This is a genomic window from Bradyrhizobium sp. BRP56 (assembly GCF_020194035.1).
GTDB lineage: Bacteria > Pseudomonadota > Alphaproteobacteria > Rhizobiales > Xanthobacteraceae > Bradyrhizobium > Bradyrhizobium australafricanum.
Genome location: NZ_JADYVV010000071.1, coordinates 1 through 50,996 on the forward strand (window position 1 = coordinate 1; position 50,996 = coordinate 50,996).

A 50,996-nucleotide genomic window follows, 5' to 3' on the forward strand; every position below is an offset into this window, starting at 1 on the left:
CGGACCGAGCTGCCATTGGCCGATAGGCAGGCAATCTCGCATCGGTCGTCCAGAGAGAGCTGCTTGTAAGTCCGCCCCATGGCAACACCTCCTCAAGGAAGTGTTGCACTTCGTTTGTGAACTCAGGGGAACCCATTACCCCCAATAGGCCGACATCTCGCGAGATTGGGCCAAACCATGAGCGCTGCAAGCAGCTACTACGTCTACATCCTCGCAAGCCGGCATCACGGCACGATCTATATCGGCGTTACGAACGATATTCGCCCGCGGCTCGAACTGCATCGTTCGGGCCGAGGCTCCAAGTTTGTGTACAAATATCAGGTCTTCCGCCTCGTCCATGTCGAGGAATTCGCCACGCCGCAAGAAGCGATCGCACGCGAGAAGCAACTGAAGTTCTGGAAGCGCGATTGGAAGATCAAGCTGATCGAAGCGGAAAATCCGGATTGGAACGACCTGTCGGGCCTCATCTGACTATTGGGGTAATGGGTCCTGGCTTTCGCCAGGACGACGATATGGCGCGAGCGAGCATCATCGCTCGCTCACGCATATGCTGCCCGCAAAGCAATTCGGGCCGCTGACCAGGTCAGCGGCCCGTTGAAAATGGCTTCGGAATGAAATGCGTCGGAGCTGAAAAATGTGCCCGCCCCACGGGCGACAGCTGTGTTTGTAAAGGCTCCGTTAAGGCTTGGAAATCCGTATCACCACGGTGTCCCGATTGAGCGTGAAAGCGCGTTGCGCGGCCGCTCAATTCGCTGCCGAGAGCAGCTTGTCGCCGCAGGCATTTGCGTAGAACTTGCCGCCGCATTGCCGCTTGATGGCGGTACAGCGCGCGGCGGGCGATGCGTTCTGCGCCACGCTGAAGCCGCAACTCAGGCCGTCGGCGCTGCGGCCCGGTCTGCCCGCTGCATCGGCTGCGCTGGTCGCCGTGATGCACACCACGAGCAACGCCGCGGCCGCGATCTCGATCAAGAGTCTCATCACGCATCCTCCGGTCAATTGTCGCGAAATCCCGGCTTCTGCAGCGCCATCGTAGCACCCATGACGGCTGGTCCGGAAGGTTCCCGAAGCGGCCCGGTCCTTGCATAAAATCACGGCAGCGCTGTGTATGGCATCGTCCCTGACGGTTTCGATTGCCATGCAAGGCGGGTATCATTGCGCCGGAGCGTGATCGGAAGGCCGCGGAACCGGGATTTCCGGGGGAACCATGCTCGACCAATGAGATGAGGACATGATGCGGGTCATCGCGTCGTGTTCCGGTTTGAACGGCAGGGATTGGGCGCGTTGCAGGAACAGACAAACTACCCGGCATTGAACCAGCCGATCGACGAGCTGGCGCTGACCGAGATCAAGAGCGCGATCCTGGCCAAGCTCCGGCTTGCGATCGGCAAGGACGCCACCGTTGCGACCCGACGCGACTGGTACAAGGCCGCGGCGCTGACGCTGCGCGACCGCATCGTGCACCACTGGCTGACGGCCGAGAAGCAGAGCTACGACGCCGGCGCCAAGCGCGTCTATTATCTCTCGCTCGAGTTCCTGATCGGGCGCCTGTTCACCGACGCGCTCAACAATATGGGACTGCTGCCGCTGTTCGAGGCGGCGCTCGGCGACCTCGGCGTCGATCTTTCGGACCTGCGCAAATGCGAGCCGGATGCGGCGCTCGGCAATGGCGGCCTCGGCCGGCTTGCGGCCTGCTTCATGGAGAGCATGGCGACGCTGGCGATCCCCGCGACCGGCTACGGCATCCGCTACGATTTCGGGCTGTTCCGCCAGATCATGAACCATGGCTGGCAGCAGGAATATCCCGACGAGTGGCTCGCCTTCGGCAATCCCTGGGAATTCCAGCGGCCGGAGGTGGTGTACAACGTTCACTTCGGCGGCCATGTCGAGCATGTCGACGATCGCGGCCGCGACCGCGCCACCTGGCACCCGGCGGAAACCGTCGAGGCCATGGCCTACGACACGCCGATCGTCGGCTGGCGCGGCCAGCACGTCAACGCGCTCCGCCTGTGGTCGGCGCATGCGCCCGACCCGCTCGAGCTCGACGTCTTCAACACCGGCGACTACGTCTCGGCCAGCGCCGAGCAGGCCCGCGCGGAAGCGATCTGCAAATTCCTCTATCCGAACGACGAGAGCGCGGCGGGCCGCGAGCTCCGGCTTCGCCAGGAATATTTCTTCGTCTCGGCCTCGTTGCAGGATCTCGTGAAGCGGCATCTCGCCTCCGACGGCGGCCTGCGCAACCTCGCGCAGAAGGCAGCGGTGCAGCTCAACGACACCCATCCGAGCCTTGCGGTCACCGAGCTGATGCGCATCCTGGTCGACCTGCACAATTTCCGCTGGGACGAGGCCTGGAAGATCACGGTCGCGACGCTGTCCTACACCAACCACACGCTGCTGCCCGAGGCGCTCGAGACCTGGCCGGTCGAACTGTTCGAGCGGCTGCTGCCGCGGCATCTCGAGATCATCTACCGCATCAACGTGGCCCATCTCGCGCTCGCCGAGGAACGCTTCCCCGGCGACATCGAATATCGCGCCTCGGTCTCGCTGATCGACGAGCGCAGCGGCCGCCGCGTGCGGATGGGCCAGCTCGCGTTCGTCGGCTCGCACCGCATCAACGGCGTCTCCGCGATGCATTCCGACCTGATGAAGGAGACCGTGTTCCACGACCTCCACCATCTCTATCCGTCGCGCATCACCAACAAGACCAACGGCATCACCTTCCGCCGCTGGCTGATGCTGGCCAACCCGCGGCTGACCGCGCTGCTGCGCGAAACCTGCGGCGAGGCCGTGCTCGACGACTTCTCGCTGCTCGAGCGCCTCGAGACCCATTCGAGTGATCTGGAATTCCAGAAGCGCTTCCGCGACGTCAAGCATCACAACAAGCTGGCGCTGGCGCGACTGATCCGCGAGCGCAACGGCATCCAGGTCGATCCCTCGGCGCTGTTCGACGTGCAGATCAAGCGCATCCACGAATACAAGCGGCAGCTGCTCAACATCCTGGAGACGATCGCGCTGTATCACGCGATGAAGGACGATCCGCGGCGCGACTGGGTGCCGCGCGTGAAAATCTTCGCCGGCAAGGCGGCGGCGAGCTACCGCTACGCCAAGCTGATCATCAAGCTGATCAACGACGTCGCCGAAATCGTCAACAACGACGCTTCGCTCGGCGGCAGGCTGAAGGTCGCCTTTCTCGCCGACTACAATGTCAGCCTCGCCGAGGTGATCATTCCGGCCGCCGATCTCTCCGAGCAGATCTCGACCGCCGGCATGGAGGCGTCCGGCACCGGCAACATGAAGCTCGCACTGAACGGCGCACTGACGATCGGCACGCTCGACGGCGCCAATATCGAGATCCGCGACAATGTCGGCGAGGAGAACATCGCGATCTTCGGCCTCGAGGCCGGCGACGTCATGGTCCGCCGCAAGCAGGGATTGGACGCCAGCGACGCGATCCGCAAATCGCCACGGCTGGAGCGCGCGATCCGCGCCATCGAGAGCGGCGAGTTCTCGCCCGGCGATCCCGCACGCTTCGCATCGATCGGGCACGCGCTGCGCTACCTCGACCACTACATGGTCTCGGCCGATTTCGATTCCTACTACGACGCGCAGCGCGGCATCGACGCCCGCTGGATGGTAGCGCCGGCCTGGACCCGCGCCTCGATCCTCAACGTGGCGCGCATGGCCTGGTTCTCCTCCGACCGCACCATCCGCGAATATGCCGAGGACATCTGGCACGTGCCGGTGCATCCGGGCGCCTCGCCGCAGCTCGGCGCCCAGCGCGAGGCGAAGGGCTAATCCCGGGACGCGGAAATCGATTACGCCCGACGTCATTGAAATCAGCGCAATAGCTCGCGATATTGCATGACGGACGTCATTGCTCGTCATTGCCCGTCAGTCCTCTTGGCGATGACGGAAGCGCCAGTCGATATTGAAAGATCTGCATGCTCACCAAGACCCCGCACCTTTTCGATGAAGCAACCGCCGTGACCGCCGGCGACAGCCGCTGGCAGGGACGGACCAGCCCGGATTACTGGGCGTTCGTCGGCCCGTTCGGCGGCTGCACCGCCGCGACGATCCTGCGCGCGCTGATGCAGCACCCGCAGCGCGCGGGCGATCCGCTGGCGCTGACGGTCAACTACTGCGCGCCGGTCGCCGAGGGCGCGTTCGATCTCGATGTCCGCCTGGTCAAGGCCAACCGCTCGAGCCAGCACTGGTCGGTCGAGATGACGCAGGGCGGCGGCGAGGTCGCGACGCTGGCAACCGCCGTGTTCGCCGAGCGCCGGCCGTCCTGGTCGCACCAACCGGCCGAATTTCCGGGCGCCGTGCCGTTCGAACAGCTGCGCTCCTTTCCGAAGCTCAAGATGACCTGGGCCAACCAGTACGATTTCCGCTTCGCCGAGGGCGAGCCGAAATTCGCCGGCGGCGGCGGCGCGAAGCAGCCGTCGAGCCCCTATTCAAAGCTCTGGATCGCCGACCGTGTACCGCGCAAGCTCGATGCACTGTCGCTGATGTCGATGTCGGACGCGTTCTTCGGCCGCGTCTTCCACGCAAGGCACGAGCTGGTGCCGTTCGGCACCGTGTCGCTGACCACCTATTTCCACGCCGACGCGGCCGACCTGGATGCGGAGGATACCACCCGCGTGCTCGCCACCGCCGACGCCAAGATCTTCCACAAGAGCTACGGCGACCAGCACGGCGAATTGTGGTCGCCGTCCGGCCGGCTGCTCGCGACCACGACGCAGATCGCTTATTTCAAGGCGTAGCCAAATATCCACATTGGTCTGTTACGACCGCATTGCCTATTTCAAGGGTTGAGGGAACATTGGCATGGGAGCACTGCTGCATGTCCGAAGCCGACACTTCAAAGCCCTCGCGCATCGCCCTGCTTGGCGTTCCCATCGAGATCGGCGCGTCGCAGGCCGGCCCGCTGATGGGACCGGATGCGCTGCGCACCGCGGGCATCGCGCGCCTGCTCGAGCAGCTCGACTTCCAGGTCGATGATCACGGCAACCTTGCGATCCCCGCCGTCGTCGCCGACGGCCCGGTGCCGGCCAACACCAGGTTCTATGACGAGGTGAAGACCTGGACCCGCGCGCTCTCCGAACGCGCCTATTGGCTGGCGCATTCCGGCGCGATCCCGATCTTCATGGGCGGCGATCACTCGCTGTCGATGGGGTCGATCAACGGCGTCGCGCGCTACTGGCAGGAAAAGGGCCGGCCGCTGTTTGCGTTGTGGGTCGACGCGCATGCCGACTACAACACGCCGGCCACCACCATCACCGGCAACATGCACGGCATGTCGGCCGCGTTCCTGTGCGGCGAGCCCGGTCTCGACGATCTGCTCGGCGGGCTGCCGCGGGCCTCGATCCCGCCCGATCAGCTCGACCTGATCGGCACGCGTTCGGTCGATCCGCTGGAGCGCAAGCTGCTGCGGCAGCGCAACGTGTCGATCGCGGACATGCGCCAGATCGACGAGTTCGGCGTCGCCGTGCTCACGCGCCGCGTCATCGAACGCGTCAGGGCGAAGAACGGCGTGCTGCATGTCTCGTTCGATGTCGACTTCCTCGATCCGGCGGTGGCGCCCGGCGTCGGCACCACGGTGCCCGGCGGCGCGACCTATCGCGAAGCCCATCTCATCATGGAGTTGCTGCACGATTCCGGGCTGGTGCGCTCGCTCGACATCGTCGAGCTCAATCCCTTCCTCGACGAGCGCGGCCGCACCGCGCGCGTCGCCGTCGAATTGATCGGCAGCCTGTTCGGCCTGCAGATCACCGACCGGCAGACGCCGAGCAACGCGGTGCTGCCGGAGATGGGGGAGTAGCGGAGGACGCTCCGCTCTAACCCCGTCATCCCCGCGCAACGGCTTCGCCTTTGTCGCTGGAGGTGCGAGCCTTGCGGCGCAATTGCGCCGCTGGGCGAGCCTCGAAGGATGCACGGCCCGGCTCGTGGCCGTCGACCCTTCGAGACGCGCGCGCTCCTCAGGGTGACGGAATTAGCAGTCGCGCGCGCTCGCCAGGCATCAAAACAAAAAGGCGGCCACGCGGGCCGCCTTTTCAAATCGCGTATCGCTTGCGCGGCTTACTCCGCCGCCAGCTTCACTTCCGGTGCGGCGGCGCGGACTTCGGCGTCGACCTGCGCTTCGAACTTGGCGAAGTTCTTCTGGAACATGCCGACCAGCGCACGCGCGGTCTTGTCGAACTCGACCTTGTCGGCCCAGGTCTTGATCGGGTCGAGGATGTGCGGCTCGACGCCCGGCAGCGAGGTCGGCACCGCGAAGCCGAAATACTTGTCGGTGCGGAAGTCGGCGTTGCGGAGCGAGCCGTTCAGCGCCGCGGTGAGCAGCGCGCGGGTCACCTTGATCGGCATGCGGCGGCCGGTGCCGTACTTGCCGCCGGTCCAGCCGGTGTTGACCAGCCAGCAATCGACATTGTGCTTGGCGATCAGCTCGCGCAGCATGTTGCCGTAGACCGACGGATCGCGCGGCAGGAACGGCGAACCGAAGCAGGTGGAGAATTCCGGCTGCGGCTCGTTGCCGAGCCCGCGCTCGGTGCCGGCGACCTTCGCGGTGTAGCCGGACAGGAAGTGATACATCGCCTGCGCCGGCGTCAGCTTGGCGATCGGCGGCATCACGCCGAAGGCGTCGGCCGCGAGCATCACGACGTTCTTCGGATGCGGCGCACAGCCGGTGCGCGAAGCGTTCGGGATGAAATCGAGCGGATAGGCCGAGCGGGTGTTCTCGGTCTTCGAGCCGTCGTCGAAATCGGGCACGCGATCATTGGCGCCGAGCACGACGTTTTCCAGCACCGCGCCGAAGCGCTTGCTGGCGGCGTAGATTTCCGGCTCGGCTTCGCCCGACAGCTTGATGCATTTGGCGTAGCAGCCGCCTTCGAAATTGAAGACGCCGTCCTCGCTCCAGCCATGCTCGTCATCGCCGATCAGCGTGCGCTTGGGATCGGCCGAGAGCGTGGTCTTGCCGGTGCCGGACAGGCCGAAGAAGATCGCGGTGTCGCCGTCGGAGCCGACATTGGCCGAGCAGTGCATCGGCATCACGCCCTTCTCGGGCAGGTAATAGTTCAGCGTGGTGAACACGCTCTTCTTCATCTCGCCGGCATATTGTGAGCCGCCGATCAGGACGATCTTGCGGGCGAAATCGATCGCGACGACGTTCTCCGACTTGCAGCCGTGACGCTTCGGATCGGCGCGGAAGCTCGGCAGGTCGATGATCGTCAGTTCGGGCACGAAGCTCGCGAGCTCCGACGCCTCGGGACGAATGAGCAGCGTGCGGATGAACAGCGAGTGCCAGGCAAGCTCGGTGAAGACGCGGGTCTTGATGCGATGCTTCGGATCGGCGCCGCCATAGAGATCCTGCGCGAACAGCGTCATGCCTTCGGCATGCTTGAGGAAGTCGGCATGAAGCGCGGCGAACTGCTCCGAGGTGATCGACTGGTTGCCGGCCCACCACATGTTCTTGTCGGTGAGATCGTCGCGGACCGTGAACTTGTCCTTCGGACTGCGGCCAGTGAACACGCCGGTGTCCGCGCAAAGCGCGCCATCGGCCGACAGCACCGCTTCGCCATTACGCAGCGAATGCTCGTAAAGCTGAGGTGCGCCATAATTCCAATGCACGCCCTTGAGATTTTTTAAGCCGAATTTGTCGGCGCCGAAGGCACCGTTATGTACGCCCGTCTCTTGCACGAAGAACCTCCTCGAACCCGCGTATCCTTGTTCGCGCGAATGTCGCCAATCGCGCCCTCGCCGCGGTGACCGTGATCAGAATATAGCCTCTCGGCTTCGGTCCGGCGACCTAATAGTGGGGATCGCCAAGCTTGCCAAGCCAATCGAACGGCTTTTGGCTGATTCCAAGGCAGGCCCATCATCTGGCGCAAATACCGCAGCGCGAAACCCTTTCGTCTTGCTTTCGTTTTCTCGTTGTTTTGCCGGCAGTCGGGCGACGTTTCATCGCCTTTCCCGCCGCGCACGGAGCTTTGCGATGCACAAAAAGTGCCAGCCGGCGGGCGGCGCGTTCGCCGATCGAGGCGAACGGCGCGGAGAATGCCGGGTATGCATTTCGCGCTGAGGATGTATCGTTGAGATGAGCCGCCGCGCGTTGACGCAGCGCTGCAGAGCCGAGCATGACCACGATCGTGTTGCACGCGGCACCACCGGATCGGCATTGAGCTGCAAGTGAGAAGCTGCTGATGAGCAGTTTCGATTGCGCTCAACACACCTTCGTCGAAGCCCGATTGGTTCAACGCTCAACTGCGGTGAACGTTCCGCAACGCGTAGCGTTCGGCGGCGAGGCGATCGCTGACCCGCGATCGATGATAACGCAATCAGCGTGGTCGCACGCGCGCGTCATCGCGGTCGACATCGCGATCCGGCTGATTTTCCGATGCAGCCGCGCCAGACATTCTTGCACGCAGATCGAGCCAACGGGCGAGACATGACAAGCCCGTGCGAAATGATCGCGCTGTCAAATCCGGACTGCGCAATCGCGCCGCCGCAGCCATGCGACACCATGCCTCGCCACGGCCGCAGCACCGCCGTGCGGACAGGCGGCTTGCTCCTGTCGCTTCCTATTCCTTGCTATCCCTTGGCGCGCGCCTCGCCGGCGAGCCGCACCAGCATCTTGCGCAGCTCGGTGCCGGTGGTGACGCGCTCGGGGAAATCCAGCCGCAGCGTGTCGCGGCCGGCCTGCATGTCCATGCCGTCGGGGTCGCAGCCGGTGCAGAGCCATTCGGCACTTTCCGCGCCGAGCAGCCGCGTCGCGTAAAGATTCATGGCCTCGCGGTGATCCTCGTTCATATGCGCCACCGCGCCGGGCTCAGCTTCGAGCAGCCCGCCGGCTCCCCCGAGATCAGTCAGGAATTGCGCGGGCTTGAGGTCCACGATGCGGCCGAACCCGGCAACCAGATGGGCACCGCTTGGCTTGATCCGGAAGAACGAAAAATCCTTAAATTCCACAAAGGCTTCCGCTGACGGATGGGCAGCGAGATAGCGCCGGCGGACGAGCTCCCGCCCGGCCTCCGCGACCTCTTCCGCCTTACCCGCCAGCATGATCCGGGCGCCCTCCAGCGGATCGCCCTCGGCGCGCTCGTCCAGCATCAGCGACACCCGGCTGTCGGCCAGGATGTTCTTGGTATGCAGCGCCAGCCGGGAAATCAGCAGGATCGGCGAGCCGTCGGGATGGCTGGCCAGATTGACCAGCGAGCAATAGGGATCGCCGGTGCCGGCCATCAACGTAGCGAGGGCGCCCTGGCGGCTGCGGCGGAGCAGCGAGCGGGCAAGGTGGGCAGGATCGAAGTCGGCGGTCGGTTGCATGGGCCTATCGGGTCATTTTATGGGCGAATCGGGCGGGTTCCCTATGAAAAAAGGGCCTTTTCTCATGGTCTAAGGGTGCTATATGGGGACCCATCGCGTGGGTCGCAGAAGCGGATTTTTGCGGAACTCGGTCACACTTCAGCCCAGCTTGCATTGCTCGTTGACCGCGTTCGAAGCCCAATTCTACGGCGCGTCGCCAGAGTGCCCGCCGTCTAAGCCACTCTCATTGTGAAAGCAGCACATGCCCACAATCGCCCTGGTCGACGACGACCGCAACATTCTCACTTCGGTTTCGATCGCGCTCGAAGCCGAAGGCTATCGCATCATGACCTACACGGACGGTGCGTCGGCGCTGGATGGCTTTCGCACGTCGCCGCCCGATCTTGCGATCCTCGATATCAAGATGCCGCGCATGGACGGCATGGAAACGCTGCGCCGGCTGCGCCAGAAGTCCGACCTGCCGGTGATCTTCCTCACCTCGAAGGATGAGGAGATCGACGAATTGTTCGGCCTGAAAATGGGCGCCGACGATTTCATCCGCAAGCCGTTCTCGCAGCGCCTGCTGGTCGAACGGGTCAAGGCCGTGCTCCGCCGCGGCCAGCCGAAAGATCCGACCGCCGCGCCGAAGGAGCCGGACGCCCGCGCGCTCGACCGCGGCCTGCTGCGGATGGATCCGGAGCGCCACACCTGCACCTGGAAGAACGAGCCGGTGACCCTCACCGTGACCGAATTCCTGATCCTGCAGGCGCTCGCCACCCGCCCCGGCGTCGTGAAGAGCCGCAACGCGCTGATGGACGCGGCCTATGACGACCAGGTCTATGTCGACGACCGCACCATCGACAGCCACATCAAGCGGCTGCGCAAGAAGTTCAAGGTGGTCGACGACGACTTCGAGATGATCGAGACGCTGTACGGCGTCGGCTATCGCTTCAAGGAAGCCTGATCTGCGCTTCCCGGGCGGCTTGTTAACTGACAGGCTCCGCACGGCTGGGGTAAGCTCGGGCGAACGATTGCTTCGCGGGACGACATCCATACCAACCGGCAGCTTTGCCAGTGCTTGATCGAACGCAGCTCGAGCAAGGCCTGAACACCGAGGACGCGTCACAGCTCCTCGATCAGGACGCCGTTGCCGAAGACGTGGCGCAGGACAAGGGCTGGCGCCGTCCGCTCGGCTGGCTGCGCCGCGCCGGTCAGTTCTTCTTCGCGCTGTCGTTCTCGAGCCTGACGCGCCGCATCGTCTCGCTCAACCTTGCCGGCCTCGTCGCGCTGGTCGCCAGCATCCTCTATCTCTCGCAATTCCGCGCTGGCCTGATCGAGGCGCGCACGCAGAGCCTCCAAGTCTATGCCGAGATCATCTCGGAGGCGATCGCGGCCTCGGCCACCGTCGAAGGCAATACCGTCACGATCGATCCCGATCGCCTGCTCGACCTCAAGCCCGGCGAAAGTTATGGCCAGCCGGATGAATCGGCGGATTTCCCGATCAATCCCGAGCGGGTCGCGCCGGTCCTGCGCCGCCTGATCGCGCCGACCAAGACGCGGGCCCGCATCTTCGACCGCGATGGCGGCCTGATCCTCGACAGCCGCAATCTGTTCGCGCGCGGCGACGTGCTGCGCATGGAGCTGCCGCCGCCGTCGGAGAAGCCGTCGCTCTATGAAAAGACCAAGGCCACGATCAAGACCTGGCTCAACCGCGGCGACCTGCCGATCTATCGCGAGCTCGGTCCCGAAGGCGGCAAGGGTTATTCCGAAGTCGCGCAATCGCTCGAGGGCATGAAGGGCAGCGCCGTGCGCGTCACCGAGCGCGGCGCGATCATCGTGTCGGTTGCCGTCCCGGTGCAGCATTTCCGCGCCGTGCGCGGCGCGTTGATGCTGACCACCCAGGGCGACGACATCGACCAGCTGGTGATGTCCGAGCGCCTCGCCATCCTCAAGATCGGCGGCGTCGCCTCCGCCGTCATGATCATGCTGTCGCTGTTGCTGGCGAGCACGATCGCGGGCCCGGTGCGGCGGCTCGCCGACGGCGCCGAGCGCGTCCGTCACCGCATCCAGACCCGCGTCGAGATTCCCGACTTCACCGGGCGCCGCGACGAGATCGGCCATCTCTCCGGCGCGCTGCGCGACATGACCAACGCGCTGTACAGCCGCATCGAGGCGATCGAGATGTTCGCCGCCGACGTCGCCCATGAGTTGAAGAACCCGCTGACCTCGCTGCGCTCGGCGGTCGAGACGCTGCCTTTGGCGCGCAACGACAACAGCCGCGCGCGGCTGCTCGCCGTGATCGAGCATGACGTCAGGCGGCTCGACCGCCTGATCTCCGACATCTCCGACGCCAGCCGGCTCGATGCCGAATTGCAGCGCCAGGACATGGCGCCGGTCGATCTGCGGCGGCTGCTGACGACGCTGACCGGCGTCGCCAACGAGACCAGGCTCGGCCACGACGTCGCCGTCGAAGCCCGCTTCGAGGGCCGCGGACCGACCGATACGCTGTCGGTGCCCGGCCATGATTCACGGCTCGGCCAGGTGATCTCGAACCTGCTGTCGAACGCGCAATCATTCTCCAAGCCGGGCGACAAGGTGCGCATCGTCTGCCGCCGCAGCCGCGGCGAGGTCGAGATCGTGGTCGACGATGACGGGCCCGGCATCGGCGAGGACGCGCTGGAGCGGATTTTCGAGCGCTTCTACACCGACCGGCCGCATCAGGGGTTTGGCCAGAACTCCGGCCTTGGGCTTTCGATCTCCAAGCAGATCATCGAAGCACATGGCGGACGCATCTGGGCTGAGAACCGCGCTGGCCCTGCGGACGCAGACGGCAAGCCCACCATCGCCGGCGCACGCTTCGTGGTCAGGCTGCCGACACTATGAGCGACAATTCAAGCGTGCACGCATCCGCCGTTCTGGTCGGCGAGCGTGCGGTGCTGATCCGCGGCCCGTCGGGCGCCGGCAAGTCGCGTCTGGCCTTCGACCTGATTCTCGCCGGGCGCACCGGAGCGCTTCCGCCGGCCATTTTGGTGGGGGATGACCGTGTCCATCTCGACACAGCCGGCGAACAATTGTGGGTTCGTCCGGTCCAGCAATTGGCTGGCCTGATCGAGATCCGAGGCCTCGGAATCCGCCATTGTCCGTTCGCAAGTGAAGCCGTGGTCGGCTTGATCGTCGACCTCGCCGCTGACGACGCCGAGCGGCTGCCGCCACCGGAGACGCTCACGATTCGCCTTAATGGTGTTTTGTTACCGCGAATTCCCGTCGGCACTGGCTTCCAACCCCTGCCGCTGGTTGTCGCCGCGCTGACGACAACCTGAAAGTTCATGTTCCCGTAATCTTGCGGCCAATTGTGGGAAGGGAATTGGTAACCATATCACATCCACTATCGCGTCGGATTGTGCCGGCGCAGCCTCCCCTCTCTACCGCCAGGAACCGGGAGACTAGCCAAGATGCCCTCTTGCGTAGGGCCTCTGGATGGTCAAAGTGGCGCGTTCGTGCGGTGCACCAAAGGGCGCCCGCGAGGAGTTTCCAATGATTGGTCTAGTGCTGGTGACCCATGGGCGCCTTGCCGACGAGTTCAGAGCGGCGCTCGAACACGTCATGGGTCCGCAGAAACAAATTGAAGCGATTACGATCGGGGCCGAGGACGATTCCGATCTCTGTCGAAGCGACATCATCGAGGCGGTGAACCGCGTCGATAGCGGCGACGGCGTTGCGATCCTCACCGACATGTTTGGCGGCACGCCGTCCAACCTTGCGATCTCCTGCATGAGCCGCCCGAAGGTGGAAGTGCTCGCAGGCATCAATCTTCCCATGCTGGTCAAGCTTGCCAAGGTTCGCGAGGAGCGTTCGCTGCCCGACGCGATCGCGATGGCCCAGGAAGCCGGCCGCAAATACGTCACCATCGCCAGCCGCGTTCTCGCAGGCAAATGAGCGACGAGGCCCCGGGCGGAAATCAGGTCGGCCCGGGCGTGCCAGCGGGCGCCATTTCCCGTGAACTCCTGATCGTCAACAAGCGCGGCCTGCATGCGCGGGCATCGGCCAAGTTCGTCCAGCTGGTCGAGCGCTTCAACGCCGAGATCTGGGTCACCCGCGGCACCGAGACGGTCGGCGGCACCTCGATCATGGGCTTGATGATGCTCGCTGCCGGACCCGGCACCACGGTCGTGGTCTCCGCGAAGGGCGACGATGCGCAGCAGGCGCTCGACGCCATCGCCGAACTCGTCGCCGGCAAGTTCAACGAGGAAGGCACGTAAGGCAGTCACCTCTCACCTCGCCCCGCTTGCGGGGAGAGGTCGGATCGCATCGAACGATGCGATCCGGGTGAGGGGGTACAGGTCTATCGATAGACTGCCATCGCGGTGAAGCCCCTCACCCCAACCCTCTCCCCGCAAAGCGCGGGGCGAGGGAGCGAAAGCTACTTCGCCGGCGGCACCAGATAGACCTTCCAGACCGTCGACGGACCGGGATGGCCGTTGAAGAAGCGCATGGTGGTCATCACCAGCGGCTCGGCATCCTTGGCGTGCTCCGCCATCCACGCCTCGCAGGGCTTCAGGAACACCGGATCGGTGGTGTCGCAGACGCCGATGAAGCCGAGGCGCTTGGCTTCGTCGAGCGAGGTCAGCCCCGACGACCAGGCTTCGCCCGGCACCAGCGATGCCGGATGATCCGGACTGTAGAACGTCATCGGCTCGCCGATATCGGACCGCGCGACGACCACGGCCCAGCGCGAACGGAATCTGTCCTGCCAGGTCTGGGTGAGTTCGCGCGCGAGCTCAGAGCGCGCGGCATAGGTCGAGCCACCGATATGGTTGGACGCGATCTCCTGCGTGGCGATGCTGGGCGCGGCGATCAGCGTGACGACCGTGGCCACGAACCAGATCGCGGTAATCGAGAACAGCGCCATGCGCGGGAAGCGAAGCGAGGGGACCGCAACCAGCGCAAGCGGCACCAGGAAGAACAACGGGATGCCCCAATCGGTCTTGATATAGACGGTGAACGCCAGCGCGCCGAGCGGCGGCCCGATCGCGACGATCAGCTGGATGATCCAGACGTTGAGCGCCTGCGGAAGGTTGACGGCGGGATTGGGTCCGCGCGACCAGATCCGCGCCAGCACGTCCGACGGCCGCCACGGCACCGAGCCCAGCAGCAGCGCCACCAAACCCAGCACGACGGGAATCGCGAGCAGCCCGACATTGTGCACGACATAGCCGATCACGAGCTGGACGTTGAGTGCGCGGCTCGACAGTGCGTAGACGTCACCGGCATAGGTGAACGGCACGAAGTCCACCTCCTCCAGCCACACCAGATGCGGAATCATCGCCACCGCCATCGTGCCGATCGCAACCCATGGCGCCGGCGAGCGCAGGAATTGCGTCCGTTGCGGATGGATCAGCGCGGCCAGCCCGACGGCGCCGATCATCGTCACCACCCAGTACTTGGTCATCAGCGCCAGCATGCCGGCAAAGCCGAGCCAGAGACCCGATTTGAAGCTGCGCTTCTCGAACGCGTTCAGATAGGCCAGCACCAGCAGCGGCAGCGGCACCAGCTGCGCGAGATCGGCATTGTATTTGAAGCCCTTGAAATTGAAGATCGGGTAGAGCGCGAGCATCACCACCATGAAGAACGCGCGGCGGCGATCGACGACGCGCAGCGCGATCAGCCAGCACACCACCAGCGCGAAGCTGACCGTCGTCATCGCAAGCGCATAGGTCGACCAGTTGGTGACGGGAAAGATCCTGAACCAGACCCCGGCGATCCAGCCCGACAGCGGCGGGTGCTTGCCATAGCCGAGCAGGAAGCGCTGGCCCCAGGCATAGGCTTCCGCAACATCCATATGGATGTCCTGCGCGGCCTTGAGCTTGACCAGGATCAGCGTCCACAGCACCGCATGAACCAGCGCAAAGCCGATCACGAACCACAGGCTGGTGCTGGGATCGGTGGCGCGCGAGGTGATCCAGGCGGCGATCCGCCGGATCGTCAGCTTGCGGTTGGTGCGCCGGGCGGCGGGGAGCGTGGAGGCGGTCGACATGGCCTGTGCCTGAGGCATGCCCGGAAAAGTGGAAAGCGGTTTCCCGGAAGGATCATGCCCTAATGGAAGCGGAAGCGCGATGAGTGCTCATCCGCATTTCAGCGCGCTTTAGCGCGTTTTTGTGGCCAGTGAAATCAGCTTGGCGTGAGAACGCCTCCAGCCAGCGGATTCACTTTCGGGGAAGTCCGGCCGGTGCTCGAAATGGATGGTATCGCAGTGACACCATTTGCCGCCCCAGATGAAGCCGTGACGCACGAAGATGTCGACGATCTCGCGCGGCATCCAGTTGTTGCAGGGGATGGTCTTGCCTTTGCCGGCCCACAGCCGGTCATCCCGAACTTTCAGGTTGAGGTCGATGGCGGCGGCGTAGCCGTGCATGCTCATCCGCCCGGTGTCGGCGACGCGAAAGACGATTTTCGGGCCGCCGGACCTGGCAGGAACATGCCCGGGAATCGGTCACGGCAACCCTGCCGGAATCGCCGCCGTGATTCGCCGTCACACCGCTGCAAAATACCGCAATTTGGTTGCCCGCGCGGGGGTGCGGATGCTATCCCGCGCCCATGACAACTGCCCCGATTTCGAACATCCGCAACTTCTCCATCGTCGCCCATATCGACCATGGCAAATCGACCCTTGCCGACCGCCTGATCCAGATGACCGGCGGCCTGTCGGATCGTGAAATGGCGGGCAAGGAGCAGGTGCTCGATTCGATGGATATCGAGCGCGAGCGCGGCATCACCATCAAGGCGCAGACCGTCCGGCTGAACTACCGCGCCAAGGACGGCAAGGATTACATCTTCAACCTGATGGACACGCCCGGCCATGTCGACTTCGCCTACGAGGTCTCGCGGTCGCTGGCGGCCTGCGAGGGTTCCCTGCTCGTGGTCGACGCCAGCCAGGGCGTCGAGGCGCAGACCCTCGCCAATGTCTATCAGGCGCTCGACAACAATCACGAGATCGTGCCGGTCCTGAACAAGGTCGACCTGCCGGCAGCCGAGCCCGAGAAGGTCAAGCAGCAGATCGAGGACGTGATCGGCATCGATGCGTCCGACGCCGTGATGATCTCGGCCAAGACCGGCGTCGGCGTGCCCGATGTGCTGGAAGCCATCGTGACCCGCCTGCCGCCGCCGAAGGGCGACCGCGACGCGACCCTGAAGGCGCTGCTGGTCGACAGCTGGTACGACGTCTATCTCGGCGTGGTCGTCTTGATCCGCGTCGTCGACGGCGTGATGAAGAAGGGGAGCCGCATCCGCATGATGGGCACCGGCGCGGCCTACGACATCGAGCGCGTCGGCTTCTTCACGCCGAAGATGGAGCAGGTCGAGGAGCTCGGCCCAGGCGAGATCGGCTTCATCACCGCGGCGATCAAGGAAGTCGCCGACACCCGCGTCGGCGACACCATCACCGATGACAAGAAGCCGATCAGCGAGATGCTGCCGGGCTTCAAGCCGGCGATTCCGGTCGTGTTCTGCGGCCTGTTCCCGGTCGATGCCAACGACTTCGAAACGCTGCGTGCGGCGATGGGCAAGCTGCGGCTCAACGACGCAAGCTTCTCCTACGAGATGGAAACCTCCGCCGCGCTCGGCTTCGGCTTCCGCTGCGGCTTCCTCGGCCTGCTGCATCTGGAAATCATCCAGGAGCGGCTGTCGCGCGAATTCGACCTCAATCTGATCGCGACCGCGCCAAGCGTGATCTACAAGATGAAGCTGACCGACGGCACCGAGCTCGAGATCCACAATCCGGTCGACATGCCCGACGTGGTCAAGATCGCCGAGATCGAGGAGCCGTGGATCGAGGCGACGATCCTCACGCCCGACGAATATCTCGGCAGCGTCTTGAAGCTGTGCCAGGACCGCCGCGGCTCGCAGAAGGAGCTCACTTATGTCGGCTCCCGCGCGATGGTGAAATACGACCTGCCGCTCAACGAGGTGGTGTTCGACTTCTACGATCGCCTGAAGTCGGTCTCCAAGGGCTACGCCTCGTTCGACTATCATCTGACCGACTACAAGCCGGCCGATCTGGTCAAGATGCAGATCCTGGTCAACGCCGAGCCGGTCGACGCGCTGTCGATGCTGGTGCATCGCACCCGCGCCGAAGGCCGCGGCCGCGCCATGGTCGAGAAGATGAAGGAGCTGATTCCGCCGCACATGTTCCAGATCCCGATCCAGGCGGCGATCGGCGGCAAGGTGATCGCGCGCGAAACCGTCCGCGCGCTGCGCAAGGACGTCACCGCGAAGTGCTACGGCGGCGACATCACGCGCAAGCGCAAGCTTCTGGAGAAGCAGAAGGAAGGCAAGAAGAAGATGCGGCAGTTCGGCAAGGTCGACATCCCGCAGGAAGCCTTCATCGCCGCGCTCAAGGTGGACAGCTGAGGCGGCGCCGCCGGCACGACTGTTGCGCATTCTTGTCCCAGCAACAAAACGCACCATGATTTGAATCGCCACTGCATCGCGCTCCGACTAGACTGCGATCATGTTGCGCATCCTGTCCCTCCTTATCGTCATCCTCGCACTGCTGCAGCCGGACCTGAGCTCCGCCGCCTCCTCGAAGAAGCGGCACGGCAGCACGCGCTGGCATGGCTACGGCTTCCTGCCCGGCTACCGGCAGCCGCCGAACCAAACCATTCCGGTGTTCGGCCCGCGCGGCGCCGCTCGCGGCTACCCGGACTATTCGCCGCAATATTGGTATGGCGGGGATTGGTACTATTTCGGCCGCCCCGGCTTCTACCGCGGCCGCTACAATGGCGGCAGTTTCGGCCCATGCTGGACCTGGACGCCGATCGGGCGCGCCTGGCAGTGCGGCTAGAGCGTTTTCGAGCGAAGTGGCTCCCGGTTCGCGTGAAGAAAACGCGTCAAAGCAAGAATCTAGAGCCCCGTTCCGATTCTATCGGAACGGAAAAGGCTCGAGCCGCGCGTCGCTGCGACATCTTGCGCATGCAACGCCCAATCCGCTGATCCCGGAATGAGAGGCATGTTGCCCGTCATGTTGCCCCTGGACCTCAGATAGGCCAGCATCCTCCCTGCGCGCACCACAACAAACAACAGCGCGGGGAAACGCATGAGCAAGGCCGCTCGGTTGGATTATGGCTGGGTCGTCGTCGGCGCGGGCGCGCTGATGACCTGCGTCGGCTTCGGCACCATGCTGTCGCTCGCGGTGTTCCTGCAGCCGATCTCGGATGCGATGGGCTGGTCGCGCGCCGGCATCTCGGCGGCGGCGACGCTGGATTTTCTCTGCATGGGTTTTGCGGCGTTCGCCTGGGGCGCGCTGTCCGACCGCTTCGGTACCCGCATCGTGGTGCTGGCGGGCAGCCTGCTGCTCGGGCTTGGCCTCGTGACGGCAAGCCAGGCGCAAAGCCTGTGGCAATTCCAGCTCTGCTTCGGCGTGCTGATCGGGATCGCCGCCGGCAGCTTCTATGCGCCGATGATGGCGCTCGCCAGCGCCTGGATCGACAAGCATCGCAGCCTCGCCGTCGCGCTGGTGTCGGCCGGCATGGGCGTGTCGCCGCTGACCGTCGCGCCGTCGGCAAGCTGGCTGATCACGGCCTATGACTGGCGCTTCGCGATGCTCGTGATCGGCATCGCCGCATGGGCGCTGTTGATCCCCGCGTCGTTCCTGGTGCGCCCGGCGCCGCAGGGAACGGACGTCGCAATGCCGACCGCCGCGAACGTGCCGCAAACCGAATGGACCGCGGCGCAGGCGCTGCGCACGCCGCAATTCATCACGCTGGCACTGGCGCATTTCGCCTGCTGCGCGGCGCATTCCGGGCCGATCTTCCACATGGTGTCCTACGCCATGGTGTGCGGCATCGCGCCGCTCACCGCGGTCACGGTCTACAGCCTCGCCGGCTTCTCCGGGCTCGGCGGCCGGCTGCTGCTCGGCGTGCTCGCCGACCGGCTCGGCGCCAAGCCGGTCCTGGTCGGCGGCCTCCTGGTGCAGGCGCTGTCGATTGCGACCTATCTCGCGGTGGCGCAGCTCGGCGAGTTCTACGCGCTGTCTGTCGTGTTCGGGCTCGCCTATGGCGGGGTGATGCCGCTCTACGCCGTGCTGGTGCGCGAGTTCTTCGGCGCGCGCATCATGGGCACGGTGTTCGGCGCGGTGTCGGCCTTCGCGAGCCTCGGCATGGCGCTCGGGCCGTGGGCCGGCGGTTACGTGTTCGACACGTTCCACGGCTATACGTGGCTGCACGCCGGTTCCTTTGCGATCGGCCTCGCCGCGGTTGCGGTGGCGCTGAGCTTCTCGACCAAGCGCCAGCCGTCGCTCGATCTCGGCCGCGCCGCCGCCTGAGCGCGGATGCATTCGTCACTCTTGCGCGCACCGGCACAACGGATGGATAGCTGATCTGCATCGGCGCCATCCCGCCTTGCCCTCTCCTGCCGGATGAGCCACCATCGCCTGGCCTGCCCAACAAGAATGACAGAAGGCGCCGAGGACACGCATGAACAAGCCGCAGGGAGTAGACCTTGTCGAGCGGGCGCGCGCGCTGGCGCCGCTGATCACGAGTGAAGCCGACGAGATCGAACGGACACGGCGACTGACGCCATCCGTCACCGCGGCACTGGTCGAGAACGGGCTGTACCGCGCGCTGCTGCCGAAGCGTTTTGGCGGCGCCGAGGCGACACTGGACGCGTTCATGCAGATGCAGGAGGAGATCGCCAAGGCCGATGCATCCACGGCCTGGTGCCTCGGCCAGTGCAGCGTCTGCGCCATGACCGCGGCCTATCTCGACCCCGACGCGGCCCACGAGATCTTCAACACCGCGCCCGGCATTCTCGCCTGGGGCGCGATCGCCCATGAGGTCCGTGCGGAGCCCGGAGGCTATCGCGCCAGCGCGCGCTGGGATTTCGCCTCGGGCTCGCGGCAGGCGAGCTGGCTCGGCGCCCATGTCCGAATCGTCGAGGCCGACGGCTCACCGCGCAAGAAGCCCGACGGTTCGCCGGAGATCCGCACCATCCTGTTTCCGATGTCGCAGGCCGTGATGTACGACGTCTGGGACGTGATCGGCCTGAAAGGCACCGGCACCGATTCCTATTCGGTCGACAATCTCTTCATTCCGGAAAAATTCGCCGCGCTGCGCGACGATCCCGCCGCGTGCCGCGAGCCGGGGCCGCTCTACAAGCTCTCGACCAACATGGTGTTCAGCATGGGCTTTGCCGCCACCTCGCTCGGCGTCGCGCGCGCCATGCTGGATGCGGCGACCGAGCTTGCCCGCGGCAAGACCCCGCAAGGTCTCAAGGCGATGCGCGACAACAACGCCGTGCAGGGCCAGATCGGCCGCACCGAGGCGAGCCTGCGCGCCGCGCGCGCCTATCTGTACGCGACGGCCCACGACGTCTGGAGCGATCTCGTCCGCGGCGATCCCATCACCGAGGCGCATCGCGTCGCGATCCGCATCGCCTCGACCTGGACCATCCACCAGTCCGCCGCCGTGGTCGACATCGCCTATCACATGGCGGGGGCAACGGCGGTGTTCGCCAGGAATCCGTTCGAGCGGCGCTTTCGCGACATGCACGCGATCGCGCAGCAGATCCAGGCCCGCGACACCCAGTATGAGGACGCCGGCAAAGCGATTTTGGCAGGCAATCTCGGCGCTCCGCCGACCGCGCGATGAAGTCAGATTGAACCAAGGCGTAGACTCGTAAATCCGCTAGGACGCTGCGCTCCCTCTCCCGCTAGCCGGACAGTACGAAAGTAGCACCGGCGGTCATGGTCGCGGCACGAATACCGGCGGCGCAACATCCGGTTGTTAAGCTTTTTCTGGGACTTTGCGGGCGGCGCTAATGCCTGGAGTTCCGCTGGTCCCATGTTCACGCTTCGATCGATTGCCGCCCGCCTGATTCTGGCGATTTCGCTGACTGTCGCAGTCGCCTGCGCCATCCTCGGCGGCTTCTCCATCAGCCAGCAGCGGGCGCTGACGCGGCTCGCGCTCGATCAGCAGCTCAAGCTGCAATATGACAGCGTGATTGCGGCGATCGACTACGAGGGGCGCGCCGCGCTTGCGGTCTCGGCGGTCATCGCCGCCTTGCCGCCGGTCGAGGACGCCATCGCCAAGGGCGACCGCGACGGCCTCGGAAAGCTGCTCGGCGCCTCCTGGGCGTCGATGAAGGCGCAGGGCATCCCGCTGATCTCGTTCTGGCAGCCCCCGGCGACCAGCTTCTACCGGGTCCATGCGCCGAAGACATTTGGCGATGACGCCTCGACGCGGCGCACGACGGTGGTGGAATCGAACAAGACCGGCAAGCCGATCGTCGGCGTCGAGCCCGGCCGCGAGGCGCTTTCGATCTTCGGCATGACCCCGATCATGCACGAGGGTAAGACGCTGGCCAATGTCGACGTCGGCGCCGCCTTCGGCAAGGAATTCGTCGACCGCGCCAAAAAGCGCTTCGGCATCGACCTTGCCGTGCACTCCTTCGACGGCCAGAGCTTCAGGCGGCTGTCCTCGACCTTCGGCGACACCGTGGTCGCGACCCAGGACGAGCTCAAGCGTGTGATGAACGGTGCGGCCCTGCTGCGCGACGCTGTTCTCGACGGCCATGCGGTGGAGCTCTATCTCGGCCAGATCAAGAACTACGCCGGCGAACCGGTCGCCGTGCTCGAGATCGTCAAGGACACCAGCGACTATGAAGCCGCCGCGGCGAGCGCGCAGCGCAATCTGATCCTTGGCGTGGTCGCGATCATGGCCGCCGCCGTGCTGCTCGCGTTCCTGCTCGGCCGCGGCCTGTCACGGCCGCTCACCGCGATCACCGCGGTCATGAACCGCCTGTCCAGCGGCGACACCAGCGTCACGATACCCGGCAGCGAGCGCCGCGACGAGCTCGGCACGATGGCGAAGGCGGTCGACGTGTTCCGCCGCAGCATGGTCGAAACCTCCTCGCTGCGCGAGGCGCAGGAGGCCGATAAGCTGAAGGCGGAGGCCGACAAGCAGGCGCTGCAGCGGCAGATGGCCGATCGTTTCGAAGCCGACGTCAAGGGCATGGTCGCCGCCGTCGCACGGTCCTCGGGCGACATGCAGCGCGTCGCCAACGAAATCACCGCCAGCGTCAACGGCGCCTCCGAACGGACCTCGGCGGCAGCCGCCGCGTCCGAGGAAGCCTCGGCCAGCGTCAACGCGGTCGCCGCCGCGACCGAGGAGCTGGCGTCGTCGATCACCGAGATCGGCCGCCAGGTCACCCATTCCAGCCGCGTCGCCGACAGCGCCGTGACCAAGGCCATGGAGACCACCGAGATGGTGACGAGCCTCGCCGCATCGGCAGAGAAGATCGGCGACGTGCTGCGCCTGATCAGCGCGATCGCGAGCCAAACCAATCTGCTGGCCCTCAACGCCACCATCGAGGCCGCACGCGCCGGCGAGGCCGGCCGCGGCTTTGCCGTGGTCGCCGCCGAGGTGAAGGACCTGGCGAGCCAGACCGCGAAGGCAACCGAGGAGATCGCCGGCCAGGTCGGCGCGATCCAGTCCGCCACCGGCAACTGCGTCAGCGCGATCGGCGACATCAGCGGCACCATCCGCGAGATCTCGGGTATCGCCACCGCGATCGCGGCCGCCGTCGAGCAGCAGGACTCGGCGACGCGGGAGATTGCCCGCAGCGTGCAACAGGCGTCCACCGGGACCGTCGAGGTCTCCGCCAATATCGCGGGCGCGAGCGAGGCCGCTGGCCAGTCGCGGGCCCTCACCGGCAATGTGCTGGATACGTCCGGCCAGCTCGGCGATCACGCCGCCGCGCTGTCGCACAGCGTCGACACCTTCCTCGCCGGACTGCGCAACGCCGCGTAATCGGCCGGCGCCGGACTTCCCGTCATGGCCAAGGCAATACGGGCGGCGGAGCCGATCGCTCCGCCTCGTCGTCCTGCCCTGCCCCGGGCCGGCCCCAATCGCGCATGAACGGCATCTTCAGCAGTCCGCGCAGCGACTGCTTCTCGGGATCATCAAAGCCGTCGAGACCGTAGCGCAGCTCCGCGAAGCGCGGACCGCGATTATAGGTGCCGCCGAGCCGGTCCCAGATCGAGAGCAGGTTCGAATAATTGCTGTCGGTCTCCGGCTGATGACGCGAATGATGCATCTTGTGCATGTTCGGCGTCACGAACACGAGCCGCAGCCAGCGGTCGAGCCGCTCGGGCAGGCGGATATTGGCGTGCTCGAACTGGGCGTTCAGCGCCGACAGCGTCAGATAGCTGACCAGCACCCAGGCCGGCGTTCCGAACACGACCACGCCGGCGATGTGCCAGCCGATCCGCCACAGCGTCTCGCCGGGATGCTCGCGGAAGGCCGTCGTGACGTCGACGAAGCGATCGGCATGGTGCATGCGATGGAAGCGCCACATCCAGCTGAGCTTGTGCATGGAGACGTGGGCGAAATAGGCAAACAGGTCGAGCCCGATGATGCCGAGCAGGAGCTGGTTCAGGGGTGACAGGCCGAGCCAGTGCGACAGGCCGAATTTCGCATCCAGCGTCCATTGCGCGGCCAGCGGCGACAGCGGGCTGAGCAAAAGGTTCACGCCGACAAAGATCACGGTGATGGCGGCGTTGCGGCTGATATTGCGCAGCCGGTCGCTGCGGCCATAGCTGAACAGCGGAAACGCGGCCTCGAACAGCAGCACGATCGCGAACGACGCGAGCAGGAACGCGATGCGCGCGCCGGTCGACGGCAGCTCGACGTGAGCGATCTCAGCCGCGCCCGGATGCCAGAGAAGCTTTGCAAAGCCGATCATGCTAGATGACTCCCTTCTTTACAAAACGAATATTCGTTCTTTATAATGACGGCGGATGATCGTCAAGCCGGCCCTGCGCCCCGCTTGGCCACGACCAAGGACCCGACAATGCCGAAGGTGAAACCCGAGACGCTCGCGATCCGCCGCGAGGAGATTCTGCAGGCCGCGGAGATCTGCTTTGCCCGCCAGGGATTTCACCAGACCACGATCCAGGACGTGATCAAGCAGTCCGGGCTCAGCGCCGGCTGCATCTACGGGCATTTCACCGGCAAGGAGGAGCTGATCCAGGCGATCGGCGAAAGCCGCCATGCCCGCGACAGCGCGCTGCTGGCGCTCAAGGATCCATCGGACGATGGGTTGCAGAGCCTGCGCTCGATCGCTCGCGGCTTTCTCGGCGACCTGCAGAAGGAAGAAGGCCTGCGCGCCCGCCGCGTCGCGTTGCAGCTCTGGGCGGAGGCGCTGCGCGACGACGTGGTCCGCGACCAGGTGACGAGCGGAATCCGCCAGCCGATCGCCCTGATCGTGGACCTGCTGCGGCGCGGCCAGAAGAGCGGCGCGATCGACCGCGGCGTGCAGCCGCGCGGCGCGGCGCGGGCAATGGTGGCGATGTTCCAGGGCATCGTGCTGCAACGGCTGTGGGGCGAAACCGTCTCGACCGCGGAGGCGATGCACGCTTTCGACATCTTCCTTGCCGGCCTTGCGGCCAAGCGCTGATGGGGGATGCGGCGATCATCCACGACCTCCTCGCCGGCATCGGCACGGGCCTCGCCGGCGGTCTGACCGCCGGGCTGCTCGGCGTCAGCCCCGGCGGCGGACTGGTCGTGTTCTCGGTGCTGCTGCTCGGCGCCGGGCAGCATGTCGCGCAAGGCATCTCGCTGGTCGCGCAGGTGCCGCCGACCAGCCTCACCGGGATCCGGCGCTATTGGCAAAGCGGCAACCGCACGCCATTGCGCTGGATCGCGCTCTTGACAGTCGGCTTCGTCGCCGGCGGCGCGGCCGGCGCGCTCGCCGCCAACCATGTCGCCGAGTCCGCGCTGCGCTGGACCTACGTGGCCTATCTCGTCGTGCTCGTCGCGATGCTGATCCTGCGCGGCGGACGCGACCAGGCGAAGCACGACGACAAAGGCACCGCGCGCGACATATCTTGGCCGGCGCTGCTCATTGTCGGGCTGCTGGCGGGCCTGTCGTCGGGCTTTCTCGGCATCGGCGGCGGACTGGCGACCGTGGTGGGCTTAAGCGCCGTGCTCGGCGTGCCGCAGCATCAGGCGCAGATGGCCAGCCTCGTGATGTCGCTGATCCCGACCTCGATCCCCTCGGCCTGGATCTATTGGAGCGAGGCCTCGCTGGCGTCCTGGCCCGTGCTGGCAGGCGTGATCGTCGGCCTGCTAGCCGGCACCGATCTCGGCGCCCGCGCCGCCAACCGCATCGACCGCGCGCGGTTGCGCAGCTCGATGATCGTTTTCGTGTCGCTGATGGCGGTCTATATGACCTTCAAGGCGCTGTGATAGATAGACGTGGATACGTCGTCCTCGCGGAGCCCATTATGCGCAAGCCGGCAACATCGACCAGCAAGGCGGCGCGACGGCCGCAATCGAAACCGGCAACTGCGCTGTTCGACGCCTACCCTGCCCCGGTCAGAGCCAAGCTGCTGGCGTTGCGGCGCCTAATCTTCGAGACCGCGAAGGCGACCAAGGGCGTCGGCGGGCTGGAAGAGACGCTGAAATGGGGCCAGCCGAGCTACCTCACGGCGGAAACCGGCAGCGGCAGCACGGTCCGGATCGATCAGGTGAAGCCCGCCGCCGACCGGATCGCGGTCTACTTCCACTGCCAGACCAATCTGGTCGAGACCTTCCGCGAGCTCTATCCCGAGCTCAGCTACAGCGGCAACCGCGCGATCCTGCTCGATGTCGCGGGCAAGCTGCCGAAGCCCGCGCTGCGCCACTGCGTGGCGCTGGCGCTGACTTATCATTTGAAGAAGCGGACGGCAGGCAGCAGGACGTAACCTCCGTCATTGCGAGGAGCGAAGCGACGAAGCAATCCATCTGACCGCCCGTGAGGATAGATGGATTGCTTCGCTCCGCTCGCAATGACGTGGCGGGTACAGCCTTTCTACGCCACCAGCGCCGCGGCGACGCGCTGCGCCTTCAGCAGGCTGATGACCTCGGCGTTCGGCCGCGCGCGGCTGAACAGAAAGCCCTGGCCCTCGTGGCAGCCTTCGGCGCGCAGGCGGCTCAACTCCGCTTCGGTCTCGACGCCCTCGGCGGTGATGGTGACGCCGAGCCCGATGCCGAGGCTGACGATCGAGCGCACGATCGCCTGCGCGTCCGGGTTCGCACCGAGGTCGCGTACGAACGACTGGTCGATCTTGATCTTGTCGAACGGGAAGCTGCGCAGATAGCTGAGGCTCGAATAGCCGGTGCCGAAATCGTCCATCGACATCCGAACCCCGAGCGCGCGGAGCGCATGCAGCGTCGCCAGCACCTGGCTGCTCTTCTCGAGCAGCAGCGTCTCGGTGATCTCGAGCTCGAGCCGCCGCGCCGGCAGGCCGGATTGCCGCAGCGCGTCGGTGACCAGCGCCAGCAGATTGCCGGTACGGAATTGCAGCGGCGACAAATTGACCGCGACGCGCACGTCATCCGGCCATTGCGCCGCGTCCATGCAGGCGCGATGCAGCATCAGCGCGCCCAGCGGATTGATCAGCCCAGTCTCCTCGGCCACCGGGATGAACTCGCCCGGCGAGATCATGCCGCGCTCCGGATGCGGCCAGCGCACCAGCGCCTCGAAACCGGTGATGCGTCCGGTCGCAAGATCGACCAGCGGCTGGTAATAAGGCCGCAGGCCTTCGTTCTGGATCGCATCGCGCAGGTCGATCTCGATCTTGCGGCGGCTTTGCGCGCGCGCGTCCATCTCCGCCTCGAAGAAGGAGAAGGTGCCGCGGAATTCGCTCTTGGCGCGCGACAAGGCCATGTCGGCACTCTTCAGGAGCTTTTCGGAATCCTCACCGTCGCCAGGCGACATCGCGATCCCGATGCTGGCGCCGATCACCACCGAATGCCCCTCGAGCAGATAGGGCTCGCCGATCGCGTCCAAAATCCGCCGCGCCAGCAGCACCGCGTCCTCGGGCCGCATCACGCCGCCCTGCACGATGGTGAACTCATCGGAGTTGAGACGGGCCAGCGCATCTTCCTCGCGCAGCGTCGAGCGCAGGCGCTTTGCGACCGCGCGCAGCAGCTTGTCGCCGATGCCGTGGCCGAGCGTTTCGTTGACCGCCTTGAAATTGTCGAGACCCAGCATCAGCACCGCGACCTTGTCGGTCGAGCGGCGGGTGTGCTGCAGCATCTCGTCCATCTGCTGGCGCAGCAGATTGCGGTTGGGCAGGCCGGTCAGGCTGTCGTGCTGGGCCATGAAGGCGAGCCGCGCCTCGGCGCGCTTGCGTTCCGTGATGTCCATCAGCGCGAGCAGCATCGCCGGCTGGTCGCCATGCATCAGCTGGCGCGAATAGATCGCAAGGTCGATCAGCGTACCGTCGGCGCGCACATGCTTCCAGGTCCGCGCCGCCTGCTCGTCGCTGCTGCGGCCTGCCGCCCAAGGCAGCTCGGCATCGAACGCCTGCAGGCTCCTGATCGTCATCCGCTCGAATTCGGCGCGGACGTAACCGTAATGCGCGATCGCAGCGTCGTTGACGGCGAGGATCCGCTCGCCGTCGAGCGCGCACAGGATCATCGGCACCGGATTGCCGTCGAACAGCAGGCGGAACGACGCCTCGCGCTGCTTCAGTTCGGTGATGTCGACGCGCAGGCCGACGATGCCGCCATCTGCGGTCAGCCGCTCCTCGATCAACACCACGCGGCCGTCGGCCAGCACCTGCTCGTGCCGCTCGCCGGGCTGGTACATCTTCCTGAGCCGTTCGGCGATCCACTCTTCCTCGCGGCCGGCAGCCTCAGGATAGTCGCCGCGCGCGACACCGATGCGGATGGTGTCTTCGAGGCGCGCGCCGTGCTCGAACAGGTCGGAGCTGCGCTTGTAGATTTCCGAGTATTTCTTGTTCCAGAGCGTGTAGCGGCCTTCCGGATCCAGGAACACGATGCCCTGCGGCAGGATGTCGATCGCCTCACGCAGCCGCGCGTTGGATTTGCGCGCCTCGGCGATCGCGGCCTCGGCCTGCGCGCGCTGGCGCACCAGTTCGCCGATCTCGACCGCGGGCCGGCGCGATCTGCCCGACACTTTCGGCATCGGTGTGGGACGACGGCCCCGAGGACGGGACAGTTTGGCCTGGTTCGGTTTCTTGGTGTTTTTCTTCGGCCGCATCATCGGTATCGCACGCCCCACGCGCATTCCAGTTCGGCGATATATCTGCGATAAGTCTCTGAAAAATTGGTATCTCTTGGCGCGTAGCTGCGCTGCCTGAGAAGCCCTTGCATGCCTGCTTTGCAGGCGAATTCACGCCGGGCGCGTTTGCTTCCGGTGCGCCAGCGGCGCACGGCACAGATTCACAGCATGGAAGCGCCCGCGCTTGGTGAAGGAAGCGTAAACCGGCGCGCGATTGCACAATGAATGCGCCGAAGACGCTTCAAGCGCATCAATGTTCGTCAGCGTGCCGCAGGGTTATCGCGCGGTTAAAGCGCGGTGCGCCTCAGCCTTCGGATTTTGCCGGATCATACCTTAGTTGGTGATTTCGATGCGCGTGCCGCCGCGGCCGTTGCGCTCGACCAGCCCATAGAGCATTGCGGCGTGCGAGGGATGCAGGCGCACGCAGCCATGCGAGGCCGGCCCGCCAAGGCGCGTGAGTTCGTATGTTCCATGGATGGCAAAGCCGCGGTGGAAGAAGATCGAGTGCGGCATCGGCGAGTTATAGTACTTCTTCGAGTACCAGCGGCGCGCCAGCATCTGCGGACGGAACACCCCACTCGGCGTGCCATAGCCGCGGCGGCCGGTCGACACCGGCCAGTTGTAGCGTCTCGCGCCGTCGACGCTGACCGCCATGCGCTGCGATGATTTATCGATGTGAACGACGACGTCGGCCCGCGCCGGCGAGAGCGCCAAAATCGGCGCGGCAATCGCGGCGGCAAACGCCAGCCGTACGCACGATACGCTCGTCACAATAACGCCTACCCTGAAATTATTGCGGACATGATGTCGCCCACAACGTGCGCTTGTAAAGTGGCGTGGCTCACATCGGAGCCTGGAAGCCGCGGGTAATCTTAATCCACCCTGTGGGCGATCAAGCGAATGGGATGAAAGCGCGGTCCGCCTGCTCCGAATCCATGCTAGCGTTGCGCCGACAGAGTGATCCGAATGACACCCCGCCTGCGTCTGTTCCCACTCCTGATCTTAGCCCTCGTCGCCTGCACCATCTCCGCGCGGGCGCAGGACAGGGGCTCGCTCAATCCACAGCCGCTGCCGCCGCTCGCCAACCCCAACGATCCAAAGATCGGGGCGAAGCAGCTGTTCGCGCGCAAGGTTTTGCCGGCGGCGCTGCCGACCCGGTCGATCGGCGGCTACACCAAGGGTTGTCTCGCCGGCGCCGCGCAGATGCCGCTCAACGGCGACACCTGGCAGGTGATGCGCCTGTCGCGCAACCGCTACTGGGGTCACCCCAACATGATCGCGCTGCTGAAGCGGCTGGCGGCCAACGCACACAAGGATGCCGGCTGGCCGGGCATCCTGGTCGGCGATATCGGCCAGCCGCGCGGCGGCCCCGCGCTGTCCGGTCATGCCAGCCACCAGATCGGACTCGACGCCGACATCTGGCTGACGCCGATGCCCGATCGCAAATTGTCGCGCGAGGACCGCGAGGAGATGTCGGCGGTGATGATGGTGCGCGACGACCGGCTCGACATCGATCCGCGCGTCTTCACGCCGGGCCACGTACTCGTTATCCGCGACGCGGCGCGGGAGCCGGCGGTGCAGCGCATCTTCGTCAATCCCGCGATCAAGAAGGCGCTGTGCCGCGAGGCCACGGGCGATCGCGGCTGGCTGTCGAAGATCCGGCCGTGGTGGGGCCACGACTACCACTTCCACATTCGCATGCGATGTCCGTCCGGCAGCCCGACCTGCGAGAGCCAGAAGGCGCAGGCGGAGGGCGAAGGCTGCAAGCCGTCCGATCTCGCCTTCTGGTTCAAGGATTCGGTGCTGCATCCGAAGCCTCTGCCGAAGCCGCCGAAACCCCGCCCGCCGATGACGCTGGCGCAGATGCCGGCTGACTGCAGGACGGTGCTGAACGCCCCCGACGCCAAACAGCAGCTGCCAGGGCAATAACATCTTCGTCAGGCGGCTATGCCGGCCGGCTCGAACTGCGATATGATCTCGTGCCGTCGGGCCGTAAGCGCGTTCGGGCGATGGATCGGGGCGGCTGATCTGTTTATCCGTCATCATGAATGGACCAGACATGCGCAAATCGCTCCTCGCCGCATCGCTCGTGCTCGTCTCGACCTCCGCTTTCGCGGCGGAGGAGCCGAGCGGCTGTGACAAGTTCAAATGGTCGATCGAGCGCGCACGCGCCGCGCTGACCGCGTCCGATCGTGCCAAGGTGGTATCGGGAAGCGAGCAGACGGCGCTGCCGGCGACCGCGATCACGCTGGCGCTCGTGGCCCCCGGCGACGCCAAATTGCCGACCCCGCCGGAGCGCGCGCCGAAGGAAGGCACCTTCGCCGGCTTCACCAACTTCAAGGCCGCGCCGAAGGCCGGGCTCTATACCGTCAGCCTGTCGGCCGGGGCCTGGGTCGACCTGGTGCAGGACGGGCATCTCCTGAAGCCCAAGGCGTTCAGCGGCGCGACCGATTGCGACGGTATCCGCAAGACCGTGAAATACGACCTCGCCGCCAGCCCCTTCGTGCTGCAGGTCAGCGGCTCAAAAGAGAACTCGCTGTCGATCGCGATCCAGCCGGCGGACGAATAGGACGAGCGGTTAGACAAACGGTCGCCTTTACCGTAAGCCCCAGCCTGCTATGTTTGCAGCGCGATATCCCTGAGGACCGTAAGTCCGTCGGGGACCAGCGGAACAGCGCTTCCGTCCGTCGCAGGCCAGACCCCAACCCAACGCCTGATTTGCGCGCGATCGTTCGCGCGCGAACTCGCACGGAGCGCTTTCCATGTCACGACTTTCAATTTCAAGGCTTGCCGGACTTTTCACCGCTTTCGTCATCCTGCTCGGCGCGCTGCATTCGCCCGCGAGAGCGGAGGACAAGACGCTCACCGTGTTTGCCGCCGCCTCGATGAAGAACGCGCTCGACGACGTCGATGCGGCCTATACCGCCAAGACCGGCATCAAGATCACCGCCAGCTATGCCGCGAGTTCGGCATTGGCAAAACAGATCGAGCAGGGCGCGCCGGCCGACGTGTTCGTCTCCGCCGACACCGACTGGATGGACTATGCGATCAAGCAGAAGAACATCAATGAGCAGACGCGGGTGAACCTGCTCGGCAACTCGATCGTGCTGATCGCGCCGAAGGATTCCAAGATCGACAACGTCAACATCGGCCCGGGCTTCGATCTCGCCAAGCTCGCCGGCGACGGCAGGATCGCGACCGGCGACGTCAAGGCGGTGCCGGTCGGCAAATACGCCAAGGCCGCGCTGGAGAAGCTCGGCGCATGGCAGGCGGCGGAGCCGAAATTCGCGATGGCCGAGAGCGTGCGCGCAGCGCTGACGCTGGTGGCGCGCGGCGAAGCCGTGCTCGGCATCGTCTACTCGACCGACGCCAAGGTCGAGCCGGGCGTCAAGATCGTCGGCACCTTCCCGGCCGACACCCATCCGGCCATCATCTATCCGGTCGCAGCAACCACGACCGCGAAACCGGAGACCGCCGAGTATCTCGCCTTCCTGCGCTCGTCCGCGGCGAAGACGATCCTCGAGAAATACGGCTTCAAGTTCCTGATCAGCCCGACGACCTAAGCGTGTTTGAGATCTCGCCGACCGAATGGACGGCGATCCTGCTGTCGCTGCGGGTCGCCGTCATCGCAACACTGGTGGCGACCCCGTTCGGGGTAGCGCTCGCCTGGCTACTGGCGCGGCGCGATTTCTGGGGCAAGTCGCTGCTCGATGCCGCCGTGCATCTGCCGCTGGTGCTGCCGCCCGTCGTCACCGGCTATTTGCTGCTGCTGACCTTCGGCAAGCGCGGCCTGGTCGGCGGCTGGCTGGCCGACCATCTCGGCATCGTGTTCGCATTCCGCTGGACCGGCGCGGCGCTCGCCTGCGGCGTGATGTCGTTTCCGCTCCTGGTGCGCCCGATCCGTCTCTCGATCGAAGCCGTCGACCGCCGGCTCGAGCAGGCGGCCGAGACGCTCGGCGCCGCGCCCTGGCGGGTGTTCGCAACCGTGACGCTGCCGCTGGCGCTGCCCGGCGTGCTGGCCGGCATGGTGCTCGGTTTTGCCAAGGCGATCGGCGAGTTCGGCGCGACCATCACCTTCGTCTCCAACATTCCCGGCGAGACCCAGACCATTTCGTCGGCGATCTATTCGCTGATCCAGACGCCGGATGGCGACCCCGCCGCCGCGCGGCTCGTGATCATCTCGATCGTGCTCGCGGTCGGCGCACTGGTCGCGGCTGAATTGTTCGCGCGTCGCGCCACCGCGCGCCTGCATGGGCAATAGAGCATGATCCGGAAAAGTGTGAAGCGGTTTTCCGAAGAGGTCCTGCTCAAACAAGGAGCTAAAGCGCGATGACGATTCAACTCAATCTCATCGCGCTTTAGCCATGCTGCGCGTCGACATCACCAAGCAGCTCGGCGAGTTCTCGCTTGCGGCCTCGTTCACCAGCGAGGGCCGCGTCACCGGCCTGTTCGGCGCGTCCGGCTCCGGCAAGACCTCGCTGATCAACACCATCGCGGGACTGTTGCGTCCCGACCGCGGCACCATCGTGATCGACGGCGAGACCGTCGACGATACCGCGACCGGCATCCACGTCCCGAGCTGGCGCCGCCGCATCGGTTACGTGTTCCAGGACGCGCGGCTGTTTCCGCATCTCGATGTCCGCCAGAACCTCGACTTCGGCCGCCGCATGAACGGCCTCACCGAAGATCCCGCCCAACACCGGCGCGTCGTCGACCTGCTCGACATCGGCGCCCTGCTCGACCGCCGTCCCGGAAAGCTCTCCGGCGGCGAGCGCCAGCGCGTCGCGCTCGGCCGGGCGCTACTGTCCAAGCCGCGGCTGCTGCTGCTCGACGAGCCGCTGGGCGCGCTCGACGAAAGCCGCAAGCTCGAGATCCTGCCCTATCTGGTCCGGCTGCGCGACGAGGCCGGCGTCCCGATGGTCTATGTCAGCCACGACGCGGCCGAGCTGCGCCAGCTCGCCACCCAGATCGTGATGCTGCGCCGCGGCCAGGTGACCGCGTTCGGCGGTGTCAAGGTGCTGACGGCGGGCGGGTAGCTGGCCGTTTTTCCGAAAGTCGGCATAAGATAGCCTATCTTGTCTGCTAGGCCCGCGTCGGGACGTCCGATCGGGGATGGGGAAGGGTGAATTTGTGCGACTGACTGGCTGGGTGTTGCTGCTGATCGGCGGGCTGCTGTGCGCCACGATTTCGTGGGCCGCGCTCGGCTTCCTGCTGATGGGCGTCGGCCTGATCGCGCTGCAGGTCGACGAGCGGCGCCGGCGTCCGGCCGATGCTGCCGTGCCGGCCGGCGCCTCGGGATTTACCCCGCCTCGCCTCAGCGACGGGCTGCAGCCGCCGACCCTCGACCCGATCGCAGGCCAGGATACCGGGCAGCGTCAGCCGCGCCGGGTGGCCTGGCCCGACAAGAAGGGGGACGCGGCTTACGACTGGGAGACTTACGACCGGGAGGCCTGGCGCCGGCTTGTCGACAGCGATCCCGACCTCGCCCAGATCGCCAATGTGCTCGCCGATTACGGCCCGCAATATGTCGACGAGCTGGCAGCGAGCTATCTGGCCGCACCCGACAAGGGCCGCCTGGCGGCGATTGTCGACGGCATCATCGCGCGCGCCGGGGACGGACAGCCGATCCCGCCGCCGCCCGCACCAGTCGAAGCATCTCGGCCGCCACCGCTGCCGCCCCCGCCGCAGCCAAAGCCGGTGATCATCCCTGCCGCCAAGCCGGCGGCTTCGCCAAGCAATCGCGCAAACGCGCTCGAAGCGTCCCTGCTCGCCACGGTCGAGGAGGCTTCCGCCAAGATGGCCGCCGAACGCGCGGGTCTCTTCAAGCCTGGCAAGGAGCCGGGCAAGGCCACCGACAGTCGGCCGCAGGCGGCGATCCCGCGGGAACCGCTGTTCGGTCGCGCCACCCGGGACGCGAAGCCCGCCACGCCGCCGCCGGTGCCGGTCACACCGCCGCCGATGCCGGCTGCACCGCCGCCCATGCCGGCCGACACGCCCGCCGCCCTCGAAGCATCGTTGATCGCCGCCGTCAGCGAGGCCGCCGCCCGGCGCGCGGACGCCCCCAAGGATGCATCCAAGGATGCGTCCAAGCCGGCACCGGAGTCAGCGCCGCCGGCGAGGCGCGAGCCCGAAATCCGCGCGGTCGCGCCCACTCCACCGACGCCGCCTCCGCCGGCTCCCGCTGCGCCCGCCACGACGCCAGCTCCGACGACACCACCTGCGAAGACAGCGGCCGACAATCTCGACGAGACGCTGCTCGCGGCGCTGGCCGAGATTTCCGGCCAGAAAATCAAGGGCGAGACCAAGCCGGACGCGGCGTCCAAAGGCTCGTCCGGTCCGCCGGCCGACGACGGGCTGTCCGACATGATCAAGAAGTTCGCGCCGGATTCGAACTTCCTGCGCAAGACGTAACGGCGCGGCTCAGACCCCCGCCACCGACGCCCAGATGTCGGCGAGCTTGCGCTTGAGGATCTGCATCCGCGTTTGCGGCGCGACCTTCTCCTCTTCCTCCGGCAGGCGCAGGCCGACCACGTTGACGCGGCCGCCGCTGATGCTGCGCGCCACCAGCACGATCTCGTCGAGCGCCAGTTCGGCCCCTTCCTTCGGTGCGCGGTCGAGATTGACGTCGAAATAGTCGGCGAGCGTCAGCTTGGCCTGGTGCTCGTCGACCTTGACGCCGTAGATCTCGGCAAGCTCGCCGAGCGTATGCTCGGCCGACACCATGAAGTCGCCGAGCAGATGCGGATCGGGCGCGCTCGACGGCGCCATGTCGACGAAGAAGCGGTCGAGCGCCTCGGCGCGCTCCGGCGGCGCCAGCAAATAGATGTAGTCGCCGGGCGCGACCGGATCGGCCTCGGTCGGCGTCAGGATCCGCTCGTCGCGGATCACCAGCGTCGGCTTCGACCAGGACGGGATCAGCCCGCGACGGAAATACAGGCTCTTCGGCCGCACCGGATAGCCGACCAGCTGCTGCTCGAGCTGGCCGGGCAAATCGAGCTCGACGCGGCGCGGGCCGCGTTCGGCGCGCGGCAGCGCGACATGCAGCCGCCGCGCCGCCGGCGCCAGCGTCCAGCCCTGCAACAGCAGCGAGATAATGACGACGACGAAGGCGACGTCGAAATAGAGATAGGCCTTCGACAAGCCGACCAGCATCGGGATCGAGGCGAGGAAGATCGCGACCGCGCCGCGCAGGCCGGTCCAGGCGATGAAGACCTTCTCCCGCCAGTTGAACTTGAACGGTGCGAGGCAGATCAGCACCGCCAGCGGCCGCGCCACCAGCATCAGCGCGAACGCCACCAGCACGGCGCCGCCGGCGCTGGAGAGCAGGCGATGCGGCGAGACCAGGAGGCCGAGCAGCACGAACATCACGATCTGCGCCAGCCAGGTCGCGGCGTCGAGGAACGTCACCACCGAATTATGCGCGCGGGTCGGCCGGTTGCCGATGATGATACCGGCGAGATAGACCGCGAGAAATCCCGAGGCATGCACGATCTGCGAGCCGCCGAAGATCACCAATGCCGCCGTGGTGACGAACGGCGCATGCAGGCCCTGCGGCAGCGCTACATAGTTCAGCGCGATCACCACCAGCCGGCCGCCGATCACCCCGATGATGGCGCCGAACACCGCCTCCTGGATGAACTCCAGCGCGATGTGCGAGGCCGAGCTCTGGCCGATCGAGATGAACTCGACCAGCATCAAGGTGAGGAAGATCGCGAACGGATCGTTGGTGCCGGATTCCGCCTCCAGCGTCGCGCCGACGCGTGGGCGTAGCCGCAGACCCTGGGTGTGCACCAGCAGGAACACGGCAGCCGCGTCGGTCGAGGCCACGACGGCGCCGACCAGCAATGACTCGGTCCAGTTGAGGTCGAGCACGAAACGGGCGACCGGCGCCGTGATCAGCGCGGTCAACAGCACGCCGGCGGTCGCCAGCACCATCGAGGGCACCAGCACGGTGCGGATGCTGGCAAACCGCGTCTTCAATCCGCCATCGAACAGGATCAGCGCCAGCGCCACCGAGCCGACCAGATAGGTGGTGCGGACGTCGTCGAACTGCAGCCGGCCGGGGCCGGAATCGCCCGCCAGCATGCCGACCAGCAAGAACACCAGCAGCAAGGGAGCGCCGAACCGCAAGGCCAGCAGGCTCGACAGGATGCCGGCCATCACCAGCACCGCACCGAGCAGGATCGCTATACTGACGGAGTCGAGGGATGCCATGCGCCTTCGGAGGTCTCAAATACTTGCAATTGCATCCTTATCGTCGCCACACTGGGACGCCAACCGATTTCTGCCATAAGCGGCAATGTGCCCGGTCTCATCAGCCCTAGGTCGCCCCGACACTGTGTTGTATCGATGGTCGCGTGCGCGCCTTTGTGGGATTCTGCCTGCGCATTCGAATCACATTTGGCTGACCCGCGCTTTGAGTTGAGATTTTGCCGATGGACCTGAACTGGAAGGACGTCCTCGAATCGATCCAAATGGCGGCGCGCTCGGTCGGCGCCGAGGTCGCCTCGCCCTGGTTCTATCTGCAATTCGGCATCATCCTCGCCGCCGCGGGCCTCGCCTACGCCGCCGACACCGCCATTCATGCGCGGGTCGACATGTCGTCGCTGGCGATGCGCTGGCCGCTGCCGCTCCGGCACTTCGCCCGCGTGATGGTGAAGAGCGCTTCCACCGCCGTGTTCGCGGTCCTGATGATCACCTCCCGCATCGTGATGTGGCACGCGACCTGGCCGAGCCGCAGCTATCTGATCGCGGTCTCCGCCAAGCTGGCGCTGGCCTGGCTGGTGATCCGCCTCGTCACCTCGGTGATCGACAACGCCTTCATCGTGAAAACAGTCTCGATCGCGGCCTGGGTGGTCGCCGCGCTCAGCATCATCGGCCAGCTCGACTGGGCGGCCGACACGCTGGATGCATATGCGGTCGTGGTCGGCGGCCTCCGCCTTTCCCCGCTGCTGCTGATCAAGGCCGGCGCGCTCCTGATCGTGGCGCTGTGGCTGACCAACCTCGCCGGCAATTTCGCCGAGAGCCGGATCAACCGCGCCACCGATCTGACGCCGTCGATCCAGGTGCTGCTGGTCAAGATCATCCGCATCGGATTGATGGTGACGGCGATCGTGATCGCGCTCGGCGCGGTCGGCATCAACCTCTCAGCGCTCGCGGTGTTCACCGGCGCGGCCGGCGTCGGCATCGGTCTCGGCCTGCAGAAGATCGTCGCCAATTTCATCAGCGGCCTGATCCTGTTGGTCGACAAATCGGTGAAGCCCGGCGATCTCGTCACGATCGGCGACAATTCGGGCCGGATCAGCGCGATGAAGACCCGCTACATCTCGGTCGCCGCCGGCGACGGCCGCGAGTTCCTGATCCCGAACGAGGACCTGGTGACGCAGAAGGTCACCAACTGGACCTATACCGACAAGAACACGCTGGTGAAGATCGCCTTCTCCACCAATTACGACGCCAATCCGCGGCAGGTCTGCAAGCTCGCGATCACGACCGCGGCGGCCCATCCGCGCGCCACCAAGGGCCGGACGCCGAACTGCATCCTGACCGAGTTCGCCGAGGCCGGGATGAAATTCTCCCTGACCTTCTGGATCGCCGACCCCGACGGCATGGACAATGTGAAGAGCGACGTCATGCTGTCGCTGTGGGACGCCTTCAAGCAGGAGGGCATCAGGGTGCCCTACCCGGTGCGGGAACTCCGCATCCGCGGCGGCGCGCTGCCGGTCGAGAGCGTGGTCGAGGTCTCCAATTAGCGCTTGCGCGCGGTCTTTTTGCAGCAGCGGCGGCCGCTGTTCCGGATATGGCCTGAAAATCAAGCCGTTTGGACATGTCCCCATGCCCAACCTTGGCTTGCGCCGGGCGCGCCGATCATTAAATTAGGGCCTGAAATCAGCCCCTTGCCCGCAGAAACAGCCCGCCCATGAGCTATATCGACGCCACCGACACCTCGCTTCGCAAGACCGGTCAGATCAAGCTGCACGGACCGAGCGGCTTTGCCGGCATGCGCAAGGCGGGCGCCCTGGTGTCGAAATGCCTCGACGCGCTCACCGACATCGTCAAGCCGGGCATCCCGACTTCCGTCATCGACGAGTTCGTCCGCAAGTTCGCCTTCGACCACGGCGCCTATCCGGCGACGCTGATGTATCGCGGCTATCGCTACTCGACCTGCACCTCGATCAATCACGTGGTCTGCCACGGCATGCCGGGCGACCGCCCGCTGAAGGAAGGTGACATCGTCAATGTCGACGTCACCTTCATCGTCGACGGCTGGTACGGCGACTCCAGCCGCATGTATGCGATCGGCGCCATCGCGCGGAAGGCCGAGCGGCTGATCGAGGTGACCTATGAGGCGATGATGCGCGGCATCGCCTCGGTCAAGCCCGGCGCCACCACCGGCGATATCGGCCATGCCATCCAGAGCTATGTCGAGCCGCAGGGCATGAGCGTGGTGCGCGACTTCTGCGGCCACGGCCTCGGCCGCCTGTTTCACGACGAGCCGAACATCATCCATATCGGCCGCCCCGGCGAAGGCGCGCCCTTGAAGCCCGGCATGTTCTTCACCATCGAGCCGATGATCAATCTCGGCAAGCCGCATGTGAAGATCCTGTCCGACGGCTGGACCGCGGTGACCCGCGACCGCTCGCTGTCGGCGCAGTTCGAGCATTCGGTCGGCGTCACCGCCGACGGCGTCGAGATCTTCACGCTGTCCGAACGCCATGGCGAGAAGCCGTGGGTTCAGGTCTAATCGGGTTGAGTTGTAACCGTCCTCGTCAATAATCGCTCCGCGTGCGCTCGATGATCTCCTCGGGCGTGTGGTTCTCTCCGATCGACATCGCGCAGATCCGCGACAGATGCAGATAGGACAGTCCGGTCTCCTCCGCCCAGGCGTTGAACTGCGCCTGCACCTTGGCGAGATCGCGCTTCGACTTGACCTCCTCGGCGATATCGAGGCCGGCATCGCGCAGGCAGGCGACGACGTCGCGCGAGGTGACGAAGCCGTCCCAGCCGAGGAAGCGCAGCAGCATCTGTCCGGTGTTGCCGCCGAGCCGGCTGCCGCGCTTGGCCAATAGCTCCAGCAGTCCGACCTCATCCGATGACGGCCAGGCGCTAAGGAATTTGCCGAAGCTGCCGTGCTCTCCCGCGATCTCCTGCACGAAGCGGCCGTTGTCGCGCACCGACATGATCTTGGCGCCGTTGCGCACGATCCTGGCGTCGCTGACGAGCTTTTCCCAGAACTCGTCGGGCTTGAAGGCGAGCTTGGCGGGCTGGAAGCCGAGAAACGCCTCCTCGAAGCCCGGCCATTTGGCGTCGATCACGCTCCAGGCAAAGCCCGCGCAGAACACGCGCCTCGTCATCTCCGCCAGCACGCGGTCGTCGCCGAGCTTGGCCAGCGCCTTGGCGCCCGCCGGTGGCCGCAGCAGCTTCTCCAGCGCCTTCGGCCCGCCCTTGCGCTTCTCGGCACGCGAGCGGATCACCTTGAATGATGTCACGCGGCCCTCCCCCTCTTTGCTCTCGAACTGTTGCCGCCGACGGTAATTCGCCCGAAGCGTCGTGGCAAACCCGGCAGTTGCATCGGCTCTTGCAAATCGCCGCGAGCACGGCATGGTTGTGGCCGATGCCCGCCAAAGCCAGTGACAGCCCCGATCAGCCCGACGAGACGCCGCATTATCACGGCCATCGCGAACGGCTGCGCGAGCGCTTCTATGCGGCCGGTCCCGACGCGCTGACCGACTATGAGCTGCTGGAAATGGCGCTGTTCGCCGCGATCCCGCGCCGCGACACCAAGCCGTTGGCCAAGGCGCTGTTGAAGAAGTTCGGCTCGTTCGCCGAGGTCGTGCACGCGCCGGTGGCGCGGCTGCGCGAGGTCGAGGGCGTCAAGGATGCCTCGATCAACCAGCTCAAGCTGCTCGCCGCCGCCGCGGGCCGGATCGCCAAGGGTGAGATCAGGCGCAACGTCGCGCTGTCGTCCTGGAACGACGTCATCGACTATTGCCGCACCGGCATGGCGTTCGCCGACAAGGAGCAGTTCCGCCTCCTGTTCCTCGACAAGCGCAACCAGCTGATCGCCGACGAGGTGCAGCAGACCGGCACCGTCGATCACACCCCGGTCTATCCGCGCGAGGTGATCAAGCGCGCGCTGGAATTGTCCGCCACCGCGCTGATCCTGGTGCACAACCACCCCACTACCCACCCTATGATCACGTTGGATCACGTTCAATACCGATGAATCATCAACGATATATCCGATTTTTTCTTCATTGCACACAGGGGGCGGCTATGGCAAATTGGGAGCGGTAAGAGGGGTTGAAAGCGGCTTTCCGATCCCAGCAAACGATCCCCGTTTCTCCTCGACCGATCCCAGTTGCGGCACAGGAGGAAACGCCATGCCAAGCCTGACCGACACCGCGATCCGACATGCGTTGAAGCGGGTGGAGCTAAGTCAGAAACAGGAAAATCTCGCCGACGGTGAAGGGCGCGGCACCGGCCGCCTCGTGCTTGTCCTCAAGCCCATGCCGAAGCGCGTCACCGCCGACTGGATGGCGCAGCAATGGCGCGATGGGAAGCGGACCAAGAAGAAGCTCGGGGCTTATCCCTCCATATCGCTCGCCCAGGCACGCGAAATATTCAAACGCGACTTCGCCGACGTCATCCAGAAGGGTCGCAGCATCAAGATCGCTACCGACACGCGCCCCGGCACCGTCGCTGATCTGTTCGAAGGCTATGTCGCCGCGCTCAAGGATGCGAGCAAGCCGTCCTGGAAGGAAACGGAAAAAGGCCTTAACAAGATCGCCGACACGCTCGGACGCAACCGCCTCGCTCGCGAGATCGAGGCCGAGGAAATCATCGAGCTGATCCGCCCGATCTACGAGCGCGGTGCCAAATCAATGGCCGACCATGTGCGCTCCTATCTCCATGCCGCCTTTAGCTGGGGCATGAAGTCTGACAACGACTATCGGCAGCAGTCTTCCAGACGCTTTCGACTCCCTTTCAATCCGGCAACCGGCATTCCTACCGAGCCTAAGATCCAGGGCACGCGCTGGCTTGACGAAGACGAGTTTGTGCAACTCTATCGCTGGCTGGAGAGCCCCGACACGCCGGTCCACCCCTCCTATCCCCGCGCGGTGCAACTCATCATGCTGACAGGGCAGCGCGTCGAGGAGATCGCGCGGTTTCATGTCAATCAATGGGACGCCAGTGAGCGAATCATCGACTGGTCGAAGACCAAGAACCTCCAGCCGCACGCTGTCCCAGTGCCATTGCTTGCCGCCGAGCTGATCGAAAAGATCAAGCCGAACGAGTATGGCTGGTTCTTCCCCTCCGCCAAGGACCCCTCGAAGCCTGTCAGCCACGGCACTCTTTATAGCTTTGTTTGGCGGCAGCGAGATCGCGGCGTGATTCCATATGCGACAAACCGCGATCTCCGGCGCACGTTCAAGACGCTCGCCGGCAAGGCAGGCGTGTCGAAGGAAATCCGCGATCGCCTCCAGAACCACGCGCTACAGGATGTCAGCTCCAAGCACTACGACCGCTGGCACTATATGATCGAGAAACGCGCTGGCATGGCGAAATGGGACAAATTCGTGCGCGCCATGCTGGCGAAGAAGCGACTGAAAGAGGCCGCATGAGCTCGCGGCCGCGAAAGCCCCCTCGCCGCAGCGATGCGCTCGGTTCCGCTGGCGAAGTGGACGCGCAAAGCTACACGGCGTTCGTCGGGGATCTGAAGCAGAAGATCGCGGCGGCACGCCACCGAGCCAGCTTGTCGATCAACCGCGAGCTAGTGACGCTCTACTGGACGATCGGGCGCGACATCCTGGAACGGCAGGAGCGCGAAGGTTGGGGTGCCCGGGTGGTCGACCGTCTGGCTGGCGATCTTCGCCTGGCTTTCCCGGAAATGACCGGTTTATCGCCCCGGAATCTGAAATACATGCGCTCGTTCGCCGAGGCCTGGCCCAACGGCGAATTTGTGCAACAGGTTGTTGCACTATTGCCATGGGGGCATAACGTCCGTTTGCTCGACGCCGTCAAAACGCAGGAAGAGCGCACCTGGTACGCGCGGCAGGCAATTGAACACGGCTGGAGTCGTAACGTTCTTGTCCATCAGATCGAAAGCAAGCTTTTTGCCCGGCAAGGAAGCGCCCTCACCAATTTCTCGCGAACCCTGCCCGCAGAGCAGTCCGAGCTTGCCCAACAAATCCTCAAAGACCCCTACACGTTCGACTTCCTCTCGCTTGGCCCAGACATGCTGGAGCGCGACCTCGAGCGTGGTTTGGTCGAGCATCTGCGTTCACTCATCCTCGAGCTCGGCAAGGGCTTCGCATTCGTCGGCAGCCAATATCACCTCGAAGTCGGCGGGCAGGATTACTACTTGGACCTTCTTTTCTATCATCTGCGTCTTCGCTGCTTCGTGGTGATCGAGCTGAAGATCGAAGACTTCAAACCCGAATTTGCGGGAAAGATGAACTTTTACCTCTCGGCCGTGGACGAGCAATTGCGCCATCCCGACGACAAACCGACCATCGGCATCATCTTGTGCAAAGGGCGCAACGAGGTGATCGTGGAATACGCGTTGCGAGACTCCAGCAAACCGATGGGGGTCGCCCAGTATCAGCTCTCGGCTGCGTTGCCGCCACAACTCGAGGATGCCCTCCCGACGGCCGCGGAGTTCGCGCGAGAATTTCCACTGATGTCCGTGGTCAAGCTACGCATCGAAATCGAGCGCGCGGTACGCGATCTCGCGGACAAGCGAGGCGTCGCTTTCGACCGGCCGACCGGCATCATGAAAATGCTCCGTGATCTGCATCGAAATGGATCGGTGCCAAGTAGCACAGAGCAGATGCTCGACGCCCTCCACACCATGAACGAAGCTACGCATGGCATGGATGTGGACCCGGAGACCGCTGAACGCGCCGTCGAAATCGGCACGATCTTCCTTGGGGAACTCCAGAAACTGAATACAGACGAGTAAGGTGCTTTTCGCGGCAAATCCGACACCGACAAAACCCCAGAAAGCACAGGACAATCTCGTGGAAGACAGCTGGCCGACGTGGCTCAAAATTATGGAGAACGGCGCCGTCGGAGAAGCGCGTACGCGTTCTTTTCTCATCGACCGGTTCTGGGTTCTCGAGCGGAGCGTAGATACCGACGGGGCCGATTTTCTCATACAGCGACGCACCACCACGCAGCGATTTACCGATAGAGTCCCGCCGCGCGTCGGAGTGATACAGGCAAAATATTTTCAGGATCGCCGCACAACGCACTACATTCCCAAAAGCTACGTGGTTGACGACAAAGGAATGCCGCTCGAAGGCTTCTTCGCGCTTCTTCACGTCGGCCGGGAGGACGACGGCGAGATGTACCTGCTGTCGGCCCGGCAAATCGTCAACACGCTATCCATCAGCAGCACCCATTCACCGGAAAGCTACGTCGTCGGCACGACTGCGCTCCAAGGCACTTTTAGAATTAATGCCCGTAAGCTCGCACTCGATCAGATCGAGCATAGCTTGAAGAGCCAGACCTACTACCAGTCGGCCGCCTTCCTGGACAAGCTCAACATTCCCTATCGGCGCTTCAGCGAAGACGACATCGACTTTCCTTGGACACTTCCGCTTCCGAACCCCGTCGGTGAAATCCCGAAGATGTTTGTTGAGCAAAAAGAGGAGCTCAGAAAGATCGTTTTCGACATGGAGGAGGTGTTGGGAGCCATCGACGCGGTCCTTACAGAAAAAGACCCGCGTCGAGCGCTCGAGCTGATGGACGCGCTGCGTTACCATGTCGATGGTTACGGCAAGATCACCTTCGGCGGCCGGGGAGACTTCAACTGGGGCGATTTTCCAGACGCCCTCGACACCCACGACCGCTGGCGCCAAGGCCTCCAGACAGACGGACTGCTAGAGCCTTACATCGCAATGGGCGATAAACTGCAAGTGGCTCTTGTATCCCATACAGCCGCTCATCCGCTAACCGATAAGGGCAGCTTCCTCCAGGCGATCATTGAATATGATCGGGATACGCTCAACGTCATTGAGCTGTCGGTCAAATCGGGCACGGCCGCCGAGAGGGAACCGGAAATCAAGACCCCCGGGCATGTCCGCATGGCAAGCTCGCTCGGCGAGTGGGTCCCACGCAAAATCAAACCGATGGACTACACGATCGAGAACGTCTGGTGGAATGTCATGCGCTACGTCATCGAAGAGCGCTATCCCGACCCACACTTCGACTAGCTTGCGGCAACTCCCTGCACGCGCAACGCCAGGGCCTTCGGCCCTGTTGTTGCTTGATCGCGAGATTGTCGCGTAGCCTCCGTGAGTCGCTTAACGGCGATCTAACCGGCGATAGTATCGCTTCTGTCCGTTACTCGGATCAACGTAGGTAAAGCAGTCCGCGAGACTATCAATGCTCTGCAACACCCCCAGCAAGGCGTAGGCGTTGAAAGGCGTCCCCGCGCCGGTCTCGTAGTGGCTGACGAAATTCCCAACGATCGATGGCACATGATGGTTTTGGAGATCGGCGATCTGCTGAGGCGTCAGCACACACCGATTGGCCGCATGATAAAGCTTCACGGCCTCGCCGATTGCGTCGATGTAGGTCGAAAGCGTCCGCTTGTCACCACGGGTGGCATAGTCCGGTGGAACAGGGATCTCCAACTTGGCGATAATCTGTCCCAGCTTGTATTCGAGATATTGCCGCAGGATCGGCGCACCAATATCGATCTGGCCAGCATTCAGGTGCTGCAACGCCTGCGCCTTGAGACGATCCGCCTCCTGGGCCGATACCATGAGCCGCCCCTTTGGAGGCATGCCTTGGAGCTTCTGGTGATGCCAATCCGCAGTGCCATTGAGCTTGTCGAAGTACTTCTCCAGGCTGGTGTCATGGCTCAGGAAAATGAACTGCAGCCCGTCCGGCACAGCGCCATAGCGTAGCAACGTCCGCACGGCGTCCATCAACGCGAACTGGTGACCAGCGTCAAAGCTCGATGTCACGTCGTCGAGCACCATGAAGCGCGGAACACCGCTGTGCTTGGTCGCGGCCGCGAAGAAAATCGCAGCCGCCACAGCGTTCCGATAGCTTTCCGAGAGTAGAGCCCGGGCACTGAGGTCCTGTAGGCCGAAGAAGTCCGCGAGCTTTAGATCAACGTTTTCGCTGTTCTGCGCGCGGCTCAGGGTCGGCTTCACATCGGGACCGCCTCGCACGAACCGGCCGAACAGATCCTGACAAGCGGTCTGAATCTCGCCAATCCGCTCGTTGGCCAGTTCGGCTTCGGCATCAGCAAAGCTTTGGCCGGCGCGCGTGATGAATGTCTTCCAGCGATTCAGAACCTTGAGCTTGTCCTGTTTCACCTTGAGCACCGGCTCGCCGCTCTCGTATTCCAGCACGGCATCGCGGAACTGCTTTGCGAAGCTGAGGATGCGGGTTACCTGCACCAATGAGGGAGGCAAGCGCGCCTGCAACGCGTCGGCCTCACCTCGCACCCGAGCAAGAGTTTCGCCACGCTGCGTTTCAAGAACCCCGAGGCGCGCCTTGATGATCTCCAGGTCGGAGGTCGCCAAATCCCCCTTCTTGGCGGCCAAATCGAACGCTACGTGCAAGCGATCACCCGTCGCGATCGCCATGGCCGGCGCCTCTTCAAGCTTGCGTAGCTTCGCGATCCCAGGCGCTGTGGCGACATCGTTGATGAGTTCGGCCCCGAGCTGAGCGGCTACATCGTATTTAGCGATCTTGCCTTCCAGCCGCGGCTTTAGAGCATCACTACCTTTCGCCCCGCAAACTGGGCATTGATTCGGGTCGTGCCAATCGGAGCCGGACACCACAGCCAGCGCATCGCGCAAAAGGGCGTGCAATGCTTCCGCGCCGACGCTGCGCACGGCCTCGTCTCTTCTTCCGGCCAACTCGAGCAGCCGATCAACGTCGGCCAATTCCTCTACCGTGACCTCAAGCCCCGCCAGCGACGTGGCGGAGGTCGTTAGCGTGTCCAGCGTCTTTCGCGCTTCGCCGCCTTCCTGTTTCTCGATCGCCAACTCTGCCGCTTCGAAATCGAGATCCATTACCGAGGCCTCGCCGATCAATGGCTTGAGCAAGGCGATGGCGGATAAGGCGGCGGTTACCGCCGCCTTCAGATCGGAGAGTTTATCGACGGCGGCGCTTCCCGCTCCGGCGACCTCGTCATGCGCCGCAATGACACGCCGCTCGATCGCACTCAACGCGCGCGCGCCTGTGGTCACCTCGGCATCAAGCGCGGAGAGGCCCAGATCACTGTTGACGTTCTGCGTTCGCTTGGCGCCGTCCAGAGCCTGACGTAGCCGGGAGTATCGGCTCAGTCCCACGAGCGATGCGAAAGAACGTCCCCGCTCCAAGGCGGAGATATCGATGAGCTTTGCGAACCGATTATAGTCGACGAGGACGAAATCCTCCTGCAGGCTCGCGAGGAACTGCTGCGGGTCGGCATGACCGCTCGGCGAAGTCACTAGGCGCGCACCGTTGGCAGCCCGCACCACCTTGATCGCCACATCTGGCGAGGCGTCATCGCTGGCGAATATCAGATCAACCGTCGCTTGCTGCCCGGGATGGAAGCGATTCACGATATAGCTGTCGCCCTGCTCGGCTTCCTGGAGCGCCTTCAGGCGCGGGACAATGCCGTGGATCGCGAAGCAAACGGCTTCGAATATGGAGCTTTTACCGACGCCGTTCGGCGCATGCACCGAGTTGACGGCGTCAGATTTGAACTTGAGGACGAGCGGGTCACCGTCATTATTGATCCCACGAAAACCCTCGATGGACAGGCTGCCCAGGAAATACCGCGTCATGCCTTGTCCTCGCCCAGAGGGATGGACATGCCATCAAGCGCATCCAGTACCGCCTTATGAAACTCGCCGATTGTTGCCCGGCTTGGCGCGGTGTCACCTCCCGAATCCAGCAGATGCAAATTGTCGAAGAGGATCTTCGCGCATTCGGGATCGATCTGTACAGCCTCGGCCCTAAACAAAGCGAGATTGTCCTCGAAAGTATTTTCCAGCTTAAACTTCATACGCTCCCCCGACTTCCGCCCAATGCACTTCTATTTGATTTCAGTGCGCGCGTGCAATTCTGCGACGATCAAGCGATTGCGTCTCATCATCAGGCTGTCTCTGTTTCGTTGTCGCTCTTGCGAAGCTTCCGCCATGCCGGAAGGATGAACGGCTGCCCATGATCGATCGGCACGCGCATGGTGGTCTCGCCATATTCACCCGGCGGCCCTAGTGCTACGACCTGACGGCTTTGATAGGAGAACGGCTCGTCCGGCGGTGCGACCGTGTAGCGCTCCGGCAATCGCCTCAGAACCGAGGTTCGATAAATCCAGATGTCGTTGCCCTTGAGAAGGACGATGAGCTGTCGCAGGCGCCGGCGAACCGCGATCTCCGTCGCGGGGGGAATGTCGACGAGAATATCTCGCTGCGACCAGGACAAGCCAACGAGGATATCGAAAAGCTCCTGCGCATAGGCTCCAGTTTCCTCATCGAGCGTTGTCTCGATAATGCAGGCCACGTCGTGCGAGCGGGCCGCCTCCGTATAGAGCGCGCCCTCGTCCGCTGTCGCACTGGCGATGTCATAGTCGTTGCGGGGGATGAGCCGGTCCTCATCTTCCATCAGCGCGGAAAGGACTTCCGGCGCACTTACGGTCGGCGTCATTTCCGAAAGCTCGGAGCCAAGGATAATGCGTTCACGATGAACTTGCAGCGCTTTTGCCAACCGTTCAGCCGTTGTCACTGCAATTGGCGCATTCTCATTCTCGATCATACGAAGCATGCGAATGCTGACACCGATTTCACTCGCCATTTCCTTTTGGGTCGACAGCCTTTCAAGCTGCTCCCTCAGGGCTTTCACCGCCTTCCCGTTCGGCACGACCTTCCTCATCTCAACCTCATCCCGTGTATTCGATGACTCAAAATTTACATGAGGGAGCCTGGCAGCGTGAGGCAGCCGACCGGAATCGGAGCGGCACACTGGCGGCAAACCAGCAAACTGGGCAATTCAACGTGCAGTACCCTTGACTAGGCATTTATGACCGGCCATTTATGACCGGTCAAGGAGACCTTTATCATGCTTCGTTACAATCCGGAGAAATTCGCCTCGCTCTCGGAGTCCGACATCGGTCAGCGGATTTGGTCGTTTCTTACGAAGCCCGCCACTATCGCTCGCTTGGAGACGGCCTCGGAGCTCGGAAAGCCTGCCGTCGAGGGCATCGAGGAGCAGCTTCTGGAGGAGTTTCGCGAAGATGTTCTGGTTGACCGCGTCAAGCAGATGGTCGGCCACATGGTCAGGCAGATATTGGAACAGCGCGATTGGGTTCTCGACCAAAGCGACGTGAAGGTTCAGTCGGTGCCCTTCAGCAAGGCGGCACGTTACAGGCGGCCCGATTGGATCACCTTCCATGCCTTCCGCAATACCAAAGACCCGCGCGACGTCGTCATCACCGACCGTCGGCAGAACGCGCCTCTGCCGAAAGACGCTCGCTGGACCTTCTACGCAACCTTTGCCAGCCCCTTGAAGGCGGCGGTTGCGTTCGGCGTCAATGACACCCCCAAACTTCGCCGACAAGTGCAGACCCACGGTTTTCACCGTGTCCACATCCCGCGAATGCTGCGACGCGCCTAATCCAGGAGAAATTGAAGGCATGATGCAGTTCAACGACAGGTGCGACAGAGCGGATACCCATCGCCGAACGCGAGCGGCCATCGCACGCTTTTATTGAGCCATAACGAGACCGCCAGATATGGAAACGTTCAACCTTGATCCCCGTCAACTTGCCCGGATCGAAGCCGTTCATCGCGGGTTCCTCTATCAGCACCTCTATGCCGCCGCGTGTCTGTTTGATGCTGCCCGGGCCGGTGTGACCCATGTCATCGTCGAGAATGATGAAGACGTCGAACTCGTCCAGCCTGACAGACGAATCTACCTACAAGTCAAAACTCGGGCATCTAACCTTATTCTAAGCGACATTGATGGCGCACTCTCAAGGTTCGCGGCTATTAGACAGGAGCACGAGGAAGGTCGACGGAGCGGTTCATGCCAGTTCGTCATAGTATCGAATAGTGCGCCTGGGCCGGAATTTGCCAAGCTTATCACAGGTAAAGAATGGCCGTCCGACACCAGGCTCCATTGGCCGCAATCACCGGCGGTAGACGAAGCCCTTCCCTTGCCGTGGAGGACCATCGCGGATGGTTTCGAGGCGTGCCGAGCGGCTGCCGAAACGCTTCCTTTTTCCGTATTGGCTCCAGAAACCCTCGTCTGGAAAATCGCTGGCCGGATGATGGCAGCAGCGGGTGGGATTGAGCCAAGCTCCAATCACACGTTCACGGTTGAGGAATTACCGGCACTCTTCGAGCAGCTTGTTGTCCAACTCCAAGATTTTCCTGCTCCGCCGCTTCGATATCGTCCGCAGGAACATGAACCAAATCTGGCAAATGGCCAACGCGTGCGGCTCGTCGTCGGCCTCTCCGGTGCAGGAAAGACGTCCTGGGTTTCTCAGACAGCTCTGCATACTTCTGACCGTCTGGCATATTACGATATTGCCGAGATATCCGGCCCTGCGCTGGCCAATGCCGTCGCACGCGAACTTGCAGCTCGCATCTTCGGATCGCGTGGCGGCAAGCTAGGCGAGATCTTGTTACCGGGCGCAAGCGGCACCGAAATCCTGTTTGCGATCGGTCGCCACCTAGCCGAGGACAAACTCACCGCGACTGTGGTGTTGGATAACGCGCATCGCATTGCAGCCGCGGATTTGGTTTCGCTGGTCGGGGCCTCCGATCAGCTGCAGTTTGTGCTTCTCGCCCAGCCCAGCGCAACGATCGCCCGAATCGAGGCAACGCTTGGCGTGAAGGCGGAGTTGCTTCTCGGCTGGTCCAATGAGACGGCCGCGGCCGAGGGAGCGTCGCTCGGATGCCGTGGGGATTTCTCAGACTATGAGCGCTTGTTGAAAATCACTGGTGGGCTGCCGCTCTACGTCCAGAATGCGCTGAAAATTGCGGCTGAAAGCTACGAGGGGGTGGTCACCCGAGTCTGCGCGGCGCTTGAGGACCGCACCCATATTGTCGAGACTGCGCAAGAACTTATTCTGTCAGATGTCTTCGACAGATTTAACGACCCTGAGCGCCGCGCTGTCGCGGCGCTCAGTCTCAGCGACGTCCCACTGACTCAATCCGAAGCCAGTGTCGTATTGAAGCGCGCCTTCGACCTCGAGCCGGAGATCGCGGCCACGGCATTCAGGCGATTGCGAACAAGCGGTACAATCCAGATTTTCGGTGTCGATCGTTTCAAGATTCACGATGCGATGAGACCGCTCGGCCGCACCTACCTGAGTGACGCCGGGGGTGAGCATCTGCAAAATGCACGCGAGGCCATTCGCGACCTCCTTATAAAGGCACTACCCAACGATCACGACCGTCAAAGAGTTTTTCTTCTCCTGAGGATGTTTGTCGCTCTTGGGAACGTGAAGCCTCTCGTTGAGATGGCCACCGACGAGATATTTCACGAACTAGTCATCTGGAACGGAAGTTCGTGACATTAGTTGATCGCTCGGATCTCTAGAGAGGAGAGCGCTCGTGGCGAATGCAGGTGTGAAAGGCCGGCCGATCGCGCCGTTGGTGCTGAGTTCGCAGGAG

General features: G+C 64.3%; 45 protein-coding genes. 32 read left to right on the top strand and 13 right to left on the bottom strand.

The window, feature by feature from the left end; all coding sequences use genetic code 11:
• Positions 1-177 precede the first annotated feature (177 nt).
• Positions 178-471 carry a GIY-YIG nuclease family protein gene (locus tag I6F38_RS35085; protein ID WP_225163644.1) on the top strand — a complete coding sequence of 98 codons (294 nt, stop codon included), beginning with the start codon at positions 178-180 and terminating at the stop codon, positions 469-471.
• 273 nt (positions 472-744) lie between these two features.
• Here the strand turns inward: I6F38_RS35085 and I6F38_RS44300 are convergent, their stop codons facing one another.
• Positions 745-978: a hypothetical protein gene (locus I6F38_RS44300; protein WP_283067298.1), complete on the bottom strand. Its 234-nt coding sequence runs from the start codon at positions 976-978 to the stop codon at positions 745-747.
• A gap of 303 nt (positions 979-1,281) precedes the next feature.
• On the opposite strand from I6F38_RS44300, the gene I6F38_RS35095 reads away from it, so the two are divergent.
• The 3 genes from I6F38_RS35095 (at position 1,282) to rocF (ending at position 5,818) form a co-directional block, all read left to right on the top strand.
• On the top strand, positions 1,282-3,792 hold the full coding sequence (locus I6F38_RS35095) for a glycogen/starch/alpha-glucan phosphorylase (RefSeq protein WP_225163646.1): 2,511 nt from the start codon (positions 1,282-1,284) through the stop codon (positions 3,790-3,792).
• A 146-nt stretch (positions 3,793-3,938) separates the two neighbouring features.
• A complete protein-coding gene (locus I6F38_RS35100; RefSeq protein ID WP_225163647.1) occupies positions 3,939-4,760 on the top strand; it encodes a thioesterase family protein in 822 nt (273 codons plus the stop codon).
• An 80-nt stretch (positions 4,761-4,840) separates the two neighbouring features.
• Complete coding sequence (rocF, locus tag I6F38_RS35105) at positions 4,841-5,818, top strand: arginase (protein ID WP_076831116.1); 978 nt, start codon at positions 4,841-4,843, stop codon at positions 5,816-5,818.
• Positions 5,819-6,075: 257 nt separating this feature from the next.
• Here rocF and I6F38_RS35110 read toward each other — a convergent pair whose 3' ends face one another.
• Positions 6,076-7,692 carry a phosphoenolpyruvate carboxykinase gene (locus I6F38_RS35110; protein ID WP_168858356.1) on the bottom strand — a complete coding sequence of 539 codons (1,617 nt, stop codon included), beginning with the start codon at positions 7,690-7,692 and terminating at the stop codon, positions 6,076-6,078.
• A gap of 503 nt (positions 7,693-8,195) precedes the next feature.
• Here I6F38_RS35110 and I6F38_RS35115 point away from each other — a divergent pair.
• Positions 8,196-8,444, top strand: coding sequence for a hypothetical protein (locus I6F38_RS35115; RefSeq protein WP_225163648.1), 249 nt, complete (start codon positions 8,196-8,198; stop codon positions 8,442-8,444).
• A 139-nt stretch (positions 8,445-8,583) separates the two neighbouring features.
• Here I6F38_RS35115 and I6F38_RS35120 read toward each other — a convergent pair whose 3' ends face one another.
• Complete coding sequence (locus I6F38_RS35120) at positions 8,584-9,318, bottom strand: DUF2470 domain-containing protein (protein ID WP_225163649.1); 735 nt, start codon at positions 9,316-9,318, stop codon at positions 8,584-8,586.
• Positions 9,319-9,559: 241 nt separating this feature from the next.
• Between I6F38_RS35120 and I6F38_RS35125 the strand changes: the two genes are divergently transcribed.
• The 5 genes from I6F38_RS35125 (at position 9,560) to I6F38_RS35145 (ending at position 13,556) form a co-directional block, all read left to right on the top strand.
• A complete protein-coding gene (locus I6F38_RS35125; protein ID WP_016843287.1) occupies positions 9,560-10,261 on the top strand; it encodes a response regulator transcription factor in 702 nt (233 codons plus the stop codon).
• A 110-nt stretch (positions 10,262-10,371) separates the two neighbouring features.
• Positions 10,372-12,180, top strand: coding sequence for a sensor histidine kinase (locus I6F38_RS35130; protein ID WP_346657161.1), 1,809 nt, complete (start codon positions 10,372-10,374; stop codon positions 12,178-12,180).
• Positions 12,177-12,617: an HPr kinase/phosphatase C-terminal domain-containing protein gene (locus I6F38_RS35135; RefSeq protein ID WP_225163650.1), complete on the top strand. Its 441-nt coding sequence runs from the start codon at positions 12,177-12,179 to the stop codon at positions 12,615-12,617. The genes I6F38_RS35130 and I6F38_RS35135 overlap by 4 nt, the downstream gene beginning before the upstream one ends.
• A 214-nt stretch (positions 12,618-12,831) precedes the next feature.
• Positions 12,832-13,233, top strand: a complete 402-nt coding sequence (locus tag I6F38_RS35140; RefSeq protein ID WP_021076632.1) for a PTS sugar transporter subunit IIA — start codon at positions 12,832-12,834, stop codon at positions 13,231-13,233.
• Positions 13,230-13,556 carry an HPr family phosphocarrier protein gene (locus I6F38_RS35145; RefSeq protein WP_225163651.1) on the top strand — a complete coding sequence of 109 codons (327 nt, stop codon included), beginning with the start codon at positions 13,230-13,232 and terminating at the stop codon, positions 13,554-13,556. The genes I6F38_RS35140 and I6F38_RS35145 overlap by 4 nt, the downstream gene beginning before the upstream one ends.
• Before the next feature lie 161 nt (positions 13,557-13,717).
• Here the strand turns inward: I6F38_RS35145 and I6F38_RS35150 are convergent, their stop codons facing one another.
• The gene (locus I6F38_RS35150) at positions 13,718-15,331 is read right to left on the bottom strand and encodes a glycosyltransferase family 39 protein (protein WP_225163652.1); all 1,614 of its coding nucleotides are present in this window, start codon (positions 15,329-15,331) and stop codon (positions 13,718-13,720) included.
• Between the two features lie 108 nt (positions 15,332-15,439).
• Positions 15,440-15,715 carry a M15 family metallopeptidase gene (locus tag I6F38_RS35155; protein ID WP_225163653.1) on the bottom strand — a complete coding sequence of 92 codons (276 nt, stop codon included), beginning with the start codon at positions 15,713-15,715 and terminating at the stop codon, positions 15,440-15,442.
• 176 nt (positions 15,716-15,891) lie between these two features.
• On the opposite strand from I6F38_RS35155, the gene lepA reads away from it, so the two are divergent.
• From lepA to I6F38_RS35180, 5 genes are all read left to right on the top strand, one after another.
• Entirely contained in the window at positions 15,892-17,703 is a 1,812-nt protein-coding gene (gene lepA / locus I6F38_RS35160; RefSeq protein WP_057019506.1) for a translation elongation factor 4, read from the top strand.
• A 100-nt stretch (positions 17,704-17,803) separates the two neighbouring features.
• The gene (locus tag I6F38_RS35165) at positions 17,804-18,136 is read left to right on the top strand and encodes a hypothetical protein (protein WP_172648920.1); all 333 of its coding nucleotides are present in this window, start codon (positions 17,804-17,806) and stop codon (positions 18,134-18,136) included.
• Between the two features lie 252 nt (positions 18,137-18,388).
• Positions 18,389-19,615, top strand: a complete 1,227-nt coding sequence (locus tag I6F38_RS35170; protein ID WP_225163654.1) for an MFS transporter — start codon at positions 18,389-18,391, stop codon at positions 19,613-19,615.
• Positions 19,616-19,766: 151 nt separating this feature from the next.
• The gene (locus I6F38_RS35175; protein WP_225163655.1) at positions 19,767-20,939 is read left to right on the top strand and encodes an acyl-CoA dehydrogenase family protein; all 1,173 of its coding nucleotides are present in this window, start codon (positions 19,767-19,769) and stop codon (positions 20,937-20,939) included.
• A 192-nt stretch (positions 20,940-21,131) separates the two neighbouring features.
• Complete coding sequence (locus I6F38_RS35180) at positions 21,132-23,099, top strand: methyl-accepting chemotaxis protein (RefSeq protein ID WP_225163656.1); 1,968 nt, start codon at positions 21,132-21,134, stop codon at positions 23,097-23,099.
• 22 nt (positions 23,100-23,121) lie between these two features.
• Here the strand turns inward: I6F38_RS35180 and I6F38_RS35185 are convergent, their stop codons facing one another.
• Complete coding sequence (locus tag I6F38_RS35185; protein ID WP_225163657.1) at positions 23,122-24,033, bottom strand: sterol desaturase family protein; 912 nt, start codon at positions 24,031-24,033, stop codon at positions 23,122-23,124.
• Between the two features lie 108 nt (positions 24,034-24,141).
• On the opposite strand from I6F38_RS35185, the gene I6F38_RS35190 reads away from it, so the two are divergent.
• Genes I6F38_RS35190 through I6F38_RS35200 form a run of 3 tightly spaced genes read left to right on the top strand, consistent with a single transcriptional unit; the run spans position 24,142 to position 26,035 of the window.
• Complete coding sequence (locus I6F38_RS35190) at positions 24,142-24,747, top strand: TetR/AcrR family transcriptional regulator (RefSeq protein ID WP_225163658.1); 606 nt, start codon at positions 24,142-24,144, stop codon at positions 24,745-24,747.
• Positions 24,747-25,538 (top strand): sulfite exporter TauE/SafE family protein, encoded by a 792-nt coding sequence (locus I6F38_RS35195; RefSeq protein ID WP_225163659.1) that lies wholly within the window; start codon positions 24,747-24,749, stop codon positions 25,536-25,538. Before I6F38_RS35190 ends, I6F38_RS35195 begins: the two co-directional genes overlap by 1 nt.
• A gap of 38 nt (positions 25,539-25,576) precedes the next feature.
• Positions 25,577-26,035: a DUF1801 domain-containing protein gene (locus I6F38_RS35200; RefSeq protein WP_225163660.1), complete on the top strand. Its 459-nt coding sequence runs from the start codon at positions 25,577-25,579 to the stop codon at positions 26,033-26,035.
• 107 nt (positions 26,036-26,142) lie between these two features.
• Here I6F38_RS35200 and I6F38_RS35205 read toward each other — a convergent pair whose 3' ends face one another.
• Both I6F38_RS35205 and I6F38_RS35210 read right to left on the bottom strand, forming a co-directional pair.
• Complete coding sequence (locus I6F38_RS35205) at positions 26,143-28,266, bottom strand: EAL domain-containing protein (protein ID WP_225163661.1); 2,124 nt, start codon at positions 28,264-28,266, stop codon at positions 26,143-26,145.
• Positions 28,267-28,695: 429 nt separating this feature from the next.
• Complete coding sequence (locus I6F38_RS35210) at positions 28,696-29,133, bottom strand: L,D-transpeptidase (RefSeq protein WP_225163662.1); 438 nt, start codon at positions 29,131-29,133, stop codon at positions 28,696-28,698.
• 195 nt (positions 29,134-29,328) lie between these two features.
• On the opposite strand from I6F38_RS35210, the gene mepA reads away from it, so the two are divergent.
• The 6 genes from mepA (at position 29,329) to I6F38_RS35240 (ending at position 34,773) form a co-directional block, all read left to right on the top strand.
• Complete coding sequence (mepA, locus tag I6F38_RS35215; RefSeq protein WP_225163663.1) at positions 29,329-30,291, top strand: penicillin-insensitive murein endopeptidase; 963 nt, start codon at positions 29,329-29,331, stop codon at positions 30,289-30,291.
• Positions 30,292-30,421: 130 nt separating this feature from the next.
• Positions 30,422-30,931, top strand: a complete 510-nt coding sequence (locus I6F38_RS35220; RefSeq protein ID WP_225163664.1) for a hypothetical protein — start codon at positions 30,422-30,424, stop codon at positions 30,929-30,931.
• Between the two features lie 208 nt (positions 30,932-31,139).
• Positions 31,140-31,925: a molybdate ABC transporter substrate-binding protein gene (gene modA / locus I6F38_RS35225; RefSeq protein ID WP_225163675.1), complete on the top strand. Its 786-nt coding sequence runs from the start codon at positions 31,140-31,142 to the stop codon at positions 31,923-31,925.
• Positions 31,926-31,927: 2 nt separating this feature from the next.
• Complete coding sequence (gene modB / locus I6F38_RS35230; RefSeq protein WP_225163665.1) at positions 31,928-32,623, top strand: molybdate ABC transporter permease subunit; 696 nt, start codon at positions 31,928-31,930, stop codon at positions 32,621-32,623.
• Positions 32,624-32,726: 103 nt separating this feature from the next.
• On the top strand, positions 32,727-33,398 hold the full coding sequence (gene modC, locus I6F38_RS35235) for a molybdenum ABC transporter ATP-binding protein (RefSeq protein ID WP_225163666.1): 672 nt from the start codon (positions 32,727-32,729) through the stop codon (positions 33,396-33,398).
• A gap of 94 nt (positions 33,399-33,492) precedes the next feature.
• Positions 33,493-34,773 (top strand): hypothetical protein, encoded by a 1,281-nt coding sequence (locus I6F38_RS35240; RefSeq protein WP_225163667.1) that lies wholly within the window; start codon positions 33,493-33,495, stop codon positions 34,771-34,773.
• Positions 34,774-34,782: 9 nt separating this feature from the next.
• Here I6F38_RS35240 and I6F38_RS35245 read toward each other — a convergent pair whose 3' ends face one another.
• On the bottom strand, positions 34,783-36,576 hold the full coding sequence (locus tag I6F38_RS35245; RefSeq protein WP_225163668.1) for a potassium/proton antiporter: 1,794 nt from the start codon (positions 36,574-36,576) through the stop codon (positions 34,783-34,785).
• A 221-nt stretch (positions 36,577-36,797) separates the two neighbouring features.
• On the opposite strand from I6F38_RS35245, the gene I6F38_RS35250 reads away from it, so the two are divergent.
• Positions 36,798-38,114, top strand: coding sequence for a mechanosensitive ion channel domain-containing protein (locus I6F38_RS35250; protein WP_225163669.1), 1,317 nt, complete (start codon positions 36,798-36,800; stop codon positions 38,112-38,114).
• Between the two features lie 167 nt (positions 38,115-38,281).
• Positions 38,282-39,106 (top strand): type I methionyl aminopeptidase, encoded by an 825-nt coding sequence (gene map / locus I6F38_RS35255; protein WP_225163670.1) that lies wholly within the window; start codon positions 38,282-38,284, stop codon positions 39,104-39,106.
• Between the two features lie 25 nt (positions 39,107-39,131).
• Here the strand turns inward: map and I6F38_RS35260 are convergent, their stop codons facing one another.
• Positions 39,132-39,851 carry a DNA-3-methyladenine glycosylase I gene (locus I6F38_RS35260; protein WP_225163671.1) on the bottom strand — a complete coding sequence of 240 codons (720 nt, stop codon included), beginning with the start codon at positions 39,849-39,851 and terminating at the stop codon, positions 39,132-39,134.
• A 125-nt stretch (positions 39,852-39,976) separates the two neighbouring features.
• Here I6F38_RS35260 and radC point away from each other — a divergent pair, with 125 nt between their 5' ends.
• From radC to I6F38_RS35280, 4 genes are all read left to right on the top strand, one after another.
• Positions 39,977-40,588 (top strand): DNA repair protein RadC, encoded by a 612-nt coding sequence (gene radC, locus I6F38_RS35265; RefSeq protein ID WP_225163672.1) that lies wholly within the window; start codon positions 39,977-39,979, stop codon positions 40,586-40,588.
• A gap of 157 nt (positions 40,589-40,745) precedes the next feature.
• Positions 40,746-41,987 carry a site-specific integrase gene (locus I6F38_RS35270; RefSeq protein WP_011090895.1) on the top strand — a complete coding sequence of 414 codons (1,242 nt, stop codon included), beginning with the start codon at positions 40,746-40,748 and terminating at the stop codon, positions 41,985-41,987.
• Positions 41,984-43,327: a PDDEXK nuclease domain-containing protein gene (locus tag I6F38_RS35275; RefSeq protein ID WP_014498593.1), complete on the top strand. Its 1,344-nt coding sequence runs from the start codon at positions 41,984-41,986 to the stop codon at positions 43,325-43,327. The genes I6F38_RS35270 and I6F38_RS35275 overlap by 4 nt, the downstream gene beginning before the upstream one ends.
• Before the next feature lie 58 nt (positions 43,328-43,385).
• On the top strand, positions 43,386-44,582 hold the full coding sequence (locus I6F38_RS35280) for a hypothetical protein (protein ID WP_225163673.1): 1,197 nt from the start codon (positions 43,386-43,388) through the stop codon (positions 44,580-44,582).
• Between the two features lie 90 nt (positions 44,583-44,672).
• Here the strand turns inward: I6F38_RS35280 and I6F38_RS35285 are convergent, their stop codons facing one another.
• The 3 genes from I6F38_RS35285 to I6F38_RS35295 form a co-directional block, all read right to left on the bottom strand.
• Positions 44,673-47,162 (bottom strand): AAA family ATPase, encoded by a 2,490-nt coding sequence (locus I6F38_RS35285; RefSeq protein ID WP_095424752.1) that lies wholly within the window; start codon positions 47,160-47,162, stop codon positions 44,673-44,675.
• Entirely contained in the window at positions 47,159-47,383 is a 225-nt protein-coding gene (locus tag I6F38_RS35290; RefSeq protein WP_014498594.1) for a hypothetical protein, read from the bottom strand. Before I6F38_RS35290 ends, I6F38_RS35285 begins: the two co-directional genes overlap by 4 nt.
• Before the next feature lie 89 nt (positions 47,384-47,472).
• Positions 47,473-48,249, bottom strand: a complete 777-nt coding sequence (locus I6F38_RS35295; protein ID WP_014498595.1) for a helix-turn-helix transcriptional regulator — start codon at positions 48,247-48,249, stop codon at positions 47,473-47,475.
• A 186-nt stretch (positions 48,250-48,435) separates the two neighbouring features.
• On the opposite strand from I6F38_RS35295, the gene I6F38_RS35300 reads away from it, so the two are divergent.
• Positions 48,436-48,990, top strand: coding sequence for a hypothetical protein (locus I6F38_RS35300; RefSeq protein WP_014498596.1), 555 nt, complete (start codon positions 48,436-48,438; stop codon positions 48,988-48,990).
• A gap of 118 nt (positions 48,991-49,108) precedes the next feature.
• Positions 49,109-50,896: an ATP-binding protein gene (locus I6F38_RS35305; protein ID WP_014498597.1), complete on the top strand. Its 1,788-nt coding sequence runs from the start codon at positions 49,109-49,111 to the stop codon at positions 50,894-50,896.
• Positions 50,897-50,996 lie beyond the last annotated feature (100 nt).

Coding starts and splice junctions, on each gene's coding strand:
- I6F38_RS35085 (WP_225163644.1), top strand. CDS start 178: ATGAGCGCTGCAAGCAGCTACTACGTCTACATCCTCGCAAGCCGGCAT.
- I6F38_RS44300 (WP_283067298.1), bottom strand. CDS start 978: ATGAGACTCTTGATCGAGATCGCGGCCGCGGCGTTGCTCGTGGTGTGC.
- I6F38_RS35100 (WP_225163647.1), top strand. CDS start 3,939: ATGCTCACCAAGACCCCGCACCTTTTCGATGAAGCAACCGCCGTGACC.
- rocF (WP_076831116.1), top strand. CDS start 4,841: ATGTCCGAAGCCGACACTTCAAAGCCCTCGCGCATCGCCCTGCTTGGC.
- I6F38_RS35115 (WP_225163648.1), top strand. CDS start 8,196: ATGAGCAGTTTCGATTGCGCTCAACACACCTTCGTCGAAGCCCGATTG.
- I6F38_RS35120 (WP_225163649.1), bottom strand. CDS start 9,318: ATGCAACCGACCGCCGACTTCGATCCTGCCCACCTTGCCCGCTCGCTG.
- I6F38_RS35125 (WP_016843287.1), top strand. CDS start 9,560: ATGCCCACAATCGCCCTGGTCGACGACGACCGCAACATTCTCACTTCG.
- I6F38_RS35135 (WP_225163650.1), top strand. CDS start 12,177: ATGAGCGACAATTCAAGCGTGCACGCATCCGCCGTTCTGGTCGGCGAG.
- I6F38_RS35140 (WP_021076632.1), top strand. CDS start 12,832: ATGATTGGTCTAGTGCTGGTGACCCATGGGCGCCTTGCCGACGAGTTC.
- I6F38_RS35145 (WP_225163651.1), top strand. CDS start 13,230: ATGAGCGACGAGGCCCCGGGCGGAAATCAGGTCGGCCCGGGCGTGCCA.
- I6F38_RS35150 (WP_225163652.1), bottom strand. CDS start 15,331: ATGTCGACCGCCTCCACGCTCCCCGCCGCCCGGCGCACCAACCGCAAG.
- I6F38_RS35155 (WP_225163653.1), bottom strand. CDS start 15,715: ATGAGCATGCACGGCTACGCCGCCGCCATCGACCTCAACCTGAAAGTT.
- lepA (WP_057019506.1), top strand. CDS start 15,892: ATGACAACTGCCCCGATTTCGAACATCCGCAACTTCTCCATCGTCGCC.
- I6F38_RS35165 (WP_172648920.1), top strand. CDS start 17,804: ATGTTGCGCATCCTGTCCCTCCTTATCGTCATCCTCGCACTGCTGCAG.
- I6F38_RS35170 (WP_225163654.1), top strand. CDS start 18,389: ATGAGCAAGGCCGCTCGGTTGGATTATGGCTGGGTCGTCGTCGGCGCG.
- I6F38_RS35175 (WP_225163655.1), top strand. CDS start 19,767: ATGAACAAGCCGCAGGGAGTAGACCTTGTCGAGCGGGCGCGCGCGCTG.
- I6F38_RS35180 (WP_225163656.1), top strand. CDS start 21,132: ATGTTCACGCTTCGATCGATTGCCGCCCGCCTGATTCTGGCGATTTCG.
- I6F38_RS35185 (WP_225163657.1), bottom strand. CDS start 24,033: ATGATCGGCTTTGCAAAGCTTCTCTGGCATCCGGGCGCGGCTGAGATC.
- I6F38_RS35190 (WP_225163658.1), top strand. CDS start 24,142: ATGCCGAAGGTGAAACCCGAGACGCTCGCGATCCGCCGCGAGGAGATT.
- I6F38_RS35195 (WP_225163659.1), top strand. CDS start 24,747: ATGGGGGATGCGGCGATCATCCACGACCTCCTCGCCGGCATCGGCACG.
- I6F38_RS35200 (WP_225163660.1), top strand. CDS start 25,577: ATGCGCAAGCCGGCAACATCGACCAGCAAGGCGGCGCGACGGCCGCAA.
- I6F38_RS35205 (WP_225163661.1), bottom strand. CDS start 28,266: ATGCCGAAAGTGTCGGGCAGATCGCGCCGGCCCGCGGTCGAGATCGGC.
- mepA (WP_225163663.1), top strand. CDS start 29,329: ATGACACCCCGCCTGCGTCTGTTCCCACTCCTGATCTTAGCCCTCGTC.
- I6F38_RS35220 (WP_225163664.1), top strand. CDS start 30,422: ATGCGCAAATCGCTCCTCGCCGCATCGCTCGTGCTCGTCTCGACCTCC.
- modC (WP_225163666.1), top strand. CDS start 32,727: ATGCTGCGCGTCGACATCACCAAGCAGCTCGGCGAGTTCTCGCTTGCG.
- I6F38_RS35245 (WP_225163668.1), bottom strand. CDS start 36,576: ATGGCATCCCTCGACTCCGTCAGTATAGCGATCCTGCTCGGTGCGGTG.
- I6F38_RS35250 (WP_225163669.1), top strand. CDS start 36,798: ATGGACCTGAACTGGAAGGACGTCCTCGAATCGATCCAAATGGCGGCG.
- map (WP_225163670.1), top strand. CDS start 38,282: ATGAGCTATATCGACGCCACCGACACCTCGCTTCGCAAGACCGGTCAG.
- radC (WP_225163672.1), top strand. CDS start 39,977: ATGCCCGCCAAAGCCAGTGACAGCCCCGATCAGCCCGACGAGACGCCG.
- I6F38_RS35270 (WP_011090895.1), top strand. CDS start 40,746: ATGCCAAGCCTGACCGACACCGCGATCCGACATGCGTTGAAGCGGGTG.
- I6F38_RS35275 (WP_014498593.1), top strand. CDS start 41,984: ATGAGCTCGCGGCCGCGAAAGCCCCCTCGCCGCAGCGATGCGCTCGGT.
- I6F38_RS35285 (WP_095424752.1), bottom strand. CDS start 47,162: ATGACGCGGTATTTCCTGGGCAGCCTGTCCATCGAGGGTTTTCGTGGG.
- I6F38_RS35290 (WP_014498594.1), bottom strand. CDS start 47,383: ATGAAGTTTAAGCTGGAAAATACTTTCGAGGACAATCTCGCTTTGTTT.
- I6F38_RS35295 (WP_014498595.1), bottom strand. CDS start 48,249: ATGAGGAAGGTCGTGCCGAACGGGAAGGCGGTGAAAGCCCTGAGGGAG.
- I6F38_RS35300 (WP_014498596.1), top strand. CDS start 48,436: ATGCTTCGTTACAATCCGGAGAAATTCGCCTCGCTCTCGGAGTCCGAC.
- I6F38_RS35305 (WP_014498597.1), top strand. CDS start 49,109: ATGGAAACGTTCAACCTTGATCCCCGTCAACTTGCCCGGATCGAAGCC.